Origin of the sequence: Novipirellula rosea (assembly GCF_039541335.1) — a bacterium.
In the GTDB taxonomy this organism is placed as follows: Bacteria; Planctomycetota; Planctomycetia; order Pirellulales; family Pirellulaceae; genus Novipirellula; species Novipirellula rosea.
In genome coordinates this window covers 57,672-115,342 of record NZ_BAABGA010000060.1, presented here as the reverse complement: position 1 = coordinate 115,342, position 57,671 = coordinate 57,672, and the positions used below count along the sequence as shown (strand labels likewise).

General features: G+C 54.2%; 36 protein-coding genes (2 of these 36 cut by a window edge). 24 read left to right on the top strand and 12 right to left on the bottom strand.

Annotation, left to right across the window (positions count from 1 at the left end):
* The 4 genes from ABD971_RS22840 to ABD971_RS22825 form a co-directional block, all read left to right on the top strand.
* A protein-coding gene (locus ABD971_RS22840) for a hypothetical protein (RefSeq protein ID WP_345325893.1) crosses the window boundary here: on the top strand, positions 1 to 1,301 show its 3' end. It extends 3,991 nt beyond the left edge of the window; 1,301 of the gene's 5,292 nt are visible here — the last part of the coding sequence; its start codon lies beyond the left edge, outside the window; its stop codon occupies positions 1,299 to 1,301.
* A 336-nt stretch (positions 1,302 to 1,637) separates the two neighbouring features.
* Positions 1,638 to 1,787 carry a hypothetical protein gene (locus ABD971_RS22835; RefSeq protein ID WP_345325891.1) on the top strand — a complete coding sequence of 50 codons (150 nt, stop codon included), beginning with the start codon at positions 1,638 to 1,640 and terminating at the stop codon, positions 1,785 to 1,787.
* 239 nt (positions 1,788 to 2,026) lie between these two features.
* On the top strand, positions 2,027 to 2,329 hold the full coding sequence (locus tag ABD971_RS22830) for a transposase (protein ID WP_345325914.1): 303 nt from the start codon (positions 2,027 to 2,029) through the stop codon (positions 2,327 to 2,329).
* 753 nt (positions 2,330 to 3,082) lie between these two features.
* Positions 3,083 to 3,250: a hypothetical protein gene (locus ABD971_RS22825; RefSeq protein WP_345325889.1), complete on the top strand. Its 168-nt coding sequence runs from the start codon at positions 3,083 to 3,085 to the stop codon at positions 3,248 to 3,250.
* On the opposite strand, the gene ABD971_RS22820 is transcribed toward ABD971_RS22825, so the two are convergent.
* Both ABD971_RS22820 and ABD971_RS22815 read right to left on the bottom strand, forming a co-directional pair.
* Complete coding sequence (locus ABD971_RS22820) at positions 3,247 to 4,653, bottom strand: pyridoxal phosphate-dependent decarboxylase family protein (RefSeq protein WP_345325887.1); 1,407 nt, start codon at positions 4,651 to 4,653, stop codon at positions 3,247 to 3,249. The two genes, ABD971_RS22825 and ABD971_RS22820, sit on opposite strands and share 4 nt — an antisense overlap.
* A 52-nt stretch (positions 4,654 to 4,705) precedes the next feature.
* A complete protein-coding gene (locus tag ABD971_RS22815) occupies positions 4,706 to 5,185 on the bottom strand; it encodes a cupin domain-containing protein (RefSeq protein ID WP_345325885.1) in 480 nt (159 codons plus the stop codon).
* A gap of 191 nt (positions 5,186 to 5,376) precedes the next feature.
* On the opposite strand from ABD971_RS22815, the gene ABD971_RS22810 reads away from it, so the two are divergent.
* Positions 5,377 to 10,881 (top strand): serine/threonine-protein kinase, encoded by a 5,505-nt coding sequence (locus tag ABD971_RS22810; RefSeq protein ID WP_345325883.1) that lies wholly within the window; start codon positions 5,377 to 5,379, stop codon positions 10,879 to 10,881.
* Between the two features lie 44 nt (positions 10,882 to 10,925).
* Here the strand turns inward: ABD971_RS22810 and ABD971_RS22805 are convergent, their stop codons facing one another.
* A complete protein-coding gene (locus ABD971_RS22805; protein WP_345325881.1) occupies positions 10,926 to 11,690 on the bottom strand; it encodes a cupredoxin domain-containing protein in 765 nt (254 codons plus the stop codon).
* Positions 11,691 to 12,179: 489 nt separating this feature from the next.
* On the opposite strand from ABD971_RS22805, the gene ABD971_RS22800 reads away from it, so the two are divergent.
* From ABD971_RS22800 to ABD971_RS22760, 9 genes are all read left to right on the top strand, one after another.
* A complete protein-coding gene (locus ABD971_RS22800) occupies positions 12,180 to 12,881 on the top strand; it encodes an orotidine 5'-phosphate decarboxylase / HUMPS family protein (protein ID WP_345325879.1) in 702 nt (233 codons plus the stop codon).
* Between the two features lie 103 nt (positions 12,882 to 12,984).
* Positions 12,985 to 14,010 carry a zinc-binding dehydrogenase gene (locus ABD971_RS22795; protein WP_345325912.1) on the top strand — a complete coding sequence of 342 codons (1,026 nt, stop codon included), beginning with the start codon at positions 12,985 to 12,987 and terminating at the stop codon, positions 14,008 to 14,010.
* Positions 14,011 to 14,168: 158 nt separating this feature from the next.
* Positions 14,169 to 15,065: a sugar phosphate isomerase/epimerase family protein gene (locus ABD971_RS22790; protein ID WP_345325877.1), complete on the top strand. Its 897-nt coding sequence runs from the start codon at positions 14,169 to 14,171 to the stop codon at positions 15,063 to 15,065.
* Between the two features lie 180 nt (positions 15,066 to 15,245).
* Positions 15,246 to 16,256: a hypothetical protein gene (locus ABD971_RS22785; RefSeq protein ID WP_345325875.1), complete on the top strand. Its 1,011-nt coding sequence runs from the start codon at positions 15,246 to 15,248 to the stop codon at positions 16,254 to 16,256.
* 1,587 nt (positions 16,257 to 17,843) lie between these two features.
* Complete coding sequence (locus tag ABD971_RS22780) at positions 17,844 to 19,112, top strand: polysaccharide pyruvyl transferase family protein (protein WP_345325873.1); 1,269 nt, start codon at positions 17,844 to 17,846, stop codon at positions 19,110 to 19,112.
* Positions 19,113 to 19,949: 837 nt separating this feature from the next.
* Entirely contained in the window at positions 19,950 to 21,122 is a 1,173-nt protein-coding gene (locus tag ABD971_RS22775; RefSeq protein ID WP_345325871.1) for a vWA domain-containing protein, read from the top strand.
* A 462-nt stretch (positions 21,123 to 21,584) separates the two neighbouring features.
* A complete protein-coding gene (locus tag ABD971_RS22770) occupies positions 21,585 to 22,619 on the top strand; it encodes a DUF1573 domain-containing protein (RefSeq protein ID WP_345325869.1) in 1,035 nt (344 codons plus the stop codon).
* A gap of 52 nt (positions 22,620 to 22,671) precedes the next feature.
* Positions 22,672 to 23,655, top strand: coding sequence for a hypothetical protein (locus ABD971_RS22765; RefSeq protein WP_345325867.1), 984 nt, complete (start codon positions 22,672 to 22,674; stop codon positions 23,653 to 23,655).
* 725 nt (positions 23,656 to 24,380) lie between these two features.
* Positions 24,381 to 24,671 (top strand): hypothetical protein, encoded by a 291-nt coding sequence (locus tag ABD971_RS22760; RefSeq protein WP_345325865.1) that lies wholly within the window; start codon positions 24,381 to 24,383, stop codon positions 24,669 to 24,671.
* A gap of 1,193 nt (positions 24,672 to 25,864) precedes the next feature.
* Here the strand turns inward: ABD971_RS22760 and ABD971_RS22755 are convergent.
* On the bottom strand, positions 25,865 to 26,845 hold the full coding sequence (locus ABD971_RS22755) for an NAD(P)H-dependent flavin oxidoreductase (RefSeq protein WP_345325863.1): 981 nt from the start codon (positions 26,843 to 26,845) through the stop codon (positions 25,865 to 25,867).
* A gap of 289 nt (positions 26,846 to 27,134) precedes the next feature.
* On the opposite strand from ABD971_RS22755, the gene ABD971_RS22750 reads away from it, so the two are divergent.
* A complete protein-coding gene (locus ABD971_RS22750) occupies positions 27,135 to 28,109 on the top strand; it encodes a hypothetical protein (RefSeq protein ID WP_345325862.1) in 975 nt (324 codons plus the stop codon).
* A 1,399-nt stretch (positions 28,110 to 29,508) separates the two neighbouring features.
* Here ABD971_RS22750 and ABD971_RS22745 read toward each other — a convergent pair.
* Both ABD971_RS22745 and ABD971_RS22740 read right to left on the bottom strand, forming a co-directional pair.
* Positions 29,509 to 30,954: a DUF1593 domain-containing protein gene (locus ABD971_RS22745; protein WP_345325860.1), complete on the bottom strand. Its 1,446-nt coding sequence runs from the start codon at positions 30,952 to 30,954 to the stop codon at positions 29,509 to 29,511.
* The gene (locus tag ABD971_RS22740) at positions 30,944 to 32,350 is read right to left on the bottom strand and encodes a pectate lyase family protein (RefSeq protein ID WP_345325858.1); all 1,407 of its coding nucleotides are present in this window, start codon (positions 32,348 to 32,350) and stop codon (positions 30,944 to 30,946) included. The genes ABD971_RS22745 and ABD971_RS22740 overlap by 11 nt, the downstream gene beginning before the upstream one ends.
* Positions 32,351 to 32,498: 148 nt before the next feature.
* Between ABD971_RS22740 and ABD971_RS22735 the strand changes: the two genes are divergently transcribed.
* On the top strand, positions 32,499 to 33,350 hold the full coding sequence (locus ABD971_RS22735; protein WP_345325856.1) for a helix-turn-helix domain-containing protein: 852 nt from the start codon (positions 32,499 to 32,501) through the stop codon (positions 33,348 to 33,350).
* A gap of 129 nt (positions 33,351 to 33,479) precedes the next feature.
* Here ABD971_RS22735 and ABD971_RS22730 read toward each other — a convergent pair whose 3' ends face one another.
* A complete protein-coding gene (locus ABD971_RS22730; RefSeq protein WP_345325854.1) occupies positions 33,480 to 34,004 on the bottom strand; it encodes a hypothetical protein in 525 nt (174 codons plus the stop codon).
* Between the two features lie 756 nt (positions 34,005 to 34,760).
* On the opposite strand from ABD971_RS22730, the gene ABD971_RS22725 reads away from it, so the two are divergent.
* Positions 34,761 to 35,267, top strand: coding sequence for a hypothetical protein (locus tag ABD971_RS22725; RefSeq protein ID WP_345325852.1), 507 nt, complete (start codon positions 34,761 to 34,763; stop codon positions 35,265 to 35,267).
* A 377-nt stretch (positions 35,268 to 35,644) separates the two neighbouring features.
* Entirely contained in the window at positions 35,645 to 36,586 is a 942-nt protein-coding gene (locus ABD971_RS22720; protein WP_345325850.1) for a hypothetical protein, read from the top strand.
* A 1,450-nt stretch (positions 36,587 to 38,036) separates the two neighbouring features.
* On the opposite strand, the gene ABD971_RS22715 is transcribed toward ABD971_RS22720, so the two are convergent.
* The 4 genes from ABD971_RS22715 to ABD971_RS22700 form a co-directional block, all read right to left on the bottom strand.
* Positions 38,037 to 38,552, bottom strand: coding sequence for a hypothetical protein (locus ABD971_RS22715; protein ID WP_345325848.1), 516 nt, complete (start codon positions 38,550 to 38,552; stop codon positions 38,037 to 38,039).
* 964 nt (positions 38,553 to 39,516) lie between these two features.
* Positions 39,517 to 40,608 (bottom strand): hypothetical protein, encoded by a 1,092-nt coding sequence (locus tag ABD971_RS22710; RefSeq protein WP_345325846.1) that lies wholly within the window; start codon positions 40,606 to 40,608, stop codon positions 39,517 to 39,519.
* A gap of 363 nt (positions 40,609 to 40,971) precedes the next feature.
* Positions 40,972 to 42,111, bottom strand: a complete 1,140-nt coding sequence (locus ABD971_RS22705) for a hypothetical protein (RefSeq protein WP_345325844.1) — start codon at positions 42,109 to 42,111, stop codon at positions 40,972 to 40,974.
* Between the two features lie 10 nt (positions 42,112 to 42,121).
* Positions 42,122 to 42,385: a hypothetical protein gene (locus ABD971_RS22700; protein WP_345325842.1), complete on the bottom strand. Its 264-nt coding sequence runs from the start codon at positions 42,383 to 42,385 to the stop codon at positions 42,122 to 42,124.
* A 727-nt stretch (positions 42,386 to 43,112) separates the two neighbouring features.
* On the opposite strand from ABD971_RS22700, the gene ABD971_RS22695 reads away from it, so the two are divergent.
* Both ABD971_RS22695 and ABD971_RS22690 read left to right on the top strand, forming a co-directional pair.
* Positions 43,113 to 43,748 carry a DUF1579 domain-containing protein gene (locus ABD971_RS22695; RefSeq protein ID WP_345325840.1) on the top strand — a complete coding sequence of 212 codons (636 nt, stop codon included), beginning with the start codon at positions 43,113 to 43,115 and terminating at the stop codon, positions 43,746 to 43,748.
* 318 nt (positions 43,749 to 44,066) lie between these two features.
* On the top strand, positions 44,067 to 46,046 hold the full coding sequence (locus ABD971_RS22690) for a tetratricopeptide repeat protein (RefSeq protein ID WP_345325839.1): 1,980 nt from the start codon (positions 44,067 to 44,069) through the stop codon (positions 46,044 to 46,046).
* A 496-nt stretch (positions 46,047 to 46,542) separates the two neighbouring features.
* Here ABD971_RS22690 and ABD971_RS22685 read toward each other — a convergent pair whose 3' ends face one another.
* A complete protein-coding gene (locus tag ABD971_RS22685) occupies positions 46,543 to 51,756 on the bottom strand; it encodes a neutral/alkaline non-lysosomal ceramidase N-terminal domain-containing protein (RefSeq protein ID WP_345325837.1) in 5,214 nt (1,737 codons plus the stop codon).
* Between the two features lie 88 nt (positions 51,757 to 51,844).
* Between ABD971_RS22685 and ABD971_RS22680 the strand changes: the two genes are divergently transcribed.
* The 4 genes from ABD971_RS22680 to ABD971_RS22665 all read left to right on the top strand — a co-directional run.
* Complete coding sequence (locus ABD971_RS22680; RefSeq protein WP_345325835.1) at positions 51,845 to 52,168, top strand: hypothetical protein; 324 nt, start codon at positions 51,845 to 51,847, stop codon at positions 52,166 to 52,168.
* A gap of 799 nt (positions 52,169 to 52,967) precedes the next feature.
* Positions 52,968 to 54,287 (top strand): hypothetical protein, encoded by a 1,320-nt coding sequence (locus tag ABD971_RS22675; protein ID WP_339944638.1) that lies wholly within the window; start codon positions 52,968 to 52,970, stop codon positions 54,285 to 54,287.
* A 914-nt stretch (positions 54,288 to 55,201) separates the two neighbouring features.
* Positions 55,202 to 55,588: a BlaI/MecI/CopY family transcriptional regulator gene (locus ABD971_RS22670; protein WP_339944636.1), complete on the top strand. Its 387-nt coding sequence runs from the start codon at positions 55,202 to 55,204 to the stop codon at positions 55,586 to 55,588.
* On the top strand, positions 55,588 to 57,671 hold the 5' portion of the coding sequence (locus ABD971_RS22665; RefSeq protein WP_345325832.1) for a carboxypeptidase regulatory-like domain-containing protein. 1,480 nt of this gene lie beyond the right edge of the window; 2,084 of the gene's 3,564 nt are visible here — the first part of the coding sequence; the start codon lies at positions 55,588 to 55,590; the stop codon falls past the right edge of the window. The genes ABD971_RS22670 and ABD971_RS22665 overlap by 1 nt, the downstream gene beginning before the upstream one ends.

The following is a 57,671-nucleotide window of genomic DNA, read 5'->3' as shown; positions in this document are numbered from 1 at the left end:
CTGAATTTTCTTCTGACTTGAAAGCCGATATTGACGTCATTCTCAATGTACTTCCTGGAGATACGACCGACTCGGAACAGCAGGAGCGATTCGATGACTTGTCCGAACTGGCAAGCACGCTGAAATCCCAAATGCCGACGATAGGTGCATTTAGGGCTGTCCGCCGCGCGTGCGAGAATTCAAGAGGACTCAGAGCGGATGCTGCCGTCCAAGCGTTTGTATTTCTGCGGCATCTCTGCAACGCGGCTCCGGCCGACTTCGACTACCTCAAAATATCTAAGCTGGTAGCCTCGCAGGCGGTTGCAGATTTGCTCGAAAACGAATCGCTGTCTAGCTTCCTGCGGATTCGACTCGCAACTGTTCATTTTGCCGCGAAAGCGCTTCTTGCGTCACGAAAGCTAGCAAATGCACTCGGTCGTAGTCGGATGCAGGTAGACTTCAATGCTCCAATCGCGGTCTCCGCGATTGAAAAAGCTGAGGCAGACCAAGAGCACGCGATTGTCGAGCTTCGCGAACTGGAGGCTCGACTGATTGACCTTGCTAAAGAGGCTTTAGAAAGTGGTTTTATTGCAGAAACATGGAGCTGCTATTTTGAGCTCGGGTCACTCCGAGGCATCACAGGAACGCCAGTGCTCATTTTCGGCGAACGAAAGGACTCGATTGATGATTGGTTGCGACCAGCTATTCAGAGTTTTCGCGAATCGCTTGTTCACGCGGAAGCTGACTCAAGCAAGAATCGAGTCGGTATGATTGTTCGCTCCGCAACCGCTGGGAGAGCTATCGCCCGCGGGATTGAAGATCAAGACACAGTCGATTTCTTCACTTCCGCATTAGATCGGATTCGCGATGGCGGTGAGACCGATGCGTTAATTGCCGAACACGAAGCCGTCGAAGACCACAACTTTCTCCTTGAAGCAAAACAGCGAGATGGGCCTCGAGTATTGTCTGGAGATGAAGATGAAGTTCGTAACCACGCCGATATGCTAATGAAGACGTTCGGGATGCCAGAAGATCGGCGGCAGCATCTTGAAGACGATCTCAGGAAATTGGCTGTAGCGGATAAAGAAAAAGAAGATTTCTGTCGCCATTTGCAACCCCTCCAGAATCTTACAGACATGGATTCTCCTCAATTGAGATATACCCGACCGACGCAATACACCTTTGAATGCACACTGCTGGGCTATCGTACGAATATCGAAACTGACGATATCGAGACGGCAATCAAGTCGATGAAACGTACATACTGTGATGAATGCGAGAAACGTGAACCTGGAACTTCAGAACCGACGGATTCCAACTAACCAACTCCGTTGATCGCTGGCGACATTGATTCAATCGAGTAACTCTTTTGCCGAAGACGGCCAAGGCACACCAAAGGAGTTCATCGAAAACTACGGAACGGAAGAACTCTTACCTTACGGTGACGTTCAGAACAGCCCAAAGCTCCAACAGCTTCGAGCCCGGTTCTGTTCCGGGGCGGCTTCGCCGGGGTCAGGCCTGAATGGCACTTAATCGACGCAAGTTGTAAAGTGGCAAAGGGTTAAATTGGATTGGAAGGGCTTCGCCGGGGTCAGGCCTTGTTTCCGATGTTCGATTTGGTTGTCTTGCCGAAACCGCAACTACAGGGAGAGATGGCTATGCCCCGTCCGCCGCGAATTCAGTTCCCAGGTGCGATCTATCACGTCATCACACGCGGTGATGGTCGACGAAGACTGTTTCACGATCAGGGACACTATGATCGGTTCACCAAAGGACTCGCTGACGAGGTCGAACGTTCGCAGTGGTAGGTTTTGGCCTTTTGCTGGATGCCAAATCACATTCACGCTCTCCTGCAGACGCCTTTGCCGAACTTGGCTTCGGGGATGCAGCACTGGCTGTCCGGCTACGCAAACTGGTATGCCAAAAAAGAAAAAGGGGAAGGGGGTTTTAATGGCAGCAGATAGTGGGCAGGTTGGCTCAAGACTGACCGAGACACACGGCGGGAGCTTTTGATGCCCAGGACAAAGCGGCGGATGAAGCGGGAAAGATTTATCACGCCATCAATCGTGGTAACAACCGGCAAGAGATCTTCCACAAACCGGAGGACTACGAAGCGTTTCTGAGAACGCTCAGTGAAGGCCTTGGGAACTACCTCGTGGATCTCTTTTCGTTTTGCTTAATGCCAAACCATTGGCACTTGGTCCTACGGCCGCGAAAAGACGGCGCGATGGGCAGGCTGTTCGGATGGCTCTCCTCCACGCACACACTTCGATACCATGCGCGTCAATCACACCCGCGGCCACGGGCATCTTTACCAAGGGCCGTTCAAGAGCTTCGAAGTCGAAGATGACGCACACTCTTTCACGCTGTGCCGCTATGTCGAACACAACGCGTTGCGTGCAAAGAAGGCCAAACACGCCGAGTGCAGAAAAGGTGTCAGGACTCTTTTCGCAAAGAATCGCCTAGCGCTGGATCACTTTCCAACCTTTAACGATGCCAAAATGGCTTTTCGAATAGGAGACAGCAACTTGTGGACGAGGGTCGCTGGTTCGCTACTTAGCGAGGAGGAAGAAAAAAGAGTCCTGACACCTTTTGCACCCGCCTGACACCTTTTGCACCCGCCTGACACCTTTTGCACCCGCCTGACACCTTTTGCACCCGCCTGACACCTTTTGCACCCGGCTGACACCTTTTGCACCCGGCTGACACCTTTTGCACCCGGCAGTCTATTGTTCCCGTTGACAGAATTGTGGGGACGTCGATTTTGCTACCGGCGTAGCAGTACTCGTCAACGGCTTGTTGATTTTAGTGAGCCGCGACGCGTCAGCGGCCGGGTCCGGCGCATTACCCGAGGCCTCACGGCCAACGGCTCATTGATGCGACCTGCATTTCATTTAAATCAACAAGCCATCAAGAGTTTCGTTGAATCGCCGAACAGGCTGAAACTCTCACGCGAGTTCGCCTAAGATCGGTAATGGTTCCGAAACCACTGAACAGTGACTCCAGAGGCCGACGACACTCTTTTCCAGAATTTGGCGCAGGCTTTCTGTGCGTGCAGGCTCCTTGTGGGTAGACCGAAAAACCTGGAAGGAACCCGATACCAGTGAGTGGGAAACAGCACGCTCAAGCTAATCAAGCCATTCATAACGCAAGTCCGACGCGAATATCAACGCGACAATTCTCGCTCGACGCCACCGCTGTCGGCAAACGCCCCAAGATGACCTATCGCGGCATCTCGGTGGAAAACGGAGTCGGCAATCTCACCTGTTAAGACGATGCGGATTCTAGCGCCGCGAGCATTCCATTCCACACGTCCGCGATGTCGTGTTCGGTCGTCCGCCAATTGGTCACCGAGATCCGGATCGCCGGTGCGTCAAAATACTCTGTCGGCGTCATGTAGAGCACTCCACCCGCTTGCACCGCCTGCAAATAAGCTTGAATTTGGCCGTGCGTAACATCATCGCCAGCGAGCGTGAACACGATGCCATTCATTCGCACCGGCGCCAGCAAGCGAAACGCGCTGGAGGCTTCGATCCGGTTGCCAATCTCTTCGGCGATCTGGCAATTTCGCGTCACGATTTCACGGTAACCGTCGCGACCATACGCCATCAACGTGAACCAAGCGGGTAAGGCGCGGAATCGACGCGAGTTTTCGGGAGTCAGATTCACAAAATTGCTTGGTGACGCGTCCGCTTCGAGATACGCGGCGGAATTCTGGAAAACCTCGCGTTGCAGTTGCAGATGACGCGTAAAAATCATCGCGGAATCGTACGGCACATTGAGCCACTTGTGCGCGTCGATGGTGATCGAGTCCGCGCGGTCCATCCCCGCAACAAGCGACTGTTTTTCGGGGACGCACGCGGCAAAACCGCCAAAGGCTGCGTCCACATGCAACCAAACCCCGAATTCGTGACACAGATCCGCCAACGCGTCGATGTCATCATAGTCGACGCTGTTGACGGTCCCCGCATTGGCAACCACCACACACAGGTCGCCGCTTTCGTTTAGCTCCGTCAATCGATTTCGCATCGCCACCAAGTCGACCGCTTCATGTCCCGGAAGTGTTTCGATCCGCTCCAAGCTGTCGCGTCCGAGACCCAGCATCGCGATCGCTTTATACACGCTCGAGTGAGGCGTTCCGCACAGCACGCGGATCGGCGGAAGTCCCGACATTCCTGATTTGGCAATGTCGACACCGCGTCGATGCCCTACCCATTGCCGTGCCGTGGCCAAACCGACAAAGTTCGCCATCGTCGCTCCCGACACAAACACTCCCGCGTGCTCGGACGACAAACCGAACAATTGACACAGCAGCCCGATCGCGGCCAATTCAATCTGCGGCGCGATCGAATCGCTGGAACCTGTCGCATTTTGGTCGTAGATCGTTGTCAGCCAATCGCCCGCAATACTGGCTGGCGTCGCGCCGCCCGTGACCAACCCAAAGTAGTGAGGGCCCGCTGAACCGCTCATCCAATCGGCATACTTTGATTGAAAAAGATCAAGGGTTCCTGTAGCGCCGATACCCTCCTGAGGCAGCGTTTCGGCGTCAGTTGCTGGCGGCACGACCCCTGCGGGCCTGGAACCCGTCGCACTGAGAAAACGGACGCTGTCTTCGAGCACCCGCGTCAAAATTTGCTCAATGCGACTGTGATCGGCGTGCAGCTGTTCGTACATAAGACTTCGTTGCTTTGGGTTAGTCAGATGGGTGCCGAGTGCGAACTCATTGCTACGATTTAGGCAGTTTGATTTCGATTCCGTAGTTTGGCGCAACCGCCAACAACTTCTCGATCTCTTGCTTTGTGGGCGGCAACGCTTCTGCTGAACCTGCTTTAAGCGGCACGCCAACCTCGAAGAACATCTGCTCTAAACCCGCTGGCGCCACCGAAAGAATCATGCGAGCGGTCTTGTCGGTTTCGTTCTTAAAGCTGTGCAAACTGCCCACCGGCATGTTGGCGAATGTGCCTGGCGTGGCAACAATCCTTTCGTCGCCCACGTGGAACGTGATTTCGCCCTCGAGAATGTAGAACGACTCTTCTTCACGGCTGTGGATATGCGGTGGAGGGCCGCCCCCCGGAGGAACGATCGCTTCCCACATCGCATATTTACCGCGCGTCTCTTCGCCGGTCGCTAAGAAGCGGTACACGTCACCAACGACCGCGATCGTGCGGCCTTCGGCGGGTTTGCGTAAGGTGGCTGAGTGATTCATGGTCATTTCACTATCAAGGTCACTGAAGAGAGAACCGGAGTCTTTGGCTCAGACACGTGAAGTTTAGCTCCGCCAGGCTGTCAATGACAATCCTGGCGGAATTTTGCGACGTACTCCATTTCTTCGCGGATTGCCCAGCAGTAAAATGACGGCGTGAACCAACAGGGTGGCGTTGCATGGAGTGACTTGTGATGCCGAGCGAAAAGTCAAATGATGCCACCAACGAATCCGCCCCAGCCTCGGCGACGCCAGCCTCGGAGGCGCGGGCATCGGCGTTCCCGGTGGACGAAACGATCGGCGTGAATTTGCAAGTCAATGCACCACTTGGTTTTACTGAATCGCCGCTTGCTGAATCGCCGCTAGACGGAATGCCGTCCGCCGGTTCGCCGCTCCACCCAACGGCGGAATCGAAACAGCACGGACGAGGTCAACAACTCGGCGATTTCCGGTTGCTGCGAGAGATCGGGCGCGGTGGTATGGGCGTGGTGTTCGAGGCCGAGCAGGTTTCGCTGCATCGACGTGTTGCCTTGAAAGTGCTGCGGTTTACCTCGCTCAGCGATGCGGAGGCAATCGATCGCTTCCGCCGCGAGGCCGAAACGGTGGCACATTTGCATCACACCAACATCGTGCCGATTTTTTATGTTGGATTCGAAAAAGGCGTCCACTTTTTCGCGATGGAGTTTATCCAAGGACGCAGTCTTGCCGATGTGCTCGGCGAGACGGCCGAACCGATCGATCCCATGACAGCAATGAATTGGGGCGTCCAAGTGGCCGACGCACTTGCTCATGCGCATCAACGCGGCGTCATCCATCGCGACATCAAACCGTCCAACCTGCTACTGGACGACGAGGGCCGAATCTGGCTGACGGATTTCGGTTTGGCCATGCGATTGGACACTGTCACACTTAGCATGACCGGCACCGTCATCGGGACGCCGCGTTACATGAGTCCCGAACAAGCTTCGGCATCGCGTCATCGGCTGGACCATCGCACGGATCTCTACAGCCTCGGAGCCACGCTGTACGAATTGATGACGGGACGGCCTGTTTATTTGGCCGAGACGCCTCAGGGAGTCATCGATCAAATTTTGAACCAAGATCCGGTTCCACCTCGCACGTTGTCACCCGCGTTGTCGCGTGACATGGAAACGATCTTGCTAAAGTGCTTGGCAAAACAGCCCGAGCAGCGATACGGTTCGGCTCAATCGCTGGCGGATGATTGCCGAGCGGTTCTCGATGGGCGACCGATCAAGACGCGTCGAGCGAACTGGATCGAACGAAGCAGGCAGTGGGCCCGAAAACATCGCCATGCACTGACTTTGACCGCCCGATCGGTCGCAGCGACTGCGGCGTTACTATTCATCGTGTTATTGTTGGTGCAAAGCTATCGCCAAAGCCAACTTGTCCCTGTGTCGTTTGCAACGAACACACCTCCGTTGGCGGCAGTCATTCGCGACAACACCGGAACCCTTGTCACACGCCAAACCGTGCCGACTCAAGAGGCGATCAACATTACCGCAGGTCAGTACCAGGTACAGATTTCCGGTGAAAGTCGGCTGAGTGAAACCTACGGGGTGAATCTGGCTCGAGGCCAATCGCCCATGTTTGATGTTAATCTCGACGAATCGTTATTGATGCCCCCGCAGGAAATCCAAAACAGCTACAAGATCGTGGCGACGGGGGAGCATAGCTTGATCGTGATGATGGACGAATCGGGGCTGCGATGTATTGACCCACAACAAAACCAACTGCAGTGGACAACCGCACTGGACAAAGCGGGCCAGCCTCTGCTGAAGACCACAAGCGGTTGGGTGTGGCCGTGGAAGCGCTTGATGAGCAACAGTCCTTACACCGGTTGGGGCAGCTTTGACCTAACACCTTTTATCGTTAGCCCCGCAGTGGATCTGAACGGCGACACCGTCGACGACTTTGTGGTGGCGGCACGTCACCAAGCGATCGTGTTCGCGATTTCCGGTTCCGACGGCGCGTTGCTGTGGACCTCTGCGCCGGGTCATGATCTGCAACAAGAAATCAGCAACGATTTGCAGCGTCATCTGCAAGGAGTCCGCAGCAGCGTTTTATACCCACCGACCGCGGTCGACGATGTAAACGAGGACGGCGTCACCGATTTCGCCGTGATGATGGCCGAGCAAGCCGATCCATCAGCGGAGGTGCGACGTTGGCTTCAAACGGTGTGTGGACAATCGGGAAAAACGATCTGGCGACGCGACTTTAGCGAGTCCGATTTTGTCACGCCCGCAACGCTGGATGTGCCCGAATGCGTTCGCTGGTTCTACGGGTCTGCCGCCGCAGTGACCTCGACCGGTGGCATCCAGAGCGACTTTTCCCTGAGCGGCGTACGTCGCCAATTGCCTCGGCTGGAACGCACCGGCTATTTCCACCACGTCCCCAGTCCGGCGGTGTTGGCGTCCTGGGACACGTCCTCCACAGTGTCGCCAAAACGGCTGACCACGATGGTCGGCTCGCGACTGATTGCCTACGACACCGTCACCGGAACCCCGATTGGCCAGCCGATCGATTGCGGAGTGCAACCGAGCCGACCCCCAGTCGTGATCGACGTCGATGGCGATGGAGCCGATGAAGTGATTCTGACGCAGAGTTTGCCCGCCATCGTCACGCCGGCCGCCAACAGTCCCAGCTCACACGTGCGGATCGCCGTCTGGTCACTGGCCGATGCTCGGATGCTGTGGACTTTCGATGCGCAAGCCGAACTGGCGGTTGCAGATTGGAGCCAAACCGCGATCGATCCACCGACATGGCCACAGGTTGTCGACCTTGATCACGACGGGCAATACGAATTGATTTTTCCTAGCGGCACGTCCAAGGCCAATGGGAACACCGTCCGAGCGTGGGGCGAGATCGAAGTTCGCGATGCAACCACTGGCCAGCGACGATGGAAACGAAAACTCAAGACCATGGACCAACAAGTGGACCATTTCTTGACCGGTCCCGACATTAACAGCGATGGGATTTCCGATGTGTTTGTCGCCACGCTGTGGTCGCGAAGTTTCGATCTGTATGTCGATGCGTTTTCCGGTCACGATGGAACGCCTCTGTGGATAAAACGGCATCCTTTGACGGGACCGACGGAAAGTGCCAGCTACCGATTGGGGCCGCCGCTGTGGTGGAACGCTGGTAGCGACGGTTGGCCTCAATTCCTGGTGCCGGTCCATCCGATGCAGGGCCACGATAAACCATCGCTCGCAGTGGCGTTCTCGGCTGGCACCGGAGAGGTAACGCGAGTGGGTTCAAATTTGGTGGCGTTCCAAGCTGCCGCGACGCAGCAAGGTGGGATCGAGGACTTGTTCGCCTTTATTCCTCGGCAACCGAATGCACTTGATGCTGGCGGCACACTGATCGGTTTTCGAGGACAACCACGTGAACTGTGGAACCGGATGGGCGAACGCTGGTCCGCCACCGTCGATTTGAATCAAGACGGCGTCCGTGACCTGACTCGGGTTGAACCCGACGGAACCGTGCACGCGGCCTCGGGGCGTGATGGACGCGCATTGTGGAAAACCAAGCTACCCGAAAAAGACCTGCATTATCTGCGTGTGGTGGCTGCGCTACCGCGACAAGACGGATTTCTCGGTTCGGGATTCCTAGCCGATGATTATCGATTGCATCAGCCCACCGACGACACCGAGCAAACTTCGCAGCCGGCCCCTGGCGACTTTGACCACGATGGCACCATCGACTTGCTGCTGTACGTCAGCAACTTAGCCAAGCCAGAACCCAGCGTGCCGCTTTTCGCGATCTCAGGGCGCACGGGCCGCCGCCTTTGGGCGGCCGATTTCCAAACACGCTATGTCGCCGGAGTTCATGCGATGGATGTCCGCGACCTCGATGGCGATGGGACCGCCGAGGTGATCTGGGTTGCCGCCAGCGACTGGAATTTTCCTGAAGACCGCGAGTTCAACACCCACCAAAAACAATTGGGTTTGTTTGTTTTCTCAGGCCGTAGCGGGCGACGGGTCTGGCACGAACCGCTGACGAAGCGTTACGGGTTATCCCCCGGCGACACGCTTTCACCAATCGAATTTGACCAGGGAACGGTCCCGCTTTGTATCGACGATCTAAATGCCGATGGGGTTCTCGATATCGTCGTCCCCGGCGATGCAGCGATCACGGCGGCGGAATCCGCGATCGGAACGCAGCGTCAGGAACTGCGAACGCTCGATGGCAAAACGGGAACCCGTTTGTGGCAGGTCGCCGTCCCTCCGGCACGCAATCCACCGTATGCGTTTAGCGAAATGCCACCCGCCGCGGTGATTGATTTACAGCAAGACAAGAACCCCGAATTGATCACACTGCATTTTGATGCGCCAACGGACGGGCAACGTTCGACCGCCGTCTTGCGAGCGTTTTCCGCCGCGGATGGTCGTGAACGCTGGGCACGCGAGTTCGATGTCTCTGCGGGATGGGGACAAGGCCACGTCAGTGATTACGAGTATCGATACCGTCCGCGAATCATGCCACTGCGAACTGCCGCGGGACCGCAACGCATCTGCCTGCACTGGTTCGATGGCACGCCGCGTGTCATTGTCGTGGATCACCTTGGCAAAACGCTCTCGGATTTCCGGGTGGACGCTCCGCAAGGAATCCTTAGCGGACGCAGCCGCGTCGTGGTCTGTGATACAGATGGTGACAAAAACGACGAACTCGTGCTGATCCATCAAAACCGTCTCATCGCGATCCGTCCCGAAACACCCGACTCGCCGATTTGGAAACACGATTTGATCGCGACGGCGGACGACCAGATCGAAGGCATCTTGCCGGCATGCCAATCGCATCCCAATCTGATCCTAGCCCATCACCTGTTCGCCCCCGCAGTGCTCTACGCCTTGGATGCTGAAACGGGTGAATTAGTCTGGAATTTGTCCGTTCCGCCAGCCAAACCAGGCGTCCATCCGTTATTAACCGCCCCAGGCCAACTGGCGATGCTGAGTGATATCGGTCGTGACCATCCTGCTTGGTTTGTGCTTCAAAATCAACTGAATGTCAGTGTGCGTGAGGCCACGATGGTACCGCGGCTTGGCGAACTCGCTGCAATGCAAACACGAGTAAGTGCGAACCTGAACTCTGCAAAGACAGCGCCCCGCGAAAGTCACCCGCTGCCCTGGAACCCTCGCCCCACGGAACTCGCAACCCTACCGACTCTGGTTGCATGGGCGGTGTTTTACTGCGTGATGCTGATCTACTTGCCCGGCATCTACATGTTGCGATCGTTTCAGACGCGGCAATGGAGTTTGCGTTGGCTATTACTTTCGCCACTGATCGCCGCGATGCCGCTGATTGCGTTGCTGATTGACTCGCCGGTCATCAACAAGGCGGACCTCGTGACCAAGGTGGCAATTGGGCTCGTTACCTTACCGGCGGTGGTGGCGAGCATCCATTTGCTACGCTGGTTGGTCATGAAGAAATGGTGGCCGTTGGCCACTTGGCTCACTGTCTCGCTTGTCATTTCGGCGGTAATGGCGTCGCTCGCGATTATCGTCACGCAATACGCCAGTCCCCATGCGATTGAGCCTGGCGAACATTACACGTCGAACGGATGGTGGTTCATTTGGTTTTACGGAGCCTATTTGACAGCCGCGCTCTTAATGGGCTGGATCGTTGTGATGGCGATGGTGCAATTGATCAAATCCGCAATGCAGCGAGTCCACAGAACATAAGACGGATGGGTGAGATCATAAGGGTGGAAACAGGCGTCGTCCAATCAAGGACGACCGAAGTGATCGGCGGTTAGCGTCACGGTACCCATGTCATTCTCGCCTGCATGAATCTTGTAGCGGAACCGGTTGCGTGGCCAATCCTGTTGCTGGCCGTTGACCTTCACCGTCCCCAGTGGTTTCGTTGCCGCTTCGGCGAACACACGAAAGGTGAGCTCTTTCTCGGGCAGATCTCGGATGACCAATTTGCCATGTTCGTCACTGACGCCAACATAGCGATGCTCTAACACCACCACATAGGCTTTCATCCAAGGATGAATATTGCACTGAACCGGAAGCGGAGCTGGTTCCGGCAGATCGAGTTTCATACGCCGTACACCATTCGGCGGAATTAGCTGGCCGGATACCGGATTTCGAAATAATGCTACGTTTGCGTTGTGACCGACAGGATCCGAATTCGTGAGATGAAGCGTGTCGCCAGCCTGCATCACCACGATGTGCGGATCGAATCGGCAATGTTTGCTGGTCAGCGTATGCGTTCTTTCGAGCGACGGGATCTTTGCAACCTCGCTACCGCCCCGTCCCGTGTCAAGGTAGACGACCACGTTCTTGATCCCACGATCCTGCGGATTGACCAGCAGACTTTCGTCGACCAACGGATGCAGGCCACAGAACTCAACGTCCTTGTCGACTTGGATCGCCTCCGGCACCGGCAGTTCGCCTGCGTACTGAAAGCGAAGCGTCAGATCACCGCCACTCAAACTCCCCCCGCATGCCACCATCAATGCAACGGAAATCAATATTCGACGCATGCTGCAGCTCCTCTCTAAGCATCAAATCATGAACGTCTGGCCGAGCCTACTCAATGCATTATAGACAATGCACTCAAGGCCACTAGCAGAACGATGATACGCTCCACCGCCGACATCATCAGCGTTCGTTCCAGTCCTTGATGATTTATATTATTCGCCGAGTCTGATTCACACGGCGATTGCGAGTCGTTCATGAGCTAGCTGGCCAGCTGTCGAAAATGACGGGCCGAAAGTCTTGGCGACTTTCGCTACGGCTCACGTGCCGAATTCCCCAACGCTCACGCAACACAGCCCTCCCAGCAGTCCCTAAACTAAAAGCCCCCTCCCTCTCTCCCCCTCTCCCCCTCTCCGTGTCTCCGTGTCTCCGTGTCTCCGTGTCTCCGTGTCTCCGTGTCTCCTCACTCCTCACTCCTCACTCCTCACTCCTCACTCCTCACTCCTCACTCCTCACTCCTCACTCCTCACTCCTCACTCCCCCCTCTCCCACCCATGAAGCCAATCGTTCAAATTTCACTCGACTTGACCAATATCGCCGAGGCGATCGAGACCGCGCACTTGGCGATTCGCGCTGGCGTGGATTGGCTCGAAGCAGGCACGCCGCTGATTTTGGCCGAGGGACTGCACGGCGTGCGGGCACTTCGCAGCGAGTTTCCGGACGTGCCAATCGTCGCCGACTTAAAGACGATGGATGGCGGTTATTTGGAAGCCGAAATGATGGCCGGCGCTGGGGCGACCCATGTCGTCGTGATGGCTCGGGCACACGAGGAAACCGTTCGCTGTGTCGTCAAAGCTGGAAAAGATTTTGGCGTCCAAGTGATGGGTGACAATATGGTCTGCGATGACATGATCGCGGGCGCGAAATGGCTCGAAGATCTCGGCTGCGACTTTGTCATCCATCACATCGGCTACGATGAACGGCGAGGCATCGCGGCGCGAGGCCAGCGGATGCCAAGTCCCCTGGATCAACTCCGCGAAGTTTGCCAGGCCGTCAAAGTGCCGGTGCAAGCGGTTGGCGGATTAAGTTTAGAACAAGCGATCCAGTGCCCTGCGTACGGCGCGCCGCTGGTCGTGCTGGGCGCCCCGCTGACGATCGATGCCGATTCGTTTAAAACCGCCGATGGAGATTTAGAGTCTTCACTGCGTTTGATCTGCGATGCTGTGCATGGAGAGGGGGAAGAAAGTGAGGAGTGAGGAGTGAGGAGACGGGAGAGAGAAGAAAGCGGAAGAGGAAGGGTGGGGAGAGGATGACAGGCTGGCAGCCTGGACTACGTTACTTGAGCGAGAAGTTGGAATGATGAAATCTGCTGCGGTGGTGAACTATGCTCCTGAAAAAGGATGCGTCGAAATTCGCGAACTCGATCGACCCGAAATTGGCCCCGACGATGTGCTGCTACAGGTCGCCAACGTCGGCGTCTGTGGCAGCGATCTGCACCAGTGGACTGCGGACCACTCGTGGCCCGTCAATTATCCCGTCGTGCTCGGTCACGAATTCGGTGGCAACATTGTTGAACTGGGCGTGAACGTCGATGGCTGGAGCGAAGGTGATCGTGTGGTCAGCGAAACCGCTGCGATCATCGATCAACAAAATCCGATGTCACGCCGGGGACTGTATAACCTGGACCCGACTCGTAAAGGGTTTGGTTACGGAGTGAACGGGGCGATGACCAAATTTGTCCGCGTCCCCTCGCGGATCCTGCATGCCATTCCCGACGCCTTGCCGTTTGAACATGCCTGTCTGACCGAACCCTGCTGCGTCGCCTACAACGCTGTCGTTAAGAATGCTTCGATCGAACCGGGGGACCGCATTGTCGTGCTTGGTCCTGGCACGATTGGAATTCTGTGTGCCGCGGTGGCTCGCCTGTGTGGCGCCGAAGTCGCAATCGTGGGACTCGAATCCGATCGCCACCGTCTGGAAATCGCCAAGCAATATGGTTGTGAAGCGATCATCGGCGATGCGAAACCGTGGGCAACTGAGCGTGATGGACTCGGGTGCGATGGAGTGATCGATGCTGCCGGCGCCAGCGTCACACTGCAGATCGCAATGGACCTTGTCCGGCCAGCCGGCTGGATCTCGAAAGTCGGCTGGGGCCCGCAACCGCTGGGGTTCAACCTCGATCCACTGGTCCAAAAAAACGTGCGACTGCAAGGCAGTTTCAGTCACAATTGGCCGATCTGGGAACGCGTGATCGCTCTGCTGAGCAGCGGCCAATTGGACGTCAAACCGATCATCGGCGGCGTTTGGCCGATCACCCAGTGGCACGAAGCGTTCGAAAAAATGCATCGCGGCGAAGTCGTCAAATCGGTGCTGAAGCCGGTGTAGGGCCTTCGGTAGTGGACGTGGCTACACGTCCCTCCGCGCAGGGCACCGCCCCTCCCCACAGAGCATCGCCACTACGTTCCCCCAGCCGCCAATGCCGCCAGGATCTTTAGCAAGATCCACTACAAATCAACAACATATCCTCATCATCCAATCGATCAATGCCAACACACACACCCAAACTTGCGGCCTTTCCCAAAGCGTTCATGCAGGCACTCTGCAAAGATGGCACAATGAGCGTCAGCGAGTGGATTGAACTCGCTTCGAAACTCGATATCCAAGGGCTGGAGTGGTATGCCGGGTTTCTGGAGATGGCGGACGAATCGAATTGGTCGCGGTTTCGCAAGCAAGTCGAAGACCACGGCAAAGTCATCCCGATGATGTGCTGCTCACCCGACTTCACCCATCCCGACGCGGCGTTTCGAGAGCAAGAGATCGCCAAACAAAAACGCTGGATCGAGATGACTCACGCGCTCGGCGGTTCGTATTGCCGAGTACTCAGCGGCCAACGGCGACCGGAATTGACGATCGACGAGGGAGTCACGTACGCAGTCGATTCGATCCAGGCATGTTTGCCCTTCGCAGCCGATCGCGGCATCACGCTGATCATCGAAAACCACTACAAAGACGATTTTTGGGAGTACCCCGAATTTGCTCAGAAAATGGATGTTTTTTGTCAAATCGTCGACCGCATCGATCACCCGCACTTTGGCGTTAACTATGATCCGAGTAACACGTACTTGGCGGGCGAAGATCCGATCGAGTTACTGCGACGAGTTTCGCACCGAGTCGTAACGATGCACGCCAGCGACCGCTATCTGATCGAAGGGACGCTGGAGGATCTGCGACGCGAAGAGGGCGGCGCGGTCGGGTACGCGAAACGACTCAGCCATGGCGAGATCGGCAAAGGGCTGAATGACTACGACGCGATCTTCAGTGAACTGAAACGAGTCGGCTTCGGCGGCTGGATCAGTATCGAAGACGGCGTCGATGGCATGGACCAACTCGCCCGCAGCGTCGAATTCCTAAAACAAAAGATCGCCCAACACTGGCCGTAGTGGACGTGGCTACACGTCCCTTTCAGTATTGATCCCTTTCAGTATTGGCCCATTTCAGTACTAGTCCCTTCAGTATCGCCCCCCCTTCGCCCCCAGAAACCTCGCAACGTTTCCCCCGCGTTGATAGGCTCAGGATCTTTAGCAAGATCCACGACCTTCCTTCCCCAACGACACCCACCAATGAAACACGCTCTCTCATTTGCTCTCGCCATTCTCACCTGCACTGCGACCTACGCGGATACTCCCGACTCGAAAGACACGCAGCCCAGCGGTGACGCAAGCGTCGTCACCCAGATGCCTGGATTGGTTGCGTTTTGGACGTTCGGCGAACCCGCAGGCCAGTCGCGGAAATCAATCGGCAGCGAGCAAAACTATCCGTTAATCGAAGTCGACGGACCGATCAACCGAGTCGAAGGCGGTCCTTTTTCGGGCTACGCCGCGAACTTGAATGGCAAACAGTACTTCAAGATCCCGTATGCCGAGACGGGTGATTTGAACATCCATGGTCCTGAGGCCCAAGTCAGCATGTTTGCGGTCGTCAACATCCACAACTTGCGTCAGAGCCGGACGATCGCAGGGATGTGGAGCGAAGGGAAAGGAGCGAACGACGATTCGGGAACGCGGCAATACGCGATGTTAATGAACATGCCGACTTACGGCGGTCCGAATCAATTGGTACCTCATATCTCCAGCGAAGGCGGAGTGACGCGTCGTGCCGACGGCAGTGCATTTCCGTGGTGTGCCGATTACGCAGCGACCCGGCAAACCGTGCCCACCGATCGCTGGTGCACATTGGGGTTCACCTATGACGGTGACTACATTCGCGCGTACATCAACGGCGTGCTCGACAAACGAGAGCTTGATGCGGTGAAAGACCGACGCAACGATCGCTACTTCACCAGCGAAGGACCTGATGGCAAAGACCGCGGAATGAACCCGTATTATCACGGCCGAGGCATCTTTGGGTACGACGCTGAAAAGCATGCCAAGACCAAACCTGGAGGCGGATCGGACTTCACCGTCGGCGCTCGTTACGCGGTAGGGTCATTCACACGCGAAGCAACGATCGGTCGCTTCGGAGGCCTCGCCGTCTTCGACCGAGCGATCAGTGACGCCGAGATGATGAAGCTGCATCAAGCCGCCAATATCGAAGCATTAAATTCAAAAGAATCCTCCACCCCCCCTCGCTAACGCATCTTCCAAAAAGAGTTGCCGTACTGAACCAATGCGAGTCAAGCGTAGCGGAAGTCGTCAAGACTTTCGTCGAATACACCAACCACATCGAGTCGCTCGACAGAACGTTGATCAACTGAGCCGTGACGCGTAAGCGGCCGGGTCTCACGCGCCACCCGGCGCCTCACGGCCCACGGCTCACCACTGCGATTCACACCTCACCTGGATTGCCAGATCGTTAAAGCAGCACATTAATCCCCACCGTATCGAAACTCTTGACGAGTTCCGCTACCTAGTACGAAAACGCGACTGCAAGTAGCGGAAGCCGTCAACGGCTTGTTGTTTTAGTCGTACGATGGACTTCCTAGTCCGTCGAATACACCAACCACATCGAGTCGCTTGACAGAACGTTGAACAACTGAGCCGTGACGCGTAAGCGGCCGGGTCTCACGCGCCTCCCGGTGCCTTACGGCCCACGGCTCACCACTGCGATTCACACTTCACCTGAATTGCCAGATCGTTAAAGCAGCACGTTAATCCTAACCGCATCGAAACTCTTGACGAGTTCCGCTACCCGATACGAAAACGCGACCGAAAGTAGCGGAAGTCGTCAAGACTTTCGTCGAATACACCAACCACATCGAGACTTTTGACACAACATTGAACAACTGAGCCGTGACGCGTGAGCGGCCGGGTCCCACCACTGCGATTCACACTTCACCTGGATTGCCAGATCGTTGACGAAGCACGTCAATCCTGACCGCATCGAAACTCTTGACGAGTCCCGCTACCTAGTACGAAATCGCGACCGAAAGTAGCGGAAGTCGTCAAGACTTTCGTCGGATACACCAACCACATCGAGACTTTTGACACAACATTGAACAACTGAGCCGTGACGCGTAAGCGGCCGGGTCTCACGCGCCACCCGGTGCCTTACAGCCCACGGCTCACCACTGCGATTCACACTTCACCAGGATTGCCAGATCGTTAAAGCAGCACGTTAACACTACCCCCATCGAAACTCTTGACGAGTTCCGCTACCTAGTACGAAATCGCGACCGAAAGTAGCGGAAGTCGTCAAGACTTTCGTCGGGTACACTAAACGCCCCGAGACGCTTGACAGGACGTTGAACAACTGAGCCGTGACGCGTGAGCGGCCGGGTCCCACAAATTACCCGGCGCCTCACGGCCCACGGCTCACCACTGCGATTCACACTTCACCTGGATTGCCAGATCGTTGACGAAGCACGTCAATCCTGACCGCATCGAAACTCTTGACGAGTTCCGCTACCTGATACGAAAACGCGACCGAAAGTAGCGGAAGTCGTCAAGACTTTCGTCGGATACACTAAACACATCGAGACGCTTGACACAACGCTGAACAACTGAGCCGTGACGCGTAAGCGGCCGGGCCTCACGCGCCACCCGGTGCCTTACGGCCCACGCTCACCACTGCGATTTACACTTCACCTGGATTGCCAGATCGTTAACGCAGCACGTTAATCCTAACTGCTTCGAAACTCTTGACGAGTTCCGCTACCCAATACGAAATCTCTGCTGAAACTCTTGACGAGTTCCGCTACCTAGTACCAAAACGCTACCATGATGAAACGACGAACATTTTTACAGTCCACCTTGGCTGCAACCCTAGCCAGCACCCTCACTGGCCCTGCGTTCGCCGCCCAATCGAAACGCCCTCGCATTCTGCTACGTTCATCATGGCAGGTGGTCAACATCGGCGATATCGCTCATACGCCTGGCGTGTTGGCGTTAATCGAAAAACATCTGCCCGACGCCGAGGTCATCTTATGGGCTTCGGGCGATTTGACCGAAGAGGTCGCCGCGATGGAACACGGCCGATTTCCGAAATTGAAAATCGTAAAAGGCTCGATCCGCAGCGACGGCACGGCGTCCAATGCCAATTTGCAAGACGCGATCACATGGTCCGAGTTTTTGCTACACGGATCAGGCCCGTCCCTGGTCGCCGCGCGCGATGTCGCGGCCTACATCAAACACACCGGCAAACCGTTTGGCGTCTACGGGATCACTCACGGTTCATTCTTGTCCGGTGATGACAAGGAGCTGCTCAGTAAGGCCAAGTTCGTATTCTTTCGTGATTCGGTGTCGTTGGCATTGGCAAAAGAGCAAGGCGTCAATTGCCCAGTGATGGAATTTGGACCCGACGGTGCATTCGCTTGTGATTTGCGTGACGACGCCGCGGCCACTGCGTTCCTGGAAGCCAATGGACTCGAAGAAGGCAAATTCCTGTGTTGTCAGTCGCGATTGCGGTACACACCGTACTGGACGATCCCCAGCAAGAAACGCGACATCGATCCCAAGCGGCATGCACATAACGAAGCGATGAAGGAGCGTGATCATGCTCCGATCCGCGAAGCGATCATTCGTGTGGTTCGAGAAACTGACTTGAAAGTTCTGCTCTGTCCCGAGGACATGACGCAGATGAAGGTGGGCAAAGAAAACTTGTACGACAAGCTGCCTGCGGATGTGAAACCGCGAGTCGTATGGCGAGAGAACTTTTGGCTGACCGACGAAGCACTGAGTGTTTATGTACGCAGTGCGGGACTGTTTGGCAGCGAGATGCATTCGCCGATCATGGCAGTCGGCAACGGCATCCCCGCGATCGTGTGCCGGTTCGCCGAACAGACGAGCAAAGGGTTCATGTGGCAAGACATCGGGCTGGGGGATTGGTTGTTCGACCTTGACGACGAAGTTCAATCCGCAAAGATCCCCGACGCCGTCGTCGCAATGGCCAGCGACTTTGGCGCCGCGAAAGCCAAGACCGAGGCGGCCCGTCAATTCGTACAGAAGCGGCAACGCGAAACGATGCAAGTCCTGGCACACCAGTTCACCTAACCCGCCCCGTAGTGGATCTTGCTAAAGATCCTCCAGCAAAGGAGGGTCGGTTTCCGCTGGCCATACATAGCGGTGCGACGCAAACCGCCCGGTCACGGCGAGCCCCAGCGTCATTTCTGCCACACATCTATTCTTCCCGCAGCCGACGTTCGATTAGCCAAAGACAGAAAGATTGGTGCGACAGAAAAATTCTCTGATCACCACGATAGCTTTTTCATTTTCCTGTCATCTCATTTTCCTGTAAACCCCGACCGCGCAATCCCCCGCCTCGCTCACGAACAGCGGAAGAAGATTAGGATCAAGAAGGATGCATCCAGCAAATCGTTGCCCAACGCAAGCCGCCCGGTTGCAGCGAGTAAAAACGGACGACCCAAACCGAACGGATCGCGACGAGCCCCGGCAGTCTTCCAGCCACTCACCTTTTCTTCCCGCAGCCAACGTTCGATTAGCCAAAGACAGAAAGATTGGTGCGACAGAAAAATTCTCTGATCGCCACGATAGCTTTTTCATTTTCCTGTCATCTATTTTCCTGTAAATCTCGACCGCGCAATCCCCCCTCGATCACGAACAACCGTAGACGAGTGAAAGGAGTGTGTTTCGTGCTCCCAAGTGCACAGACGCATTGCATTGCACACGGCCACTCTCGCCACCTGCGATTTTCATGCCGTTGCACCCGCACTCGGTACTGACGAGCACGTCAGTCGGACCGACGACAACGTTTGCCCCCATTTCGTTTCTCTTCACTCATCTCAGGGGCTACAATCGAGACGGATCGAAAACACATCCCTCGAATTCAATGATCAACCTCGCTGTCGCAACATGCTTCGAGTCAACTCCATGAATGCCGCAGGCTCTCCTCCGCAAAGCAGCGACGACATCCTGGCCTCGTCCAGCGAATCATCGCGAAATGGACCGTGTTTTGTTGCCGTTCCGGTGCAGACGCAAGCTTTAGTTTCGCCTAATCCGCGTCCTCGTCGTTACAAATCGTTTTTAGCTTCGACCCTTGTTCACCTCGTTCTGTTGTTAGCACTCGCGCTGACAATCGCTGCACCCGCTGAAGTGGAAACGCTTGTACTTAAGACGCGACTGGACAACCGATCTCCCCATGTACCGCTGACGCGTATCGAGCCTCTACCGGAGACACCACTGGAAGTCCTGGAGCTCCGTGAGTCGAAAGTGGATGTGGATCTGAGTCCCAAAATCAACGACGTGGAACTACCAAATGTGTCATCCGCCTCGTCACTCCCAGCCGCTGTGGCATGGCCCATGAAGCTACCGACATTGCGATTGATCCCAATTACTTCTCAGGCCGCTGTTGCGGACTCGCAGCACGGCTCGCAAGGTGAAGCACAAGGCGACAGCGGAGCCGAAGCGGACACAGGAACGGGTGAAGCTCCAGGAGGGGCAGGATACTTTGGCATTCCGATCAATGGCGGAAAGATCATGTTTGTCGCCGACGCATCAGGCAGCATGCAGAGGGCATTGGGGCTGACGCGGACGGAAGACAAACTCGCAGAAGCCCGCAGGATAGGCCTCGATGCAAAAGATCAAAAATTATTCATGCGAGATCCTCGCGAACTGGGATATCCTTCGCGATGGCAGAAACTCACCAACGAATTGACCGCCTCCTTAGAATCGCTCAATCCGGGTGTCGAATTTGGGATCGTCTTCTTTGGAAGCAATCTCGACACATTCGCAGCAGGCCTGCAAATTGCCACTCCCGAGAACAAGCAACGCGGGATCCATTGGGTGCAGCAATATCGCCCCGCAGGCGGCACCGATCCATTTCCTGCCGTCGCGCAGGCACTCTCGATGCAACCTGACGAGATCTTTGTCTTGACCGATGGCGAGTTCGCTCCGAAAGCAGCGGACCGCATCAGCGAACTCAACTCGACCCGCACCAGCAAGGCTCGCATCCACGCCATCGCGATGGGCGACACAAAAACAACCGATGCGCTTCAGCGTCTAGCGAAAGAAAACGACGGAGAGTTCGTGTTTGTTCGTCGCTAGTCACCTCGCTCGAGCGCAGGTGACTGCTGATCTAGTAGCATTGATTGCAGGCCGGAGGCCGATACACCCTCTGCCGGTAGCGTAAGCTACCGGTCAGGAGAGTCGGAAAAACATAGCCCGGAGGGCGACACATCTGCTGCCAGTGTGTCGGCCTCCGGCCTTACGGCGACAGGTCGCTCCAAAACCGTTGGCTCACGCCAACGGCAGTCTATCTGTCGGCCTCCGGCCTGTGCGCTTGCTACTAAATCAGCAGTCACCGCAGCTAGGGAGAGGTAACTAAGAAACGTCTCCCGAAAACTTGATTTGCTTCTTTAGTTGCGGTACCTTGCATCTGCTGGCGAGTTGCATTCCCTCTTTCTTAACAATCACACTACACGAAATTGACGGGATTCCGTGATGCGGACAACCATATCTGGACCGAGAACGTGCCCCAAGTTGGTTTTAGCGTGCCGACAGCCTTGTTTGTTTGTTTCTCTGTGCCTTTGTTTCGTTGCTTGCGGCCTAAATGCGGCTGAACCGCGACAGGCGTTTTCTGTAACCCTTGATTTACCTTCACTGCATTTTGATGGCAAGACTCCGAGACGACAGGTAGACATTGGCACGATTGTCAAGGGGCAGCAGTATGAAGTGCGGATACCGATCAAGAATTCATCATCACGCAATCTTATTGTTCGTGATATTAAATCAAGCTGTGGATGCGTTTTGCCCAAATCGGATGGAAGCGACAGTGTTACTCTGAAATCTGGAGAAACGCACGCGTTTGAGATGCGACTCGTAAAGGTTGATGTTGGACGATTTGCTGTCCAGGCCACCGTTGTTTTCAAAACGGGTCAAACGCTTTCCTTGTCAGTTCTCGGGAAAGTCGTCGATGCGTTTGCGTTTTACCCACCATCCATACTGATTGACCGTTCGCAACCAGACAACGAGTTTGAAATTCGTCTTTCCGCAAACGGAAAAGACAAGTTTGGAGCAGGCGTTGAATTGGAACTGCGGTCAACAACCGGACCAGTTAGTCGTTGCAGTATTGATAAACTCTCACGTTCTGCGGCAAAGGTCGACCTATTTCTTTCGAGTGGCAAACTCGATTTCGAATCGAAAGGACGTATCTCTTTTCTTCTGACTCCGGCTACAAATAGCGATCCCGTTGAGGTGTTTTTGCCGTATGAGGTCAAGGACAGTGTAACGATCTATCCCAAAATGATCACCGCAAGAGTCGCTGAGAAAACGACGCTCACTTTTCATCTAAGGACTCATGCCAACGACAAGCTGCATGTGTCGGAAGGCGACGAAGTTGATCTCAAAGTTTTTTCAGACAAGGACGAATCATCATCGGATTTTCTTTGCAAGGTCACGGATGTGGTCCCGGTGGCAGACGATGCACTGCGTTTGACGATTGCGCTGAGCCGCGACGCTGTGCTGGAAAAATCCGGCATCGTGGATGCTGAGCTTGCATTGGCGGACGACCGACGATGTCGTCTTAAAGTTTCCGTTCCCTAGTGAATCAGGATCGAAAATTGTGAACAGAATCACCTGCCCATTACTAATTCTTTTGCTAAGTGTTCCTAGCGTCTTAGCCGACGATGCCACGCTGAAAAAGGACGCGGATAAGGAAACGCACCCTCTACAAGATCGAGTTTTCGAATACGCTCAAAACTATCTTTTGGCGGCGGAAGAAGTCAACAAAGACTATGCCTGTTGGATCGATTGTGAAATCCAGGGTATCGGACCGCATAGACCCGGGCCCGTTTCGGAAAAACAAACGTTCATTTTTGCCGCGAACAAAAAGAACGATTGGAAGTACTGGGCGAGCACTTCCAATGACAGCGTCGATGCTCGGATTCCGTATTGGGAGCAGGTGCTGTCAACGGGACTGCACAAGAAGATGCGGCGGGGAATCTCTTCGCATATGAATGTTCGCAACAGCGAAAACAAACAGGAGGTAAAACCAACCGCCCCGTATCGTTCGCCCTTCTATCTGTCTCTCGTACGCTACTCGACGTTTGCCAGTCATCCTGTTGATGAAGATTATGTATCGCGAATGCTGTTTGAAGTATGTGAATTGATTGATGCAGAATACGACAAGGAATCTGGAGACATGGTTGCAACCTGGCGTCGACAATTCCATGATTTTGCGAGTGAATTCACCATCCGTTTTGCGAAAGACGAAGGCTACCTGCCGACACGATCGGTCTATACGCTTGTACGTGAAGAGTCGCGTCGCGTTTTTTCTCTCTGCGAAACAAAGTGGGATCGCAATGGCTCACATCGTGTTCCCGTCTCCTATCGCGTCATGGATGAAGACGCTTCCGGAAAAACCCATTATGAGTACGAATATGCACTCGAGTGGAAAACGGGAGAGGACAATCCCGACATGTACCCCGAAACGTCGGTTCACGATTGGCGACTGGGATACTGCAAACTCTTCAAACGAAAGTGCTACGATCAGGGGCAAGTGGATAATGACCGACGCGCGTTGACGGATTTCATGTTCAGCGAGAAACTCCGTGAAGACAGCGAGAAAAGCTCTGATTGATCAGCCCAGCAGCCGATGCCGAGCAATGGAAATTGCGAAATCGCGGCCCTTGCCATAGGGCCCTCCCGTCCACCACTTCTTAATCCTAATCTTACTCATAATCTTAATCTCGACCGAGCAAGCTCCCCCTCGCTCACGAGCAACCGAAGAAGATTAAGAAGGGTGCATCCGGCAAATCGCTACCGGTTCGATCTAGCGGTGCGGCGCGAGCCGCCCGGTCGTGGCGAGCCCCAGCGTTATATCTGCCACACATCTATTCTCCCCGCAGTCGACATTAGATCAGACAACGACAGAAAGATTGGTGCGACAAAAAAATTCTCTGATCGCGACGATAGCTTTTTCATTTTCCTGTCATCTTATTTTCCTGTAAATCCCGACCGAGCTATCCTCCCCTCGCTCACAAACAACCGAAGCAGACTAAGATTACGAACGGGTTTATCCGGCAAAGGACGTTCGGTTGCCGCGATGGGCGTGATCAACCATCGCAGGAACTCACATGGACAGTGCGAAGACTCGCGATTTCGAAGCTGCTCACACGCACACTGTCCATGCGATTTGGTTGCGTGCTATCGTTGAACGTCTCCCAGATATGACTGGCAACACCCTACTTGTGCTCCATCCAGAGAATGCAAAGCACCAACCCCTACGCACCGCCCCCGCTCGATGTTGACTCGTTGGTGAAGAGGAGGCGGGCAATTCAAGTTGGCCAACAGGAGGTCCACACGGTGATCGTGGAAACGTCGCTTACTCGCGGTCTGCAAACGCACGTCGTTGACGCCGCAGGCAACGCGACGCCGGTCCAGCGAGGAACGTGTCGCATGCAAATTGGCGAGCGAGAAGTACATCAAGTCGAAGTCGAGCTGGACGCGTCACAACGAGTTAACGTGCTGGTCGATGGCAAGCGGGTTTCTGAAGACCTGTTTCCTCGCATGCGGGCCACGATCTTTGCCGTCGTCATCGTCTTCATGCTGCTCACCAGCGTGACAATAGCCTTGGCGATGTTCCTGTTTACCTGACCAGTAGCGGATGGAACAACCCTCGTGTTCTCGCTCTAACCCGCGACGCACGTCGCAAAGTGAAGAAGGCCCGGTGAGGTGGTGACCTGATTCCGGTTGCGTCAGGTTCGATATAGCGGTGCGGCGCAAGCCGCCCGGTCGCAACGAGTAAAACCGAGGATTCAAACCGGACGGCTCGCGCCGCTTCGCTACTAAAGTCGATCGCAACGGACGTCTCTCTTGTGCGACACATCTCTTCCGGTAGCCGACGTTCGATAAGGTATAGACAGAAAAATTAGTGCGACAGAAAAATTCTCAGATCACCACGATAGCTTTTTCATTTTCCTGTCATCTCATGTTCCTGTAAATCCCGACCGCGCAATCCCCCTGCTCGATCACGAGCAACCGTAGACGAGTAAGACTAGGAAGCGTGCATCCAGCAAAACGCCACCGGTTTTATTCAGCGGTGCGACACAAGCCGCCCGGTCGCAGCGTGAAAAACCGAGGATTCCAACAGGACGGCTCGCGCCGCTTCGCTACTAAAGTAAATCGCAACGGACGTCTCTCTTGTGCGACGCATTTCTTCCGGTAGCCGGCGTTCGATAAGGTATAGACAGAAAAATTGGTGCGACAGAAAAATTCTCTGATCGCCACGGGGGCTTTTTCATTTTCCTGTCATCTCATTTTCCTGTAAATCCCGACCGCGCACTCCCTCGCTCACTCACGAACAACCGTAGACGATTAAGATTATCAAGCGTGCGTCCGGCAAAACGCCACCGGCTTTATTTAGCGGTACGGCGCAAGCCGCCCGGTTGCAGCGAGCAAAACCGAGGATTCAAATCGGACGGCTCGCGCCGCTTCGCTACTAAAGTAAATCGCAAAGGGCATCTCTCTTGTGATACACACCTCTTCCGGTAGCCGACGTTCGATAAGGTATAGACAGAAAAATTGGTGCGACAGAAAAATTCTCTGATCGCGACGGGGGGCGTTTTCATTTTCCTGTCGTCTCATTTTCCTGCAAATCCTGCCTTCCAGGCAACACAATACATCGCGTTGCACCGGCCACAGGCTTCTGCCGACCAAAGTCTCGATCGAACCGAACCTCCATCACTCACTTTTTAATCCTAATCCCGACCGAGCAATCTCCGTTCCCTCACGAGAAACCAAATGTGATTAAGGTCATGACCCCTGAATTCACAAGTGTGACAACGGTCTCAGGTGATCGGATCAGTGTATTTGGCTGCATTGTCTCGTAACAGTCGTGCAGCCTCGTCGACAGTACGATCGATGATCGTCCTGGCGGACTCAAGTGAACGAACCAAACCAACCGCCTCACCACCGCTGATATCCATCACACTGGAATCCCCTTGTTCTGCCGCAACTTTGAGTTCGTGTTGCAATTCCGTTCGAGAGGCGTCGATTTCGCTGGCCCGACCATCCCATTTGCTGTTGAACGCGTTTCGAACGACTCGATCGGCGATGCCGCTTGGAAACTCCGCGCCCCGTATTTGGTCGTAAACGGCAGTTCGAATCGTGTCGTCCGTGCCGGCGGCCAGCAGGGGTGTTTGCTCCCACGAATCGCCACCCCACTGGTGACTGGCAACAAACCGAGTCCCCATCGAAACACCCACCGCTCCCAACATCAACGCGGCAGCTAGCCCTCGTCCATCCGCGATTCCACCCGCCGCAAGCACCGGTAGACTACCGACGGCGTCAACCACCGCGGGAACAAATGCCATGGTTCCCAGGGTTCCCGTGTGCCCTCCCGCTTCGCCTCCCTGGGCGATAATGGCGTCGACACCTGCATCGGCAGCCCGCTTCGCCTGCTCCAGGCTTTGAACCTGGGCGAATATTCGAATGCCACAGTCTCGTGCTGCCTTGACATGCGCAGTGGGATCGGAGAACGAGTGATTGATGACCGCAACGCGTTCATCCAAAGCGACTTGCACCAGCTCATCAATGCTTGAAAACGATGAGATAAAACCGACACCAAACGGCCGATCCGTTAATGCTCGCGTGCTGCGGATCTGCTGCCGCAACCACTCGGCACCGCCCCGGGTTGTCCCGCCGATCATTCCTAGTCCGCCGGCATTGGACACGGCGGCCGCGAGCTCGGCAGCTGCGGTGCGACTCATCGGCGCGTTCAGGATTGGATGTTCAATTCCCAATAAATCGCACAAAGAGGTGCGTATCATAATTCACAACCAGGGTTGGAAAACCTCGAAGCATTGCACAGCTACATTGCCGTGCGTGACGGATGACGCTCCGCAGTGAGCTTACGTCGCTCAAGCGGTGTGACAAGGTCGGTTCATGCGTGGCCACGGTGCTTGCGATCGTCGATCATCGTCGGCTTTTCCGCGCTCGGGCGAGCGTGGCTATACTGAAGGGCGGTGCGATGCTGAACGATTTCGCCGCCGCGAAGATAAAGGTCAAATCCTTGCACCGCACCTGCCAGATATGAACCAACGCCTAAGTCTGATTTTCATGAGCATTTCACGATCAATTCGTCGCCTCAAATGGATCGGTTCGGTCGTTGTTGCGGTCTCCTGTCTATCGGCATTGGCAGAGGAGCCGGAAACCGAGCCGAATGCCGTTTATGTTGCAAAAATGCAAGCTGTCGTCGATTTCCTGGAAACAGAGCTGAAAACCGCAACCGACTTATTGGAACGTCAATCCAGTTCCAAAGCGGAGGTCGATCTGGCTCGTGTCGATCTGGCAAAAGCGCGCCACAACCTCGCATTCGCCGAGAACAACCAAGCCGAGGTTGTCCGTCAATGTCTTCTGCTGGTCGAAATACGCAGCCGACAGTTACAACGTCACGAGAAAATGGCCGCGTTAGGATTCGGGTCCAAACTGAAACAGATCAAGGCGATGCGACAACTGGCGGGTTCGCGATACCTATTGGGCCGCGTCCAAGGAAATCCCGCTGACGTTCTCGATCAATTGGAACGGGTCGTTCAGCTCCATAACGAAGAGTTGAGCTATTTGACGAGACAGCAGAAGGAAGGCGCCGTGTCCACAATGGAACTCAACCGTGCGCGGCATCGCACGACCGTCGCGGAGCATCATCTCGCTCACAGCAAAGAGGATTCGCCATCCGTCCTTCCCCAGCTTCGGCAATCCGCCGTGCTCTGTCAGCAAGAATTCGATCAAATCAAACGTCTCCGGCATCTCGGATATGCCGACGTGCTCGACGAGTACAATGCCCACCGTCATCTTTTACATGCAAAGCTTCTGGTAGCAGATATTGAGAACGAACCTACCGCGATGCAGCAACAATTCGATGAATTGATTCGACTTCACGAACAAACTTTGCCAAAATTAGGCAGCTATCGAAAAGGAAAATTAGCCCGCTTGTTTATCGAACAAGAACTGGCTCGTGATCATGCGAGAAAAGCACAATTTCTTCAAGACGGCTATCTGGCGGACGAATTGTGCATCGCCGCGATGGACTTCTAGCGATAAATCCTTCCGACACCCGCCATCGTAATCCTACTCATAATCTCAATCCCGTCTGAGCAATATTCCTGCTCGATCACGAGCAACGAAAGACAATGATGATCAAGATTGAGAAGGATAAACTCCGCAAAAGATGGTCGGATGACGCTGCACATATCTTCCTGCAGCCGACGTTTCTTCCTGCAGCCAACGTTCGATTAGACAAAGACAGAAAAATTCTCTGATCACCACGGGGGCGTTTTCATTTTCCTGTCATCCATTTTCCTGTAAATCCCGACCGCGCAATCCCCTCGCCCGCTGGCGAGAGACCGAAGAAGATTAGCAAGGGGTATGTTCGGCAAAACGCCACCGGTTGCGTCTGGTTCGATCTAGCGGTGCGGCGCAAGCCGCCCCGTCGCGCCGAATAAAACGAACACCCCAAACCGACCGGTCGCGGCGAGCCCGGTAGTCTTCCTGCGGCTGACCTTATCCCTGCAGTCGGCATTCGATTAGACGAAGACAGAAAGATTGGTGCGACAGAAAAATTCTCTGATCGCCACGATAGCTTTTTCATTTTCCTGTCATCCATTTTCCTGTAAATCCCGATCTTCAAGCAATCCAACGCATCGTATTGCATCGGGCACCAGATTCCCACCGATCGAAGGCTCGACGAAAACCAAACCGCTGACACCCCATCTCTTAATCCTAATCTTACTCGTAATCTTAATCTCGACCGAGCAATCCCCCGCCTCGCTCACGGGCAACCGTAGAAGATTAGGATTAAGAGTATGATTAAGATTAAGAAGGGTGCATCCGGCGGAGCGTTGCCGGTCTTATCTAGCGGTGCGGCGCAAGCCGCCGACTGTCTCTCTCGCACTCACCGTTTCCTCCTGCAGCCAACGTTCGATTAGATGAAGACAGAAAGATTGGTGCGACAGAAAAATTCTCTGATCGCCACGAGAGCGTTTTCATTTTCCTGTCATCTCATTTTCCTGTAAATCCCGATCTTCAAGCAATCCAACGCATCGCATTGCATCGGGCACCAGATTCCCACCGATCGAAGTCTCGACGAAAACCAAACCGCTGACACCCCATCTCTTAATCCTAATCTTACTCGTAATCTTAATCTCGACCGAGCAATCCCCCGCCTCGCTCACGGGCAACCGTAGAAGATTAAGATTAAGAGTATGATTAAGATTAAGACGGGTGCATCCGGCGGAGCGTTGCCGGTCTTATCTAGCGGTGCGGCGCAAGCCGCCGACTGTCTCTCTCGCACTCACCGTTTCCTCCTGCAACCGACGTTCGATTAGACGAAGACAGAAAAATTGGTGCGACAGAAAAATTCTCTGATCGCCACGAGGGCTTTTCCATTTTCCTGCCTCCCCTGAATGCTTTGCAAGCGGCAGTATCGCGTAGCCGATTACTCGATCTGACAGACGATCCGCTGATAACGAACGAGCGGCGGTGTTCCGCTGTCCGTGACCTCAACGATGATGTGAACCTCGTTCCCTGATTCGTTGGGGACAATGAAGGAGGCGTTGTTCGCCGAGTCGCCGTCTTTAATGCGGACGGTCGCCTCTGCCGAATCCGTCTCCCAATACTGCCACCAGCGAACCGTTAATTCGTCGCCGTCAGGATCCGTGGCGGTTGCATCGAGCTGTACTACTTCGCCCGGCTTCACATTGCGATTCAGTTTGCCGTCCACTTTGACAACAGGGTGATGGTTGGCTTCGTCGAACTCCTTCACGCACCAATCAGCTCGTGCGGCAAAGTCATTCTGCAGGGCGTCGATCCACCGCCATTGCGGTTTGAGGTAGGAAACCAAGGCTTCGTCACCGGAGATTTCTTTCTTCAATCTCTGGCGTCCCCACGCCGATCCCGTGTACCAGCGACCTGCAGGATACTCGTAGCCAGACTCTGACACGGGATCGAGCCACGTGTTTTCGCGGACTCTGACAAAACGACCTCCCCAACCGCCCCAGCCCGGGGACTCGTCGCTGCGAAGACCGTTTGGAATGTTGTAGAAAAATGCCGGCGAGTCGCCTTCCGATCGGAAATCGCCTTCGCTAAACCCTTTGTCCTCCTTCGTATGCGCCTTGTACAGCGAACACAGCGGACCGTGGCCTTCCAATAGATTGACCTTCATCCACTCGGCGGCAAGATAGCTCTGCTGCTCTTCTGGAACGTACTTCTTCCAGTGGTAAAACAACGCAATGAACTGATCGGAAATGATGGTCTGGATGCCGTACTTTCCCCAGTGCGGACGGATGTACCTTTGGTAAGTCTCATCCTGCTCCCAGATGAAATAGAAGCGGATCTTCTTCGCGACCTCCGCCATTCGCTCGGGATGCTGCTGCTCGATCGTCTTTAGCGCCCGCGCGATCGTGTTCGTTCCGCCCCAGGCTTGAATCCAAACGGGACGTTCGTCCGCCGCATCCAACAAGACCTCAACGATCCGCTGGGAACCTGCCGTGACCTCGTCCATCTCTCCTTCGGACTTTACGTTTCCAAGCAACGTTCGGGACTGCAGGAACTCAGCCGTGGGATAACGCGGGTCGTGCTTCACCAGGTTCGGATAGACTTTGGCATACGCCGCCAAATAGGGCTGCGCCCAGTCGTCTCCGGCCCAGTTGTGCCCGTGAGCATGATACTGCGAACTTGACGTGATGATTCCCTCAATATCAAACTCGTTCGCGTACAGCAGGAAGCGAACCATCGAACATTCGTCGTCGATCTCGCCATCGCTCGTGACAATCACGCGTGGTTTCTCCGAAGCCATCAGTGAATTGTCTTGCCCTAGTACCATCGTGGCCACGAGCAACAGCAGTAGCGTTACACCCAAGACGGGATGCGGATCACTGTCCATGCGACTGCTCCAACGAATTGACGTTGTTTTCCGGTTTGGTGTAGTCTACGAACTCAGTCGGATCGGTTCCGTTGAGATATTCTTCGACGTTGGTGTACCCATCGCCGTCGTCGTCGGACGCGTTGTCATCGGCCTCGTTCGCATCCAATCCGTATTTCTTTTCCCACTCGTCGGGCATCCCATCCCCGTCCGAATCCTGTGGCGCTGCCGCCGACTGCAGACTCGGCCAGCCGCCAACGTCCTGCTGCGTCGTGATGATTCCGTTTTTGCCGTGCATCGCGACGCCCTTGCGGACCTCTTCGCTGATACGGGCATCGATCGAATCACGTCTGGGCAATGAGCAGCCTGCATGTTCAAGGACCGCCAAATAAGCGTCCTGCGGCGATTGCTGATGAATCGGCATTGCCTTCCACGGCGTCGCCAGCTTTTTGAACGTCTTGCCATCCACACCCAACGCGTTGTCATGGGTCACTTCGGGAGAACCATCGACATAGTTATCGGCCACGTGCCAACTGCCGTAGTCGTCATCGCCTCGGGACGAAGGACTTGCAATACAGTCCATCACGTCGCTACGCGTGGCGGGCCCCGGTTTGTAGTAGTTGGCAACCATGTTGATCGCAGAGAACTCGATCGCTGGTTTTCGCCGATCGCCTTTTTGACGTGCCTCGCCACCGTAACAACTTTGATACCCCCAGTTGAACAGCACGTTGTTTCGGTAATCGTTGTAGCCGCAACCCGATGCCCAGCGAGGATTACGGCTGTCGTTGTGGGCAAACAGGTTGTGATGATAAGTGCCGTACTGGTTGCCCCAGATACCGCCAAAACGATGCGACCCGTCTTCCTTGGCGCAAGCTTCGGTGATCATGCACCACTGAATCGTGACGTTTTCGTTGTGGTACAGCGAGAACACTTCATCGCTACTCCAGCTGGCCGACACATGGTCCACCATAATATTTTTGTGGTACCTTCCCCCTAACGCGTCTCCATCGTGATCCGTCCTTACTCGCAGGTAGCGGATCACGACGTCATTAGCATCGATGGCGAGATTGCCTTTGATCGTGATGCCATCGCCAGGCGCCGACTGGCCCGCAATCGTGATGAAATCATTTTTGATTTTGACGTCACCGTCGATGGTTCCCGCCACCTTGAAGACGACGATCCTGGGCCCCTTGGCATCACACGCCGCCTGCAAGCTGCCCGCACCACGGGCGTTAAGATTGGTCACCGCAATCACCTGGCCGCCTCGGCCGCCAGGAGTCACCGAACCGTAACCCTCGGCGCCCGGAAACGCAGCCACCTTGGCGGGTTTGGCTTCGTCGCCCGCCGCTTTGGAAAACAGCAACCCCAGTGGTCCACCGAGAGTCAACAGTGCGATCAAGCTTGTAAGCAGCTTCATGTCATTTCCTTTGTGTAATGCGCTTCGCGACTTCGGCCGGTCGCACCTTGGCGTTGGCGGGGCATCGCCCCTGACTTGGATCAGAATATCCGTAGCCACACCGCAATTCTCCCTGATATTTCGCCAGTACTCACGGTATTCTAAGGTGATGAAGCAATTCGATATCAAACGCCCCGAGTTCTCGCCCTACGGTTTCACCTGTGAATCGTGGACGCCGACTCGCATGACGCGACCCGATCGGCACAACGAGATCGAATTGAACCTAATGATGGCCGGTTCGCTGACTTACCTGCTGGGCGGCCAGCGGACAACGATTGAAACAGGCCGACTCGGAATGTTTTGGGCTGCGATTCCCCATCAAATTGTCGAGTTCCAAGGGGATGCTCCTTACTTTGTCGTGACGTTGCCGCTTGGCGAATTTTTACGTGCAGGACTGAACCCAACGCTGGTTCAGCGAATCTTGCAGGGAGAACTACTCACGGACATGGCTCAGGTTGGATCGGATGAACGGATGTTTCGGCGATGGGAACAGGACCTGCAAAGCAATGAACCGGTGTTGGAGCGAGCCGCTCAATTGGAAGTGCAAGCAAGACTGCTGCGATTCGCACGCGGCATGACCACGACTGCCGTGACGTCCTCAGCGATGGTGTTGTCACGTGCTGACAAGCTGGCCTGTTACATCGCCCAGAATTATCAACTCCCTCTGACGTCCCAGTCGATTGCAGCAGCCATCGGCCTGCACCCCAACTACGCTATGGATCTGTTTCGGCGGACGTTTGGAACGACGATCACCGCATTCGTCGTCCAGCATCGTATTTCACACGCGCAGCGTCTCCTTGTTACCACTCACGATGCGATCCTCAACATCGCACTCGCATCCGGTTTCCAAAGTCTCAGCCGCTTCAACGAAGCATTTAAATCCACTTGCCGGTGCTCACCGCGAGACTACCGCAAAGCCCACCAACCCGCCGACGCAAGCCAACCCTCATCCACGCGATGAACCGCACATTACACCGAGCGAGATGTCCAAAGAGGTTCCGCGTTTGGACGCAATGAAAATCGCACGACCGTCGCGGACGGATGATGCGCTGGCCATCCCGAAGCATTGCTCTACTGTGACAAGCGAATGTTACTTGGTTCGATGCGTCGGTGCGGCTGGATCTGCGGGCGATTGGCGAGGCCAAAGAGACGCAATGATCAGACCGGTGAAACCGGCAACTGACAGCCAACGGACTGCCCCGGCTTCAAAAACGATCGTCGCAGAGAAGACGATCGCCGCGGTGAACCAGAAAACGGCTTGGTCGACTGCTGGCCATCGCCGCTTGCGAGTTATCATTGCCGCTGAATAGCCCATCCAGACGGCGGCGAAGACGAAATTGACATAGACACCCCATCCAGCACGGATCCCGGTGACCCGCTCGGACTCGTCGGCGGTCGCCTCGATCGCTGCAGCGTGACTCCAATTGTGAGCGAGTCCGTAGCTGGCCAGAATATGAAGCGCGATCATCAAGCTTCCCAGTAGCCAAGCGTAACCATAAACGGCATCTCGCATCCCGCCGGAATCTTTCACGCCGCGGCCCCGAGCGAAGCTACCAACAAACCAGCCGATGAGCGCGAGCCAGACCGGCACGTAAATAAAGAAGTCGCTGATCATGGCAAGCCAATGGATCGAGCCAGGTTATAAAAATGCCCCGCAGCGGATACCGAATGCGATCGATGTTCTAGTCACAAGAGAGGATCCGCGAAATCAATTCTTACAGCCACATTCATCCAAGCTACTGCTCGCACCCACGTTTGCACACCAGTTTCGACTGTCATTACCCAGAAATCGACAGAACCGGCAAGAAGAATGCTTGCTCCGGTCGCCGAAACCGACCTCACGATAACGTATCTCTGCACCGGTACGGAACTCAAGTGCACTGAAGCGTTTCTCAGCGGAAGTTGCTTTGACTCGAGCCGGAATTCTTGACTTAGGCTGATGCACTTGAGAGTGGGACAACGGGAGCACGGACAGCAGACTTCCAATGCCAATTACCTCAGCTCCAACCAGGTGTTTTTTTGTATAGTCCCGCTCCGCCTTCGCGGATGCCCCCAACTTCATTCGCCGGTCGGCCAAAATTACGTATGCATGCTTTACTGATCTAACAACTGCTACGGTGTCGACCACCAGTGCGCGCTGGCCAACTGGTAATATATGCGTCAGTCGCGACACTGATGGGACTTTGACGCTTTCGAAAGTGACTTCGGCTTTTCCGACTGAGATATCTAGAGCCGATCATCAAATCGCGTCGGTGTTCATCGTCAATGAGTCAAACAAACATCTCCTCAACTTATTAGCTCCAACTTGCTCTTTTTCTGTGTTTTGAGATACTTTTGAAAACATTATCTCGAGAACGTAAGAGCGGCAACGATGAATCCAAAACTGGTCTTAACTATTGCTGGGGTTGGTTGCGTTGGCAAAGGATCACTGATTGACCGCCTTCAAACTATCGACCACGGGATGAGAGAGCATTTCGGGGTGATTGGAAAACCAAACTTCTTCGCTAGCAGGGAACGAACACGATCCGGTCTGACGGCCTATAGACCTAGACACGAAATGTTCCGGCCCGAGTATCCAGACACGATTGTTTTTCGCTGGCAGGAGAAAGACCACAATCTCATCCAGATGCTGTATCAAGCTCACCCGAATGCAAATCACCGCGTAATTGTTTTGTGGCGTGATCCAACTACGCATCAATCCGACATCGAAAGAGTGCATAACACCAAGAGAAAGGTGAAAGACGTTTGGGAGTCGTACAAGAAGCGATTTCGACCTGACAGAGACCACTGGAAATGGCAGTGGCCAGAGGGTCTCATAGCGGAACTATACGATTCGACTGACTACACCTACCGACCAATGAAATGGCACGAAGTTTAGCAATTCCGTCGTCACTTGTCAGTTTGAGCGAAAACCGACGGGAACAAACCCTAGCATTTGAACACCTTTCGACAAATTACACATAATCTATAGACCAATTTCACCGCGATTTTAGGGTACTCCGGTGTCATCGATCGGGCGACGTTCCGGTGTCGACCACCGGAGCATCATCGGACTGGTCTATGCAGTGGCAATTGAGTCCAGAATCATTTTCTTCGCCGTAGATTTCCTGAAAGTTGACAGACCCAAAATACGTGGATGATAGCCTGTTTGCTCTGACTCTAGAAATGCGTTGACGCAACAGAGAAGCAGGGTCAAAGTTGTGGTATCGTGTGGTCAATCAAAGCACCGACGCCGGAACTAACGAGAGACCACACATGAACGCTAAGAAGGTTGATTCGACACAGATTGCATGTATCGCATTTGCGTCTCTTTTTGTGCTCGCTGCTCTGGGACTGGGCATTTGGGGTGTTCTTCAACCAAGTATCCCGGCATCGAGTTACAACATCATCAGAATGATAATGGCCGTTGCATCCGCTGCGGCAGCGGGGTTCTTCGCTGGCGGAATGAATGTCAAATTTAACGGATTAGGTTTTATCGTTACGGCTTCCCTCGGATTCGGCGTTTGGCTCCTCTTTCCATTCCTTTTTCCCGCACCATCCGAGAGCGTGTTGCTATCTGTGCGAGTACGAGATAAAGACAGTCAGATCGTGCAGGATCAACTCTCAGTTATCGTTACGTACGGCGACTGGACGATGGAGCGATCACTCGCGAACGGCGAGGTTCAACTTCCAGTACCAGGCCATATCCCCGAAATCTCCGAGATTCTAATTAAGGGCGGACGGTACAGAGTCGAAGAGGACGGTCCATTCAAGGTCGCTGCAGGATCGCCCATCGTCATACACATCTACAAAGCCGAAGACACACCTCCTGACGACCTTCCCAGCGTGTCGCTTTATGTAGACCCCCTGCCCTGGGACGAAGGGGAAATTAACGACTACGCACCAAGAGTAAGTGACATATCAACAATTGCACTGAGTCATCACAATAAGACGAATGAGTTGCTCCATTTGTACCTATTCGATTGCTGGGCACACTTAAATAGACGCAGGCCAATCTGGCGAATGTGGGAATTTCCTCCATCCGCCCATCCAAATCACTACACAAATTTCTTCGGTGAAAGCACTGGTTTTTTTTGTGTGATTGTCAAAGATGTTGAAACGGGCAAGTATCATCGATTGGGATACAGAAAACTTTTCGATTCCTCGACGCCATCTATTGTAGTCGTGGGCGAAAGACCAAATTTTGATCTTGAATAATTACTAGACTAACAGCATGCTTCAAAAGACACTTCTACTCTGCGTCGTGTGGACCTTGCTTCAATCAACCGCAGATGGGCAGACAGCTTCGCTCACCGTAAGAAACGATCTGCAAAGCTTTTACTATCTTTGGCTTAAGCACGAACCGAGTGGCAATTGGATTAAACCACCACCCTACGCTACGTCAGGCACCTCGACCACATTCTCGGTTGACAAGGGGTCTTATCAGTTTTACCTACAAGACCAGGGAGGTCACAATGATCTCCTTGGACGGTACCAACTATACGACATAATTCAACAACGGCTTAACCAAGGCAAGTCGGCTACACTCGCACTGCGAGCATTGTACGTTTGGGATACACGTACCCGTATGGTTCCGATCCAGAGAACGAGAGTAGAGAATCGGACTCGCATGGTGAACGTGACTCGCTATGCTCCTGAAACACGTAATCGACTTGTTACACAACAGGACCTTTGCACCGGTCACGTTAGAAAGATAGTAGTGACAGAAATCGTTTATGTACCAACTACAACGCAGATCGAACAGACGTATCAAGTGCACGTTCCATACTACGAGCAGGTTTCACAAACGTACCGAGTTAAAACACTACGGAAAGCCTTAATGTTTGTTGGCGAATGACCTTGAAGCATTCATTCGAAACCAAAGCCATTTTTCGGGTTACTTTGCTCGTCAGACACACCGGAATGTACCAACGATGGTGAGACAACTTTCCTTCAGCTGTTAGGCGGTGCATCCAGACTGAAAAGAGGCCAGTCCCGCCTCCCCGAGAACAAGAAAAGGTTCCAGGACTCAACTCCGGGGCGATCGTTGTGGCAGTCCGGCGTGAGCCGACCGGTCTGATACAAACGTCTGCCTCTTTGCAACCGGATGAGGTCCGACAATGCTAGACTGACGATGGAAATGATGTTGAGAAGTCGCCGCTGGCGATTGGTGTGCCATGCATTGGGGAAACCCGATTTGCCGATCGTTTAATCCTTGCTGCAAATCTTGTGTGCTGGAGGGAGGTTTAGCAACCTCCACTACGGAAGCGGGGTGTCGAACGACGACGGGAGGTTTGGCAACGTCTATCGCGATGTGGCAGTGGCGGACGAGGCAGGTACTGGAGGGAGGTTTAGCAACCTCCACTACGGGAAGGCAGTGTCGGCCTCTGGCCTGGGTTCAATATTGATTCAGGTCTCTCGTTGAGCGGTTTGGGGGCTCTCGGCGCGGTTCGAAAGTCTCGCGTGACTGCTCGCTTGCGGACGGCGTCAACGACGGTGAGACGCTTTTTCTCTGTTGCGGATACCGCACCAGCAAGGCAAGGCTGCAACTTCTATTTCAGAGAAAAAAAATAGAGTCCGCGTACCTATCCTTCTTTCCGTACCTTCCCTTCTTCCATACGATTGGCGGATCGTTTCAAGGTCGCTTCGCTCTGGTGCAGTCGTTGATTCACTCATTAAAGAGACTTGCCCGCTCACATTTGCCCGCTCGCTCGGATTGCGTCGAAGATTCACGCGACTGTGCAAGCGCCAAAAGCCCCCAGCGTTCATCCGCTTTACCCGTCCAAAACTCAAGCTGATCTCGCCATGGGATCTCTTTCATTGCGAAATCCAGCAACCTTTTGGACGGAACATCAAATTCAAGGAATTGCTCTTTCGCTGTCTTGATAAAACGGCAGCAGAAACTGTACGGCTTGTCTCGAAGTTTAACTCTTAGCAAAGGCAAGCGCCAGTAGCCTTCGCTGGGCAAACTATTCAAGAGTTCGTCTTCAGAAAAGTCCTTGTGATAAACTCCTTGGAAGGCAAAGTTCCAAGATCGCCGCACTTCATGCATCCGAGAAGAGTGGAGTGCGAATTGCTTCGGCGCGAGGCCGAACGCTATGGTTTCGGATTCAAACTCAAAATCCGGCGAAAGTGATTCAATCAAAGCATGAATTTGACGGAGTGTTTCCGTGGCGTTGGACACTCGGGACTGCGGTACGAACATTGATACCGAATCGATCCCGCCCCCTTTGATGCATCGAAGTCTCGCATCTTCAATGCCTTGAAGCCAGTGCAAGTCAAACGTCCCCTGACTGTCGACCTCCAGACCTTTTAGGCATCGGATGTTGTCGCGAACGCTGCTCCAGAACGCGAGTCGAGATGACTCAAGTCCACCAACCGATTCAGAAGGAATTCTCAGCTCAAGGTCAAACGGTGGCCGTGGGTAGTTGTGGACAAACAAGTTGATCCCAAAGCTATTTTTGGAATCCCTGGAAGCCTTTGTCGGTGTGAGTTGGAAGAGCCGTCGGCACCAATACCCACTTTCAGGCCCCGTTGGCGTTAGCCCGATTGCGGCTTTGGAGGTTTCCAAATCACGCCAAGTTTGGCTGATGGTAATGCGATCCCTTCGGTCCTCCGATGACATGAAACGACACCACTGACTGATGCAATCCAACGAAACAAGACGACAGTCTTGGAAATAAAAATTGAAGCCATTAATCGATTGTCGAGAGGCGTCGGACGTCGGAAAAAAAACAGACGCAATGGCTTCTTTGCCAAAGTCTTCTTGCAACTGTCGTGAGGCTTCCGACGGCATGCATGAATCGTCGAGTGGCACTCTTGCATAGCACAAAGTCATTCGATGCTCCTCAAGCACTTAAACGAGGCTCGTCCGGTGGAAGCGTGTGCAGCAGATTTTATAGACATTGCTCCGGCGTCCAGGAATCAAAGGTTACGGCGAATAACGGGTGTTCCACTGGATTTCCCGGCAGAACCGGCGTCAAGCTCTGCGGAGGTGCAACCTGACAAGGAATGTCCCGGTCGATGGTGCGGCCGGTTCCCGACGGCCCCGCATTCGTGAAGGACTCTTTGCCAAAAGGTCATTCGATACTGAGACCAATTGGTCAATGCGACGAAGCTCTTTCACCATGACATGAAAGCCTCTTTACCTACTTGCAATCCGATGACGCCGGAGATTCGAGCGACTGCGTGAGAGCCAATAATCCCCAGCGTTCGTCGGCTTCACCGGTCCAAAACTCGAGCTGATCTCGCCACGGAATCTCTTTCATTGCACGGTCCAGCAGCTTTTTGGACGGTGCATCAAATTCGAGGAATTGCTCGTCCGCCGTCTTGATGAAACTGATGCCCACGTCGTGCGGGTTGCGTCTGAGTTTAACTTCTAGCAACGGTAATCGCCAATAGCCTTCTCTAGGAAGACTATTCCTGATTTCGTCCTCCGAAAAGTCTTCCCGATAGAATCCGCAGAAACCAAAATCGCAAGATCGAAACGATTCATACATCCGAGATGAGTCGCGTTCAAATTCGCTAGGCGTTCGGTAGAAAGACACGTTCTCGGATGCGAACTCAAACTCCGGAGACAAGGATTCGATCAAATCATAAATTTGACTGAGTGTTCTCGTGGCATTCGATGAGTGTGACCGTTTCACGAAGATGCGGTCCATTTCCGTTTCTGATGGGAAGAGTCGAAACGTCCAATCTTCAGAGTCTGGAAGATGGCAGGTGTCAAACTCATCCTGGTTTCCAATGACTTCTAAAGTTCCAAGGCAGCTGAGTTTATCGCGAACGCTGCTCCAGAATACAAATCGTGCAGAATCAAGACCGCTAATGGACCTGGATGGGGTTCGCAACTTCAGATCAAAGGGTTGTTTCCGATATTCGTTGACAACCAATTGAATCGAAAAGCAATTTTTTGGATCCCCTATAGGCTGGACCTTAAACTCCCTCCAGCAAGAAAACTCGTCATCTGGCCCAGTAGGCATGAGCCGACTCGTTTGCTTCGATTTCCCCAAATCCAATAAAGTTTGGTGGAGGATGACGAGATTATTTCGGTCATCCGCCGCAACTGACCCGATATCACACCACCGACGAATGCAATCAAATGAGAGGAGTCGGCAGTCTTTCAAACGGAAATTAAAGCCGTACCAGGCTTGTCCCCGGGCATCTGCTGTCGGGAAAGCCACCGATGCTATTGACTTTTTTCCAAAGTCTTCTTGCAACTGTCGTGAGGCTTCCGACGGCATGCGTGAATCGTCGAGTGGCACTCTTGCATAGCACAAAGTCATTCGATGCTCCTCAAGCACTTAAACGCAGTTCGTCCGGTGGAAGCGTGTGCAGCAGGTTTTGCAGGCATTGCTCCAGCGTCCAGAAATCAATGGTTACGGCGAATAACAGGTGTTCCAACGGATTTCCCGGGAGAAACGGAGTCGAGCTCGGCGGAGGTGCAACCTGACAAGGGATGTCTCGGTCGATGGTGCGCCAATGGTGCTGCCGGTCCCCGACGGCCCAGCATTCGTGAAGGACTCTTTGCCAAAAGGTCATTCGATACTGAGACCAATTGGTCAATGCGACCAAGCTCTTTCACCATGACCTGAAAGCCTTTTTACCTACTTGCAATCCGATGACGCCGGAGATTCGAGCGACTGCGTGAGAGCCAACAATCCCCAGCGTTCGTCGGCTTCACCGGTCCAAAACTCAAGCTGATCTCGCCACGGAATCTCTTTCATTGCACGGTCCAGCAGCTTTTTGGACGGTGCATCAAATTCGAGGAATTGCTCGTCCGCCGTCTTGATGAAACTGATGCCCACGTCGTGCGGGTTGCGTCTGAGTTTAACTTCTAGCAACGGTAATCGCCAATAGCCTTCTCTAGGAAGACTATTCCTGATTTCGTCCTCCGAGAAGTCTTCCCGATAGGATCCGCAGAAACCAAAATCGCAGGATCGGAACGATTCATACATCCGAGATGAGTCGCGTTCAAATTCACTAGGCGTTCGGTAGAAAGACACGTCCTCGTAAGCGAACTCAAACTCCGGAGACAATGATTCGATCAAATCATAAATTTGACTGAGTGTTTCCGTGGCACTCGACGCACTTTGCTGTTTCACGGTGATGCTGTCCATCTCTGATTCTGATGGGAAGAGTCGAAAGGTCCAATCTTCAGAGTCTGGAATATGGCAGCCATCAAACTTATCCTGGTTTCCAATGACTTCTAAAGTTCTAAGGCAGCTGAGTTTTTCGCTAACACTGCTCCAGAATACAAATCGTAAAGAATCAAGACCGCTAACGGAGCGAAATGGAGTTTCCAACGCAAGATTAAAAGCTGGTTTTCGATAACCGTTAACGTTTAATTCAATCGTAAAGTAGTTTTTTGGATTTCCGATCGGTTTGATCTTAAACCGCCTCCAGCAGGAGAACTCGTCATCTGGCCCAGAAGGCATGAGCCGACTCGCTTGCTTCGATTTCCCCAAATCCAGCCAAGTCCGGCGGACGATGACGAGATCTTTTCGATCCCCCCCACCAGTCCCAGTTGACACGATGTCACACCACTGACGAATGCAATCGAAGGAAAGGAGCCGACAATCTCTAAAACCGAAATTGAACCCGTACCAGGAAGCGCCATGGGCATCTGTTGTTGGGAAAGCCACCGATGCTATTGACTTTTTTCCAAAGTCTTCTTGCAACTGTCGAGAAACCTCCACCGGCATACGTGTATCGTCGAGTGGCCGTCTTGCAAAACACCAAGTCATTTAATCTTTCCTATGTATTCGAACGCCCAAATGAAGTGGGAATTACCTCAGGAGTCGCGAACTCCTCAAAGAACTCAAACGCTGTTATTGCTCCCTCAATTTTATTCGCATCTTTTGCTCGCTCGAGTATTCCCATCGCCTTGTCACACAGCGTCCTTCCTTCTGGCGTGTCTGGAACAGCCAGTTTCATCGTTCCGCCACTTTGCTGAAGTGCGGCTTTATACGCAAGCACCTTGTCTATGAATTTTGTGATTGTGCTGCCCAGTGACTTCACGAACAGGCGTCGCCAGGGTCAGATCTTGTGTTCGGTGTTTAGTCAGTCAAATCGATCGACGCGGGTTCGGATGTTCTGATTCAAACGCTTGACTCTTTGCAACCGGATGAAGTCCGACAATGCTAGACTGACGATGGAAATGATGTTGAGAAGTCGCCGCTGGCGATTGGTGTGCCATGCACTGGGGAAACCCGATTTGCCGATCGCTTAATTCGTGCTGCAAATCTTGTGTGCTGGAGGGAGGTTTAGCAACCTCCACTACGGGAAGGCGGTGTCGGCCTCTGGCCTGGGTTCAATATTGATTCAGGTCTCTCGTTGAGCGGTTTGGGGGCTCTCGGCGCGGCTCAAAAGTATTGCGTGACTGCTCGCTTGCGGACGGCGTCAACGAGGGTGAGACGCTTTTTCTCGGTTGCGGATACCGCACCAGCAATGCAAGGCTGCAGCTTCTATTGCACAGACAAAAAATAGAGTCCGCGTACCTTTCCTTCTTCCCGTACCTTCCCTTCTTCCATACTATTGGCGGATCGTTTCAAGGTCGCTTCGCTCTGGTGCAGTCGTTGATTAACTCATCAAAGAGACCTGACCCATTTGCCCGCTTTGACCCATTTGCCCGCTTGGGGTCACCTGGTCGGTTTCGTGACTGCGTTACTTGCGGGATCTGCAGGGACTACGTGCTCGAAACTGTGTTTCCTGAGATAGGTATAGTGTTTCCTGGGATAGGTATAGTATGCATCACTTGTCCGCTAGAATATCCAATTCTCGCCGACAGTCAGCGATCCAATTCAGTTTCAGTACTTTCCAGGAAGTCAAAATGACAGACTCACTCAAATTGTTTACCTTCGCGTTCGGTTGCGCGATTGTTCAATGCGGACTCTTGCAATCCAACGCGGTTGCTCAAGTTCCAACTGCAGGCCCCGAATACGATGTTCTTAGAGACGATGCCGGGGAGTGGGATGTTGAAATCACCAGTTACGCAAGTGGAACTCCTGAAGTCACCAAAGGCATTGAATCCAACAGGATGCTAGGCGACTTTTGGCTGATCAGCAACTTTGAAGGCAAAATGATGGGGTTAGAATTCAAAGGCCATGGAACCACTGGCTACGACGCCGAGGCAAAGAAATACGTTGGAACCTGGGTGGATTCTTTGAGTCCTGGAATAATGCACATGAAAGGTGACTACGACAAAGACAAAAAGACAATGACGCTTGTCGGAATTGCACCTGGCATGGACGGCAACCCGGCCAAACACAGGTTGACCACGGTCTACAAGGATGGAAGACGTGTGATGACCATGTACATCACTCTCCAAGGCGGCGAAGAAACCAAATTCATGCAATTGGCGTACACAAGAAAAGAGAAGTAGATGAGCTGAACATCGGCGAAGTCGAAGTCCCCGAGGGCAGTACGGCCGATGTGCTGGAGTTTCTTCAAAATCCCCATCGCCGCACGGTAAACAAGTACAATCGGTCAAACAGACAACGTTCTGGGCAACAGACAAGAGCTATTGAAGGTCCAACGGTGCGTGAGAACAACGGCTTCCCTATTCGATTTCGATTTAGCATATTGACGCTTCTCCTGACCACTTGCGCGACGGCCTGTTTCTTCGCTAGCTACCGGCACTTTCATCAGCCAATTGTTGCGGCTCATCTCTAAATCCTTTCGCAACATCACATCCGCCAGAATGACACGTCGCCAACTCAGCCGTAAGAAAAAAGCTTGCTTCGGCATCGTGACAACGGGCCTGTGCTTACTGCTGATCGAATTCGCGTTGACGCTGCTGGGCGTCGGACGATCGACCGATCACACGGACCCGTTTGTCGGTTTTTCAAACCAAGTCCCCTTGTTCGAACCATTCACCGATGAAGCCGGGAAATCATGGCTTCGAACGGCGGAGAACAAATTGGTTTGGTTCAACGACCAACAATTCGGCGCCGCCAAACCAGCCAACACCAAACGCATCTTTTGCGTGGGTGGATCCACGACGTTCGGACGCCCCTACGACGATACCACGTCCTTCTGCGGCTGGCTTCGAGAGTGGTTGCCGCACATCGACGCAACCACCAACTGGGAAGTCGTCAACGCCGGCGGTGTTAGCTACGCGAGCTATCGTGTTGCCACCGTGATGCAGGAATTGACCGCCTACGAACCCGATGTCTTCATCGTCTACACGGGCCAGAACGAGTTCCTGGAACGTCGCACCTACGCCGACTTCTTTGATCAATCCGAAATACAGCTTTGGCTCAGCGGGTGGCTCGCCAAGACTCGCACGTATGGCTGCATCGACTCGATCCTTCGGCGTCAACGCGACACGAAACCAAATCCCAACGTCAGTGTGCTGCCCGCCGAAGTCGACGAACGACTCAATCACACCATTGGCCCATCGGACTATGTTCGCGACGATGAGTGGCGCCGCGATGTTCGACTCCATTTCCAGTTCAACCTCAATCGAATGATCGACATCGCTCGTGCATCGGGCGCGAAGATCCTGTTTGTCGTGCCGGCGTCCAACGAAAAGGATTGCAGCCCCTTCAAGATCGAACCTGAGGCGACGGATTTCCAAGACGGCCAATCTGCTTTCGCTAAACTGGATTTCGCGCGTGCCAAGGAAGCGTTTCAGACGGCGCTGAATCTTGATATCTGCCCGCTTCGCGCACCCGACGACTTTTTGGATATCGTTCGCAACTTGCCAAAAGCCGACGACGTTTGTGTGGTCGATTTCGACCGGCAACTGCGCGAGGTCTGCCTCGCCGAACAAGGGCACGATCTACTGGGCGACGAATACTTCCTGGACCACGTTCATCCGACCATCGACGTTCACCGCCGCCTGTCGCTGTGGATCGCCGATGCGATGCGCCGGTCCGAATGGTTATCGCCCGCCGCGCTCGGCACCAAGGATATTCCCAGCGAAACGCTCGCCGACGTGGACGCGTTGATCCAAAGTCGCATCGATCCGCGTAAACAAGGAGTCGCGCTGCGAAACCTCGCCAAGGTCATGCACTGGTCGGGCAAATTCGAAGTCGCCGAAGCCCGTGCTCGCGATGCGATCGCCAAACTCAACGGTGACGCCGAAAGTCAATTCATCTTGGCCGATTGCTTACGATGGACCGGCCGGATCGATGAATCGGTACGGGTTTACCAACGTGCGGTCAACGAATTTCCTGGTGACCTGCGGGGTGCACAGCGGTTTGGGCAGTTGCTCTTGGAACTTGGCCAATACGAAACGGCTCAGGGACTTTTCTCGATCGCTGTGATCGGTTGGCCGGAAACCAACCCACGTCATTGGTCGGCACGCTACCAACTTTCACTGGCGTGCATCGGCTTGGCTGACTTTGAATCCGCGAGAACCGAGCTCCAGCGCTGTCACGAGCATGATCCAAAGAATATGGACGTAACGTTTGCGCTGGCTGAATCATGTGCCGGAGTCGGCGACACCGATACCGCCATGAAGCTTTACAATCGCGTCCTCGATGCCTTCCCCAACGATGTCGAAACCTACGTGCGTCTCGGCTACCTGCAACTCAATCGCATGGATCCACAAGCCGCTGCCGCAAGCTTCGCCACGGCTCTCTTGCTCGCCCCCGAACACCCCCAAGCCCAAGCAGGCAAACGCATCGCGTCCCAGCTGATTGCCACCCAATCGAAGTCGAGCCCCCGAACGTAACTGGCTATCAGTGGAGCGTTATCGTCAAACTACGTCCGGAGTCGGCCACCGGAGCACAATGCTGCCGTCCAAAACACGAATCGAGAGCCAACGCAACTTTTCAAAACATAAAAACGAGTCCGCGGACCTTTTCTTTGTCGCGGACCTTCTCTTTGTCGGGCCTTTTCTTTGTCCTTTATCCAAAAACTTGGAACCTGATAATGTGCCGGAGTCGCATTCTGCTCTGTCGTAAAGCGATCACACCTCGGTGCAGCGCAGGATCGAGGCTCTGACGTGGAACGCAGTCTTACTGATAGTGAACGCAATGCAATCCGCAACTGCGCCCAGCGCGGAGCACCACATGGGGATGAAGGCTGGAGCGAATCCATCGCACGACGATTGGACCTCAAATCAACAATGCGACCTCGCGGGCGACCAAGAGTGCGACCGTTACCAACCGTCGGTCAAAACAAAGAGGTTTGACCCATTTGATTCAGTGTGCCATTTGGACGAACCGCTATTTTGCTTCTGTTAATACCTCCGCCGCCTGTCGTCGTACTGCCGGATTGACGTGTTGATGCAGTTGTTTGACACGGGATTCTCCGAGCCAGTTCGGGTTGACGTTGTTCTCTCCGATCGCGGTCAGCAATCGCTGGACGCGGGGAACCGTTCGCAGCAGTGCGTCGAGAGCCAGCTCCCGATTATGCGAATTCAGGTTGGGCAGAGCAGCAAGGATTGCCTGTCCCGCTTCAGCCGCCGGCATGTCGGACAGACCACTGACCGCCCCCATTTGCAGTTCCGCGTTAGCGTTTGTCAAATAGCCCGCCAATTGTTCGCCATGGGTCGCCCACGGAGCGAGCGCGATTATGCGGAGTGCATCATAGCGAGTCCCTGGACGCACTTGAGCATCGTCCGACATTTCAGAGGCTTGCGATATCATTTGATTCCAGCGTGCAACCAGTGGCCCATCTCCAGAGATCAGACGCTGCACACGGTCAAGTGGCCAGTCACCGGTTTGGCTGATCCCGTTGATCAATCCACCACCAACAACGACGGCTTGCCAGTCGGTGAGTGGTTGTTGCAGTTGAGGGAGACTGACGTCGAGCACTTGGAGCAGTTCCTTCGATTGATTCCGCTTTCCGGCCGCGATCGCAACTCGCCAAATCCATGGAATCCGGCGGTACTGTTCGTTCACATCGTCAGGCATGTCAGACGTCAGAGCGGTGATCATCTCCGCCGAATACTGCGGCCATTTTGCGATCAGCTCTTCCCGCTCTGCTGCGGCCAGGGTGTCGTCGAGTAGCGATCGGGCGATTTGATAGGCTTCCGAATCGGCACCCTGAACGTAGGCCAAGATGTGCGACATCTCTTGTTTGCTAATATTTTCTTCGAGGCCTTCGGGCATCGCCGACTTTCCGCTCACGCGTAGCTCCTCCAATTGATTCCTGAGTACCACGTGTTGCTTCGCTTCCTGTTCCATCAGGGTAACGCTGGATGCTGTCTCGTTCACAATTTGACCAGACACGACGCGCCCGTCGTCCATTAGAGCAGTGTACTGTTGGTACCGCGCATCCACGTCTCGGTTCGGATCCAATATCGCCTGCAGTAAAAATGCGTCGGATCGACTTGTCAGTGCGGTCAAATCGGGACCCACCTCATATCCCACACCGTCAAACTTGTGGCAAACGCTACAGTGCTTTGCAAACAGAGCTTTGCCTTGTTGAGCATCCGCTGGCAACGCAGAGACGTCCATCCAATCGGCGACGAGTTGCTTGCGATCGCTGCCCGCTCCATCACCCAACCACTTCATGGCCAAGGGGCGAGTTTTCGTTGGTTGGCGTTCGATGAATCGTTGCCGATCGTCCGCAGAAAAGTCGCTCGAGTAAAGTAAGCTGGATTGCAATCCAGTCAAGATCGACGCATCCCAGTCGGGGTGTTCCATCAGGGTCTGGACCAACACTGTACGGACTTGCGGAGTCGCTGATTCAACGCAGGATAGTAACGCTTGGCCGCCGGCTGAGTCCCCACGCCGACCGATCGCTTGGACGGCGGCAATTTGACGATGATTGGAAAACTGTAGACTAATCAGTTTGGCAATCTCGGAGGTGATCTCGATCGGCGATTCAGATCCAGCTTGGATGGGGGCGGGGCTCAGCAGCGACTGGGAAACCGGACCGAATCGGCGTCCCAGTAGTTTCAAAGCCATTGCCGCCTGACTATCCGTGACACTTGGATCAAGAATTCGTTTTCTTGCGGCAAGGAGGATCGATCGAGCAGCCTGTGTCTGTCGGGGTGTGATTTTGATCTGAACTTGCGCGGGCTGTTGATTGCGGTCCGTCGCTTTGCCAATCCCCAGTTTACCGCCGGCAGCACGGCGGTCGAGACCGTCGAGAATTTGAGCCAAGCTTTCTAACTGCCACCATTCCCATTCATCACTGGATTCCAGGATGCGGTTAAGGGCGGATTCAATTGCCGTTGCACTGCCCATTCCAGCGGTGGTCGCAACCACCTCAGAGCCGACCAGATCACGTGACTTTTCGGTTGCTAAAATTTGTTCAACAATGGGACCGACGTTGCTGGGAGTTAGCGAACTCAGTACCGCTGACTGCAAATAGGGATCGGTTGATTCGGTCGCCAGTTGAGTCAACGGTTTGGTCACGTCATCGGACTCAATCAATGCAATTGAGTAGGCAACCTGCATACGAACTTCGAAAGCTGGGTCGTTGGCAAGTTTCAAAACAGCCTTCGAAACCTTCGGGTCGGTTAGAGAGCTCTCGCTCATCCGTACGGCGTGTCGCCGAACGTCGGGGTGCGAATCCGCTAACGCGAGTTGGATCGCTTCGCTTGAGAGTTGCTTGAGCCCATCGAGAGCGGCCAGGGCTTGGATTCGCACCGCAGGATTTTGGCTTGTCTGAGCGATCCGCAGAAGCTCGTCGCGGGTGTCCTTGGCATCACGCCACAGCAACATTTGGTGCACTAAATCACGGGTGATGCCGTTATCCGTGTCAATCGCTTTGGCTAACTCCTGGTCGTTTAATTCGCTTAGCGCGGGTTGGCTCTGCGGATCTTTGGCGGTCGGCACGACGCGATAAATCCGCCCTTTGTCCTGGCCAGCAAAGACATCGATTTCGGCCAAGGTTTCATCCGGAATCCACTTGGGGTGTTCGATCACGTAGCGGTACATGTCCACTACCCAGAGTCCACCGTCAGGCCCCGTTCTGGCTTGCACGGGTCGGAACCAACGGTCCGTTGAGGTCAGGAATTCAGAGTCCAGTTCATCAGCGGCACGCTGTCCTCGAAAAGTGGCTCCCTGGCGCTCCAAGACCTGCCGATAGACCAGCTGATTCACGGGCTCGCAAGTGAACGAATTGTTGTTGTAGTTCGGGCCGAGATAGCTGTCGCGATAAATTTCGATCCCGCACGCAGCTGTGGCGCGACCTGGGGCGCCGGATAAACGGAACAGCACCAGATCGTTGGGCGGAAATAGCTTGCCAGCGTTCTCGCCAGCCGGGACGTTCAGCGAGCTCAGCGGTGGCGGTACAAACGGATTGCGCTGTAGGTAATGATCCACAACCGGATAGTGACGAATCAGACTGCTATTGTCGCAACCAAACCAGTTCCCGAAATCATCACGGACTCTGCCTTGTTGGCTACGGCCTGTAACTGGTTCGATGAGTCCCAGATCAGGTTGAATTCGGAAGTCTCTGCCGGAAACATCCACGACGGCTCCTTGCTGATTTGAGATTGATCCACCGAACAATCCGCCAGAGCCGTACAACCAATTATCGAGTCCCCACCGCAGGCTGTTGACGCGTGCTTGGCCGTTATGTGTTTCAAACCCACTAAAGAGCACAGCGGATGTTTCTGCGCGTCCGTCGGCGTCTTGGTCGCGCGCAAAAATAATGTTGGGAGCATCGCAGATCAGCGCGCCGTCTTTCCAGACTTTGACATCAGTGGGGTAGCGTAGCCCGTCCATAAACACGGTCGACGATTCGTAGAATCCATCACCGTCAAGATCCTTTAGCACCCGCACCTCTCCGCTGGGAACAAACTCCTCTTCAATCCCGTGACCATAGTCGGACATCTGCACAACCCAGACACTGCCGTCAGGTCCGAAATCGATCGCGACTGGGTCGGTGATCTGCGGTTCACTGGCGACCAACTGAACTTGCAGGTCAGCGTGTGTCTGAAATTCCTGCAACGCCTGCTGAGGTGATTTAGGGGGGATGCCGTCGGTGCGGCTTACCTCAAGCTGGCTCGACTCACCATTGGCAACCGGAGGGTTCTTGGCGGTTTGATAACTTATCGGCACCAAGCGATGGACTTCATCGATAATCGTTTGTTCCAGTCCTTGCGCCAGTTTGTTGGGAAGTGCAAAGTACGGAGCTTCCGCGCCGGCCCCGTAACCGCCTTCGGCCCACAATCGCTCGGATGGGATATATGCGGCAAAATCGTGGCTGTAACCGTGCATCCACAAACGTTCTGGATCCAGCTCCGATTTGAGCCGCAGCGAATAGTCGACACAAACTTCGCCAGCCATAAAAACCATGCAAAGTTGGTCGCCAAAATGGCAAACTTGGAGCGGATAGGGGAGCGATTTCGGAATCTCTTCTCCGCGGTCCAAGCGAGCCAATTGGGTTGTGGCGTTATAACCGGCGGGACCGCCAGCGGCCTGCATCACTTCGTATTCCTGACGCGTGGGGATGCTGTGAAAGGGTAGCTGGACACTGCCGCTGGAAACCGATAACGGCTCCGCAAGCGGCTTGATTGTGCCTCCTTTGACTAGTCTGGCGACTTCATCGCCGATCTGCATCCCTTGTTGTTGCGCGATATCGACCTTGTCGCCCGTGACACCACTATTTGGATTCTGATCGGCGCCGCAGCCAATCGACACCATCCCAATGGCAGCGGGGAAATGACGCTCGATCGCTTCGACAGCGTAGCCTGCCCAATCTCCGCTTAGCAGATTTTGCGATAACGTCACGCAGTGGCAGGCGTAAGTGGTGTAGATGCCACGAACCGACTTCGCATCGTCTGCAGAACGCACGATCAAGCACGGTAACGAATGATCGACGGGACCTCCACTGGTTCGTCGATTCAAGGCGAATTTAACCTCACCGACCGTCCAGCTAAGCGATGCTGGTTGGCGATCGGCTAGGGCGGCCTTGATCACATCAACCAAGTCGACAATCAGTTCTTCGGTGTACTGATCAAGGTGCAGTTGGTGTTCGGGGGGAATCGGCTCGGCAAAAATGTTGTCCGATGCACCGTTCACTTTCGGTGCACTGTGGGTGTGGGTGAAGGTAACGATCAGGTGCTCACGCGCGAGTTTGGTGTGCTCCGCAAGCCGCCGATGAACTTCGTCAACCAAAGTCGAGCGGATACCCAGACTGTCAAGAGTGACCAACACGATTGGTTTTTGTTCATCGGTGCCGATCGCTAGTGCTCGAGCCCACAAGGGTTGCGAAGTACCTTCCGATTCAGTCTTTCGAAACGCAAACCCATTCAATCGAACGGGGTAAGCTGGGGAAATGTTTTGTTTGGCAATGCCAACACTATAAACCGCAGCCGCAGACGCAGGCGGTTCGGCAGCACCCGATCCGCACCAAGTTAGCAGAGACTGGGCAAGGACCAGTGAGATCAGGCAGCCGGTAACGGGACTCGAGAACGGGAGGGAGCGGATGGCTCGTTTGTTACCAGCACTACCAAAGGTAAAGCGATTCGAGAGCATGGGGGCTAGTCAAGGTAGGAGTGGAGGAGGGCATATTTTGATTCGCGACTCGTCAAGAATCTGCGATTGTAGTCACCACGGAGCTCGCGTGGGAACCGAAGCAGAGATCGCCACTGCTGCATTGATATTCAAAGCAGACGCGTCTCCCGAGGATCGCAAAGCCCACCAGGAAGCAGCCAACACAATGCAAAACGGGGGGGAAAAGGTTCCTGGACTCAATTTCCACAGCAGCGACTGGTCCCGCGATGCTCCGGTGGCCGACGCGGGATGCCTTGGTTTCGTCAACCTGGTGTTTTTCCACAGTCGGGCACTGGTGCCATCAAGCGGGATGGCGGGAAGTCGCTTTGGTTGTACTACACCTCGACGCCAGTCATGCACCGGAGTCGGCTATGCCCCATTCGCGTTTTACTGACGTCATCGGGTGAGTCGGCCCGGGGGTTATGCAGGTCGGCCTGTGAATCAGCCAGGGCGATGCAGGCATTCTCTGGTTAGCGGAGCCGCGATGGACGGATTGACGCGCACGTTGCTTCGTGAGGCTGCCGCGGCGAAGGGACGAACTACGCTGCCGGGAACGAGTCGTCGCGGCGGATGCAAGTTGCGTGATCGGATATCGTTCACGCAACGCTTCGAATTCAAGCCTAGATACCGAGTTTGGCCAGCGGCGGGTTGCTGGCAAGGATCTCACTGGGAGCCTCGGGGACATGGAGCCTCGGGGACATAGCACTTTTTCGGGTGATTTGAAATGAACTGTGTCTTAGGGCCAAATTAAACCGATTGGTAATTCCAAAGCGTCGGAAACGTCATCGCTGCCCCCCCCCAGCAGGACGTCGCTGACTTCCGAGCAAGTGCTCTGTCCCCGGGTCCGGTCTCCCCGGGTCCGGTCCCCGGGTCCGGTCGTCCCCGGGTCCGTCAACGACTGAACACCGAACACAACGTCTGACCCTGGCGATAGCCTCTCCCTAGGGCGTGACGACAATCCCTTCGAAGCTGCCATTAACTTCATCCAACGCCCAAAACAGAGACAACGTTGCACGGCCCCCCTGATTCGTTCGGCCCACATTTCGTACACTGCACCCCTCTGCTATCAGCGCGGACCATTCGATTCTTCGTCAGTCTCGTTGCGTTTTAGCAAATGAAGTTCCCCACCCACTCTCCAAAAAGCAATTTTTGGAACCGACACGCTTCTTCCGATTCATAGAGGTTCATTACCCATGGTGTCAATTCTCGCGGATAAACTGCACGAGTACCCCCAACAAGATGTGATCGACGGAACCGCCGGAGGACCGGATTCAATTCTCGATGACTGCCTTAATGAGAATGACGGGGTGTTGCAGCTATTGCACCGGTACGCCGGCCGGACATTTTGTACGCCGGGTAAACGCCTTCGCCTTGATGCCAAATCGTACTACCCGGACTACATGAACGGGACGGGACTCGATGAACTCTGGATGTGCTGCACCGTGCCCATCGTGACGGGTGTCATCGATACTCGCACGAATAAAGCACCGTTCCGTGAAGGTGAATCGCACGTCCTTACTCCGAACGGGCAGTTCATCTCGTTGCAGGATCTGATCGCCGCCAATCCTGAAGCTGTCATGGGTGAGAAGGTGACCGCGTTTGCGAAATCACTTTATGGAACGCCGACTTGGCCGATTGTTTCAAAGAAGTTTGACAATCTGAATCCAATCCCGCATCACCTTCACTGGTCAAAGTGGGAAGTGTACGACATCAATTCTTTCGACAATCCTGGAGTTTGTCCATCGCATTACCACACCACGGCGATGGGACTGTATCCGTTTGTGACCAAGGATGATTTTCTTGCGTGTATGAAGCGTTTCGGACAGGATGAATACAACGGGGTTCGGCATTTATCACCGCACGTGATGATGCAACTTGACAATGGTTTCGTGATGCCAAACGGTGTGCTGCACTCGCCGACGGACCTCTGCACGCACGAGCTGCATGTGACGATGGATGAGCACTTCTTGGCCGAGGATCTCACGCTTGACGGACGGATCGGAGCAGCGGATGCGTTTTACGCATGCCGGGAAGAGGACTATCCGAAGGATCGTCACGAAGACTGGGAATACTTGGTAGAGAAGTTTGACTTCGCAGCCAATCAGGATCCCGATTTCGTCCAGAAAAATCGGCGTCCGGCAATCACGGCCGAAGAATTTGCAGGTGACGGTGTCGATGCAAAGTGGATTGTTTACGGTGATTTCCTCGGCGATCAGAAGTGCTCGATCCTGCGGCTTACTGTGCAGCCTGGCGGTAAGACTCATTTTTGCCCGGAGAGCCCCGCGCTGTTCCACACCAACGGTGGAAGCGGCCGCGTTGGAAAACTCAAAGTGCAATATCACCAAGATATGATTCTCGGCGAGATCTATCCCGAAATCGGGTTCATCACTCAGGCTGCCCTTGCCAGCGGTGGCGTTGAAATTGAGAACACGGGATCGGAACCCCTTGTGTTGACCTTCGATTTCCCGCAGAACGCACATTCCAAGACGCCCGGTGCCGGGGTAACGAACTAGAGCAATTTTCGCGGAAACGCTTCGCGTGGGGTCTGGCCTTGTGTTCGGTTTTCCGCCCCTTGGCGTGGGGCGGATGGAGTCATTGACGAACCTGCGATGGCCCCGACTGGCGAATAAAAACTCGCGGATATTGGACAAACGCCTGCGTCGAAGGAATCAACCAAATTGAAGTCGGGTAAGGATATTGGGGGTGAGTTTCCCTCCGGTCTATTCCGCTGTTACCTCTAAACCGACGTGCGAGTCGCGATAGCGACGGCAGCAAATCATGCTCACTGCTGTTGTCCTATCGCGACTTCGGATCGGGCAAGAAAAGGTTCCAGGACTCAAATCCGGGGCGATTGCTGTGGCAGTCCGGCATGAGCCGACCGATCGGATTCAAACGCTTGACTCTTTGCAACCGGACGAGATCCGGCAATATTTCGCTGACAATGGAAATGATGTTGAGAAGTCGCCGCTGGCGATTGGTGTGCCATGCATTGGGGAAACCCGATTTGCCGATCGTTTAATTCTTGCTGCAAATCTTGTGTGCTGGAGGGAGGTTTAGCAACCTCCACTACTTGAGGTTGAGTCGCCTGCGAAAGGAAACATTTGCTGGTTGTCTCGCAATGTCTTTCACCAGAGTGCTCGGCTCGCTCGTTGACCGTAAATGCTGGTGAGTCGCTTTGAATGTTTCGCCAGCGGAACCACACGCTTTCTTAAAGTGTCGCGCCAGTTGATCATCTCGATAGCCCTTGCTGGATGACCACTTGCTCCAATCTATCGCTCCATCTGAATCGGACTGAGCACAGCTTTCCCACCTAGCTCCAGAACACGCCCCGGCGACATTTGTGTATTTTTACACAATTACACTTGACCCTGCACCCTGACCTGTGAATAAATACACACATCGAGTGACTACATGGGAGGACACTGCAATGATCCGGAGAGATTTGAGCCGCCGAGAGCGTCAAATCGTTGACATACTGTTTGAACACGGAGAGGCAACAGCGGTGGAAATTCGTCGAGCGATGACAGATCCACCGTCGAATGCCACCGTTCGAACCATATTGCGAATTCTGGAAGAAAAACAAATCGTCACCTATCGGCGAGACGGCAAGCGATTTGTTTATCGCGTCCTTCGATCGAAAACCGGTGAAGGCAAGAATGCATTGCGACAGGTCTTCAATGTATTTTTCGGCGGATCCGTCGAAGACGCATTGGCAGCGCATCTATCGGACCCAAAAGCAAAATTGGACGCCGAACAACTACAACGTCTTCGTGATATGGTCGATCAAGCCGCAAAGAAACAAGGAAAGTCGTAATGTCCCAGGCCACTCCATTCGTGGTAATTGTCCTCCAGGTCACCTTGATCGGAGCCGCTGCTTGGCTATTGAACAGGTCCTTAAGCTGCCGATCGGCCCAGACGCGGCATGCGATTTGGATCACGGCGCTAATCGCCATGGCAACCACGTTGCCCAGCAAATGGATCATCCCTCCGCTCGAGATTCCGACGGGTTCAATGGCCTGGAATTCAGTCGCCCTTGAACAACGCACATCAAATCTCAACATCGGAGAGCTATCAGCGACTGCATTGATGGATTCCTCGACGGGTGCGGACCGTGGCCACGCAACGGAGGAATTCCTGCCGGAAAGTCTCATGCTTGACGAAGGCTTTACTCAATTCGACGGCCATGAATTCGATCCATCCACCACTGTCACAAACAGTGACGCGTTGCCGGAATCTGCACTGGTCTCCACGACCGCACACCGGTGGACGTTGCAAGACGGATTGATACTCCTGTATTCGCTAGGCTTCGTGTTCATGGTATTACGGATGGCCGTTGCTGCAGTACGTTTGCGATGGATGTACCGACAAGGGTTTGATCTTCCAAAGCAACTATATTTTCGGGCCGATCGCGCTAGCCGAACATTGGCGTTAGTACGGCCTCCACGCATACGGATCTGCCAAACCGTCCAAGCACCACTTGCGTTTGGCATTTTTCGGCCGACGGTTTTGCTACCAGAATCGTTTTGCAACTGGTCAGACGCATGTCAACAGTCTGTATTAACACACGAATTGGCGCATGTGGCACGCAGGGATTCGATCTGGGATTTGCTTTCTCAACTGACGAGCACGCTGTACTGGTTTCACCCCGTGGTGCATTGTGTCGCCAGGGCACAGAAGCGAGAGCGAGAATTGGCGACCGACGAATGCGTTGTCGCTGCTGGTGTCGATTGCATTCAATACGCCAATCACTTGCTGGATGTTTTGTCGGAAACTGGATCTCAAAAAACACCGCGTTTAGCGGTAGCAATGAGCCATTTTGGCGACACTCAAACGCGGCTAGCAATGGTCCTGCGGATGTCGCAGCACCGCCCGAAGCGATCGAGAGTCGCCTGGCTGGCTGGGGTGATCATCTTTTCAACTGCTGGGTTAAGCAGTTTTCAGTTGGTTGCACAATCACCAGAGACCTTATCACAACTGAGCCCTGTTGAACCCGAGCCGCAGAAACAAGACAGTGGCACGCCGACGATTGTGGAAAAAACAACCAACCAGCAAACCGTCGTTACGTCAACGCCGGCCACGAGAGAGCCCGAAGCTGTCGCGGTCGCTTCGATACGGCCCAAAGATCAAAGCAACTTTTTTGATCGAATCTCCTCAGCGAAACTGGTCCAAGATCGTGACCCAGGACATACCTATTCGATCTCGGGGGTGGTGATGGGGGAAGACCAAAAACCTGCTGTCGGTGCCGTCGTCGCTATACGTGCACTGCGAGCGTCGGCAATCACGAGTGATCTTACTCGCCACGACGCTGACATAATCGCGCGGACCGAGACGAATGAAAGCGGGCGATATCAGTTCGTCGACATTCCCGCAGTCACCAATCCGCGAATGTTTGTACGAAATTGGCAAGTTGTTGCCGCGCTGCCGGGTGGAGATTTTGGCTGGAAATCGATCGACTTTGATCGTTCCGCTGAAACAATCTCGCCACAAGCAAACATCAGCCTTCGCAGCAGCACATCCATTAAGGGAGTTTATGTGGATCCAAATGGCGTTCCGATTGCGAACGCAACAGTGATTCTTTCGGCTCTCAGTGATAGGGATCGTGGCCACTATTCTGACGAGTCCATTTACCTATTTCGATCACCTATTGGGCTTCAAACGAAGTCTGACAAAAACGGTCAATTTGAATTCAATGGTGTCCCGCACGGATGGGTCGCACTGGTCAGTCTATTTCATGACGATTGGGCGATGAAGTATTGTTCAATACGCACGTCTACCAGCATCAAGACCGGTCGATCACATCCCAGTCGACCAGGATACTTCTTAAATCCAGACATCAAAGCATCTGGATCAACGATCGTTGCGGCGAAAGGATACTTGATCAAAGGGGTGGTTCGCAC

Excerpts from the sequence above, each read along its gene's own strand:
- ABD971_RS22835 (WP_345325891.1), top strand. The coding sequence starts at position 1,638 with ATGCCCCGTCCGCCGCGAATTCAGTTCCCAGGTGCGATCTATCACGTC.
- ABD971_RS22820 (WP_345325887.1), bottom strand. The coding sequence starts at position 4,653 with ATGTACGAACAGCTGCACGCCGATCACAGTCGCATTGAGCAAATTTTG.
- ABD971_RS22815 (WP_345325885.1), bottom strand. The coding sequence starts at position 5,185 with ATGAATCACTCAGCCACCTTACGCAAACCCGCCGAAGGCCGCACGATC.
- ABD971_RS22810 (WP_345325883.1), top strand. The coding sequence starts at position 5,377 with ATGCCGAGCGAAAAGTCAAATGATGCCACCAACGAATCCGCCCCAGCC.
- ABD971_RS22805 (WP_345325881.1), bottom strand. The coding sequence starts at position 11,690 with ATGCGTCGAATATTGATTTCCGTTGCATTGATGGTGGCATGCGGGGGG.
- ABD971_RS22800 (WP_345325879.1), top strand. The coding sequence starts at position 12,180 with ATGAAGCCAATCGTTCAAATTTCACTCGACTTGACCAATATCGCCGAG.
- ABD971_RS22795 (WP_345325912.1), top strand. The coding sequence starts at position 12,985 with ATGAAATCTGCTGCGGTGGTGAACTATGCTCCTGAAAAAGGATGCGTC.
- ABD971_RS22790 (WP_345325877.1), top strand. The coding sequence starts at position 14,169 with ATGCCAACACACACACCCAAACTTGCGGCCTTTCCCAAAGCGTTCATG.
- ABD971_RS22785 (WP_345325875.1), top strand. The coding sequence starts at position 15,246 with ATGAAACACGCTCTCTCATTTGCTCTCGCCATTCTCACCTGCACTGCG.
- ABD971_RS22780 (WP_345325873.1), top strand. The coding sequence starts at position 17,844 with ATGAAACGACGAACATTTTTACAGTCCACCTTGGCTGCAACCCTAGCC.
- ABD971_RS22775 (WP_345325871.1), top strand. The coding sequence starts at position 19,950 with ATGAATGCCGCAGGCTCTCCTCCGCAAAGCAGCGACGACATCCTGGCC.
- ABD971_RS22755 (WP_345325863.1), bottom strand. The coding sequence starts at position 26,845 with ATGATACGCACCTCTTTGTGCGATTTATTGGGAATTGAACATCCAATC.
- ABD971_RS22750 (WP_345325862.1), top strand. The coding sequence starts at position 27,135 with ATGAGCATTTCACGATCAATTCGTCGCCTCAAATGGATCGGTTCGGTC.
- ABD971_RS22745 (WP_345325860.1), bottom strand. The coding sequence starts at position 30,954 with ATGGACAGTGATCCGCATCCCGTCTTGGGTGTAACGCTACTGCTGTTG.
- ABD971_RS22740 (WP_345325858.1), bottom strand. The coding sequence starts at position 32,350 with ATGAAGCTGCTTACAAGCTTGATCGCACTGTTGACTCTCGGTGGACCA.
- ABD971_RS22735 (WP_345325856.1), top strand. The coding sequence starts at position 32,499 with ATGAAGCAATTCGATATCAAACGCCCCGAGTTCTCGCCCTACGGTTTC.
- ABD971_RS22730 (WP_345325854.1), bottom strand. The coding sequence starts at position 34,004 with ATGATCAGCGACTTCTTTATTTACGTGCCGGTCTGGCTCGCGCTCATC.
- ABD971_RS22725 (WP_345325852.1), top strand. The coding sequence starts at position 34,761 with ATGAATCCAAAACTGGTCTTAACTATTGCTGGGGTTGGTTGCGTTGGC.
- ABD971_RS22720 (WP_345325850.1), top strand. The coding sequence starts at position 35,645 with ATGAACGCTAAGAAGGTTGATTCGACACAGATTGCATGTATCGCATTT.
- ABD971_RS22710 (WP_345325846.1), bottom strand. The coding sequence starts at position 40,608 with ATGCCGTCGGAAGCCTCACGACAGTTGCAAGAAGACTTTGGAAAAAAG.
- ABD971_RS22705 (WP_345325844.1), bottom strand. The coding sequence starts at position 42,111 with ATGACTTGGTGTTTTGCAAGACGGCCACTCGACGATACACGTATGCCG.
- ABD971_RS22695 (WP_345325840.1), top strand. The coding sequence starts at position 43,113 with ATGCATCACTTGTCCGCTAGAATATCCAATTCTCGCCGACAGTCAGCG.
- ABD971_RS22690 (WP_345325839.1), top strand. The coding sequence starts at position 44,067 with ATGACACGTCGCCAACTCAGCCGTAAGAAAAAAGCTTGCTTCGGCATC.
- ABD971_RS22685 (WP_345325837.1), bottom strand. The coding sequence starts at position 51,756 with ATGCTCTCGAATCGCTTTACCTTTGGTAGTGCTGGTAACAAACGAGCC.
- ABD971_RS22675 (WP_339944638.1), top strand. The coding sequence starts at position 52,968 with ATGGTGTCAATTCTCGCGGATAAACTGCACGAGTACCCCCAACAAGAT.
- ABD971_RS22670 (WP_339944636.1), top strand. The coding sequence starts at position 55,202 with ATGATCCGGAGAGATTTGAGCCGCCGAGAGCGTCAAATCGTTGACATA.